Below are 56,499 nucleotides of genomic sequence, written 5' to 3'. Positions count from 1 at the left end.
GAGACCAGCGACACTGGCGCAAAGCTCTTCAGCGGATCGAAATCGATGCCCTTCTGCAGCAACGGTGCGATCGAAATCGGCCCATTGTTGGCAAACAGAAGCGTGTAACCGTCCGCATCCGATCGGGCCGCTTCGTTGGAACCGGTCGTGCCGGCCGCACCGCCGCGATTGTCGATGACAATCGGCTGGCCGAGGATTTTCGTCATCGGCTCCTGCAGCGCACGCGCCATGATGTCGGTCGAACCGCCGGCGGGATATGGCACGATGAGCCGGATCGGACGCGATGGATAATTGTCCGCTGCGGCGGGCGCGACGAGGATCGCCGCCCCGAATATGAAAGCCAGAACACGTAGCGCCTTCACGTCGATCCTCCCACGCTGTTTTTTGATTATCTTGCGGTAGAAAAATTCGCGGCTAACAGCATCAGCTCACGGGGACGTCCCACCCTTTCCAAATGCGCCGGCGGCAGCCGCCTTTCCAACGTCATCTTCGGACAGGCCGAGCACGCGCGCGAGAATCTCATCCCGATGCTCGCCGATGGCGGGGATGTCATGGCCGATTCCGGTCCGCGCGCCCGACATCCGCCACGGCGCGTTGACACCCTTGAACTCGCCTGCGAGGTCGGCGATCGGCGCGAATACGTCGCGGGCGGACAAATGTGGGTCATCCAGCGTTTCCGCGGGATCGCGAAAGCGGGCGCTCGGAATGCCAGCGCGATCGAGCGCTGCCAGGCACTCATCCACCGTGTGTTGCATCGTCCACCGCTCGACGACCTGCATCATGGCGCTCCAGTTCGCGCCACGCGCCGCCACCGAGCCGAAACGAGGGTCGGACGAAAGCTCCGATAGGCCCGTCAGGTCGCGAAGCGCCGCAAAATTGCGCGCCGACACCGGCGCGATCAAAACGTCGCCGTCCTTGGCGCGCACTGGACCGTAGGTCGGGCGTGCCGCCGGCGCCGAGAACTGCGCCTCTTGCAGCTCATACACCAGGAGATTCAGCATGCAATCCATCAGAACGACATCGACGTGCTGCCCTGCTCCCGTGCGCTCCCGTTGCACCATCGCCGTTTGAATCGCCGAGAAGCCGAAGACGCCCCCGAGAACATCGGCAACGAACACGGCTCCCGCCGCCGGCCGGTCGCGATCGCCGGCGTATCGCATCAGCGCGCGGTCGAAACCGCTCTCGGCATGGACGATCATTGCATAGGCCGGGCGTTCCGACTGCGGACCGGTCTGTCCGTAGCCGGATATCGAGCAATAGATCAAACGGGGATTGATCTTGCGAAGCGCCTCATACCCGAGACCCAGGCGCTCCATGACACCGGGCCGGAAATTCTCAACCAGAATATCCGTGCTTTCGACCATGCTATGCACGAGCTTGATCGCCTCGGACGATTTGAGGTCCAGCGTGATGCTTTTCTTGCCGGCATTGAGCTGACCGAAATAGGCGCTTTGGCCATCGCGAAGGGGCGCGCGCAGACGCATCTCCTCGCCTTCCGGCGGCTCGATCTTGATCACTTCGGCGCCGACATCCGCCAGCAGACGGGCGCAATAAGGGCCCGCCAGCATGATGGAGAAATCCAGCACACGGACGCCGTCGAGTGGTGATTTCAATGGTTGGCCCTGCATCATCGGCTCCTATCGAGGTAACCCAAGCGCACGCTGCGCAATCAGGCTGCGCTGGATTTCGTTCGTGCCGATGCTGATCACCCACATCAGGGAATGACGCAGGTTTTGCTCGAAGCGGCCATTGTCGATGGCGCCCGGCATCTGTTCGGACAGCGTGGCGCGCATGCCGAGCATGTCGAGCGCGGCTTCGCCAAAGCGTTCCATCAGCTCGCTGGAAAAGACCTTACTGATCGCGCCATATTCCGGCGGTGTGACGCCGTCGGCGGCAAGATCCGCGCAATGCATCATCAATTGGCGGCCGATCTCGATTTCGCAGGCGAACGCCGCCATGCGGTCCCGGACAATTGGATCTCCACTCAACTCCTGCCGGGCGATCACATGCTGGCGCAGTTGTTCAAAGGCATGCGCAACTTTCAGCACGATGCCGCCGCCGACCAGTCCCCGCTCGAAAGCGAGCGCTCCAGTCAGGACTTTCCAGCCCTCGTTTTCACCACCGACGAGGTTCTCCAGGGGCACGCGAACATCGTCGTAGAAGATGTTGGCGAACGTTCCATCGTACATGGTGGTGGCCGGCCGGATCGTGATCCCGGGCGTGTTCATCGGGACGATGAACATGCTGATGCCGGCATGGGGCTTGGCGCTCTTGTCGGTTCGCGCCGCCAGGAACATGTATTTCCCCCACCAGGTGGTGGTCCAGATCTTCTGGCCGTTGATGACCCAATGGTCGCCATCGCGGACCGCCCTTGTCCGCAACGCCGCGAGGTCCGATCCTGCCTGCGGCTCGCTGTAACCCATTCCATGCATGGCCTCGCCGCGCAGAATTTCCGGCAAATATTTCTTCTGCTGCTCGGGCGTTCCGAACATCATCAAGGCGTTGGCCTGGATCGACGCGCCAATGCGCGGAGCCTCGTTTTGCTCCATGGTCTCCATGAAGGCGATTTGCTCAAGTGGCGAACGCGCCTGGCCGCCGAACTCCCGCGGCCAGCCGAGGCCGATCCAGCCGGTCCTCCTCATATCGGCAGCAAATTCAGCGTCGAACTCACGCTTTGCGAACGGCTTGGCGTCAAAAGCGGCCTTTCTGCCGCCCGCCCAGTTCTGCGCAAGCCAGCGCCTGACATGTTCGCGCAGTTCGTTCCCGGCCGAGCCGAGATCATATTGCGGCATCCCTGAACCGCCATCGTCGAACAGATGCGCGGCGAGGCGTCGTCTGGCATGGGCCGCGCCACCAAGCGCTATGGTGTCCAGATGCACACGCTTGAAGTGCAGCGGCGCTTCGTGTTCTTCGGCGTAGCCGATTGCGCCGAATGTGTGCTGCGTCTCCAGCGAAACACGTCGCAAAGAAGGGCCCGCGAACGCCATGGCGCAATCGGAGAAGTACGGCCAGTCGAGATCGCCCTCGTCCCGTAGCTTTGCCGCATGGTGCAGAACGAGACGCACGCCTTCGAGGTCGATGAAGCAGTTGGCGAGCTTGTGCTGGATCGCCTGAAACCGCCCGATCGGCTGGCCGAACTGCTGCCGTTCCCTGGCATAGGCTACCGCCAGCTCGAACGCGCGGCGCGCCGCACCATGGGCGCGCGCCAGTAGCATCAGACGCGCGATCGATCGCAGGTCGCCCAGGCTGATCTCGGTGGCAGGAACAAGTCTTGCCGGCGCCGCATCGAGCGTCAGCTCCCAATTGCCCCAGGCTCCCATCGCGCGCGTCGGTACGCGACTAACGCCGGGAGCCCATAGGTCGACGAGCGCAAGCTGCGCCTCATCCGTCGGCGTGAGCAGGTGGGTAGCGCTTCCCGCGGCCTCGACGAACCGGAGGGATCCCGTTGCCTTCTCGCCATGAAGCGTGATCGAACCGATACCGGGATCGGTATCGAACGCACCGAAGGAGAAGACGATGCGCGCTGCGCCAGCGTGAAGTGCCCTTTGCAACTCACCTGCATCGGGGGATGCAACCGACAGCACGAGATTGGCCAACACGGCGGACCACATTGGGGCAAGGCACGCCGCACGGCCGAGTTCCTCCATCACCGCCAAGATCTCGCGAAGGCCGCCCTCCTCCGGATCGGCACCCAGAACCGCGACACCCTGCTTGGCCAGCTTGTCCCAGATCTCGGTGATCGCGTCCGGCAACGCACCATCCTTCGTGCAGTCGGCACCCCAATGCGCCTCGAGAAGCCCGCGCAAGGAATCGCGAAGCTTGCCTGCAACGTCGTCGCTTTCGATGCCGGAGGCTGCCATCATCACGAGAGCCTAAGCCCGACCGAACCTCGGCTTGCGCTTCTCCTTGAAGGACATGGTGGCCTCCTTGTGATCCGCTGTCTCGAACGTGACCTGCTCGAGCGCCATTGACGCCTCGAGCAGCATGTTGACGCGGTCTTTCACGATCTGGTTGATAGACAGCTTGGTCCAGCGGATCGCCCAAGTTGGGCCGTTCGCCAGTTCAAGGGCGATTTCCCGCGCCTTGCCCAGCACGTCGGCACGAGGAACCACGTGATTGACCAGGCCAATCCGTTCGGCTTCCCTGCCCTTGAGCAGCGTGCCGCGGATCAAGAACTCCTTGGCCTTGTTGATGCCGACCAGCAACGGCCAAATCACGGTGCCGCCGTCTCCGGCAACCAGCCCGACGCGGGAGACATGCGTGTCGCCGATGCGGGCGTCCTCGGACATGACCGTGATATCGCACAGCAGCGCATGGGTCGCAGCCAGCCCGATGGCATCGCCGTTGATCGCTGCGATGATGGGCTTGTCGAGCTCGAGCTGCCGGGTCACGCCGCGGCGGCTGATCATGGGATCGTGGACCTCGCCCTCTTCCAGGACGTCCCCGCCCGGTCGCTCCGACATGGCCTTGACGTCGCCGCCGACGCTGAAGAAATCGCCTGCGCCGGTGAGCACTACGACGTTGACGGCGTGATCATCTGCCAGATCGTCCCAGATCGTCCTGAGTTCGCGGATCAGCTTCTGATTGATGGCGTTACGCGCCTCCGGCCGGTTCAGCGTGACCGTCGCGACTTTGTCCGCGACCTCGACTTTCAGGCATTCGTATTTGGCGTAGATCGACACGGTTTCCTCCGTTTTGGCTCATCGCTTCTCGTTCAGGGGCGCATGCCCGGCTGCATCTCGGCCAGCGCCACCCGCAGCGACATCGCACCGGGATCCTGTTCCAGCATGCGCTGCACTGACTCGAGATGGGTACGCATCAGGCGTGACGCAGTCGCTGCATTTCGTGCCCGGAGCGCCGTCAGGAATTTTCGACGCGTCTCCACCAACCGCGCCATGGCGACACCGCTCGACACCACCTTGGCATAGACGAACCGCATGTGGATCTCGGTGACCGAATCGAGGATCATCGCGATCACCTTGTTCCCGGTCGCAACCGCAAGCAGCTTGTAAAACTCGCGCGAGCATTCCACGCGGTCGAGCAGACGCCCCTCCTGCGTCGCAAGCTCCGTACGCTCGATATTGGCCTCGAGCGCGTCGAAATCGACCGGCTTGCCATTGCTACAGGCCAGCCGAACCACGAGTTCCAGCACGTCGATACGCGCCTCGGACAGCTCGCGCACGGAGATCGTGCCCAGACTCAGCATGTCGCGCATGACGAGATTCATTCGGCCGGTGTCGCCCTCGCGCACAAAGGCGCCGCCTTTGACGCCTTTTCGCAACCGGAGCACTCCGGCCATCTCAAGGCTCCGCAGGGCCTCACGCAGGACGTTACGGCTCACGCCCAACTGCTGGGCGAGATCGCGCTCCGGCGGCAGTTTGTCGCCAGGCTTGAGGACGCCCAACGCGAGTTGCTCCCTGATTCGCTCGCAGATTTCCTCGAATGCCCGACGCGTATGGATAGGCCGGAATTTTGGCACGGCTGCCGCCCCTGCCTCGCGGCTATCCGCCGTGCGGTCCCGTCGAGCCAACATTCCCGACTTGGAAGGAGCGAACATCTGCGGTCTTGACTTCATCATCATGGCAGTGATTGTTAAATGGATCACCCATTAAATGAAAGTCCTTTTTGGGGCTTCTTACGAGGAAACGCCGTGATGAGTTTCACCGAAGAGCAAACCGCGTTTCGCGAGAGCGTCCGCCGGCTGGTGGCGAGACATGTGGCCCCGATCGCGGCAGAGATCGACGAGACTGATCGCTTCCCGACCGAACTGGTGAAACTGTTCGGCGAGATGGGATTGATGCAGCTCTGGGTGCCCGAGCAGTACGGTGGTCCCAATGGCAATCTCACCATGATGTGCATCGCGCGGGAGGAAATATCGAAGGTCTCTCCCGCCTGCGCGTCCATTGCCGGACTCAACACCATGTTCATCATGCCGCTGCTCCATTTCGGCTCGGAGGAGCAGCGCCGCAAGTTCCTGCCGATCATCGCCAAGGGCGGCGTGGTTACGGCAATCGCGATCTCCGAGCCGCAGGCCGGCTCCGACGTCACCGCCCTCAACACGCGCGCGCAAAAGGACGGCGACAGCTACATCCTGAACGGCCGGAAGCAGTGGTGCAGCTACGGCGTGGAGGCAGAGTTCATCGTGTTGATGGCCCGGACCGGCGACGGGCCGGGCGCCGACGGCATCAGCGCCTTCATCATCGAGCCAAAGAAGATGCCGGGCGTGTCGTTCGGCCGACATGAGCGCAAGATGGGCTTTCGCGGCGCGCCCAATACGCCGATCTTCCTCGACAATGTGCGGGTGCCCGCCGAGAACCTCGTGGGGGAAGAGGGCAAGGGTTTCCGTGCCTCGATGCGGGCGCTCGATCTCAACCGCCCGACGATCGGCGCTCAGTCGGTCGGCCTGGCCCAAGGTGCGCTCGACGCCTGCCTTGCCTATGCCAAAGAGCGGAAGCAGTTTAAGAGGTCGATCTCCGAATTCCAGGGCGTGCAGTTCATACTCGCGGACATGGCGATCCAGATCGAGGCCGCGCGCGCGCTCGTCTATGAATGCGCACGGGCCGGCGATGAAGGCGACTGGAAGCGCCTCAATCTACTCGCCAGCATGGCAAAATGTTTCGGCAGCGATGTAGCTATGAAGGTGACTACTGACGCCGTCCAGATATTCGGCGGCTACGGCTATACAATGGACTATCCCGTCGAGCGCATGATGCGCGATGCGAAGCTGACCCAGATCTTCGAAGGCACCAACCAGATCCAGCGCGTGGTCATCGCCCGCGAACTGTTGCGATGACTTTTGAGAAAACAAGAACTTGGAGGAAACATCGGGCGTTCATCTGTAACCTGTCTGAATCCGATCCATCAGAGTTGTCAAAAAAACGGCCGCTTGAGATGGTCCAATTCGTCCTCAACGGCAGCCAGATTTTCGCAATCGCTCGAGGGTGGCATCGCATTCAATCGTCAGACGTGACACGATATCTCGAACGGGTAGTTCCTCGTTGATGCGACCGACGATCTGACCGCACATATAGCCCATGTAATCGGCCGCATCCGCCAATTCGAAGCGCTTGAGCGCGGGTGCAACCAACAGCTTCTGAGCAGCAAGTGGGAGTGGTTGTGGTGCTTCGGGAGCGTCCCACGCATCGGTCCACTTGCTGCGCAGACCGCGGAGAGGCTTGCCGGTATCGTATTTGCGCTGGATCGCGTCCTGCGAGCGTGCAGCGATGAACCTCTTACGCATCGCAGGCGACAGCTCACTTTCGGGCGATCCGAGCCAGATACTTCCGCACCAAACGCCCTCAGCGCCCAGCGCGAAAGCGGCAGCTAAATGGCGACCTGTCCCCACACCCCCAGCGGCCAGCACTGGCACAGGCGAAACGGCGTCCACGACCTCGGGCCATAGCACCATAGAAGAAATGGTGCCGGTATGCCCTCCCGCCTCGCTCCCTTGGGCCACGACAATGTCCACTCCGGATTGAACTTGCTTGAGCGCATGCTCGGAGCTGCCTGCCATCGCCCCTACAATAATCCCTTTGCTATGCAGCCGATCGACGACGTAAGGCGAGGGAGCGCCCATCGCGCTCAAGACAAACTTTGCTTGCGGATGCCTCTCGACAACTTCCAGGACTTCCAGAACGCCCTCTTCGGTATGGCCGTGGCCGGGCGGCTTGTCACGCAGCATTCCGGCCTCCACTTCGGGGGGCAACGGAGGGATACCTGCTTCATCGAGGATCTTTTCGACGAAATCGAGGTGCTCCTTCGGCAGAGCCGAGAGACGCTGCGACATGGGAACGACCTGGCCGACCTTGTTGGCGAACAAGACGTCGATGCAGTACGGACGCCCGCCAGTGTAGCGCCGAAGCATGCGCCAATCCTTGACTCCCACGATTCGGAGGAGCAGCTTATGCAGTCAATTCTGACGATTGGTCTTGATATTGCGAAGTCGGTCTTCCAAGTGCACGGCGTTGACGCAGCCGGCCAGGTGGTCGTACGCCGTCAATTGAGGCGCCGTCCGCTTGCGTCCGGTCGGATCCAGTACCGCATCACGGTGGCGTCGATCCTGGAGGCCCTAGGCGCGCACATCTTCTTTGACGAGCAGGGACAGTACGTGCTTGGCGCATCTCAGGTCGTGCCCTCCGGCCGCGTTCTCGGCCCGCATGATCCAGACGAGCAGATAATCCCCGTGGGCCATCAGTGGCTCGATTGTCACTCCGATGTACGGAGGCCTACTGGCAACTACCTCGCCGGTGCGGACTGGAGCGCGGCCCTCGTCTACGAAGTTAGATTCAACGCGCGATGCGCATCGATGACGACCGCCGTCTCCAGCGCCAGGCCAGCTCTTTTGCAAGACGCTAGAAGAAGAGGTGCGGCGCGGCGCTGCAGCAGTGGAGGCGGTTCTTCCTAAATATCTCCCCACGACTAGCTTGCAATCGCGACATTTTTGTCAGGCTTTGGCCGCTCAGGTGAGCGCAAGAATGGTTCCAACAAATCCAACGCGCCTGCGCCCTCACTTCCGATACCGATGCGCCATCTCGACGATGCGTCGCCCTGCGGCCACCGCCGCCGTGTGATCTTGAGAGAAATTCAGCCTTATGCTGTCCGGACAAGGACCGAACTCCGTTCCAGCTGTCACGATAGCGTCGGCCTGATGGCGCAACAACCGCACGAAATCCTGGAGTCCGACCGCGAGCGGAGGCAACGTCGGAAACAGATAGCTGCCCGCCTGCGGCTCGCGGGTAGGCATGCCGCCATCGCGAAAGACACCGAGAAGATCGTCGCGGATCGCTTGATGTCGAGCTATTCGCTCCTCAAGCCAGCCTTTAGGCTCGCGAAACCAGGTTCGAAGGACCGCCTGATTGTAGCCCGCGGCGCGCAGCGAGACGATCGCCTGCAGTTTTTCCATTCGCTCGATCACCGCAGGTGCGCCGAACGCGATTCCCAGCCTGTAGCCACTCAATGACTCGGTCTTTGACGGGCCCATGATGGTGATGACACGCTCCTCCAGCGGGCCGGCGGCGCGGATATGCGCGTAGTTCTGATTCGCATAGAGAAGCCGTGAGTAGAGCTGATCGACGATAATCATCACCTCGAACGCGGCGGCAAGCCGGGCGATCTCACCGATCTCCCGCCGGGAATAGACGGCTCCGGTCGGATTGTTCGGATTGGAAAACAGGAATATCCGCGCGCCGGCCTTGAATGCGTCCTCGAGTCGCGCGAGATCAAGACCGGAATCCTGCGAGCTGCCCAGATAGTCCATCGGCACCGGCATTGGATATCCGCCGACGAATTCGACGAGCTTGCGATTGGCGAAATAGTCCGGCTGGACGATCGCGACCTTGTCGCCAGCGTTCACCAGCGAGGCGACCGCCAGGAACAGGGCGCCTTGGGTGCCGGGTGTGATGATCGTGCCGTTATCGGCCGAGACCGGTGCGCCGGTGAACGCGGCAAGCACTTCGGACAGTTCGGAGCGGATGTCCGCCGAACCGCGATACTCCGTGTAGGCCTGCCGTCCTCCCGCAACCAGCGCCTCCGAGAACCGTTCAGATGCACCTGGCGTGGGCGCAAAGGCATCGACGTCACCGTGCGAGAAATCGATCTGGTGCCCGGCGATGCTCCCGCCGCGCATGAGATTGCCGACATTGCCCGCGGCTTGGCGAACTTCCTGGCCAGGAGCGTTGGCGGTTGCGAGCGCGGCGAACTTATCGACCCTCATTGGGACAGCGATACCGGTCGGGAGGCGCCCTGCGCCGATCTGTGCAGGTCGACGAGTTCAACGAGCGAGTTGACGGTCAACGATGGGTTGGCCGTGGCGGCCAAGGTCGCGCCTGTACCCTTCTTCCCGTGACGGCGGTTCACCCAAATGGTTGTCAGACCGAGCCGATTTCCGGGAGCGATATCATGGTGCTTGCTTTGAGCCGTATGGAGGATCTCGCTCTTGTCGATCCCGCGCCTTGCAGCTTCCCCGAAAGCAGCATTGAAGTGCGGCTCGCCAGGCTTGTAGGAAGCTACGTCTTCCGCGGTGACCGTAAACAGGAACGGCACCTCCAGCGCTCTGAGCGTGCCAGAAAGCGACGCGTTATCGACATTCGAAAGGATTCCGAGCGCGAAGTATCGGCTGAGGTATCGCAGGCTCTCGACCGTGTCCGCAAAAGGACGCCAGGATGGCACCGACCGGGCGAACTCGTCCGCGCGGGCGAGGTTTTCGTCCCAACCAAACTGCTCCTCGATATCCTGCCATGAGCGTCGCAACACTTCAGGATAGAGCAATGTCGGGCGCGTCTGCTGATGCTTGGCCTGCATGAGCGCGAACGTGCTGACGACCAGGTCGGGAGGAACTTGAGACTTCATCTCGACGAGCCAGGGCTGCACGATGTTCGAGATGGACGTATCCCAGTCGATCAGCGTGCCGTAGCAATCGAATGTCAGCAGCTTGTATTTCGAGAACTCCAGCATTTACTTCTCTTCCTTGGAAAGTTCGTTCTGATGCAGATGCGCCTGCACGCGCCTCGTCGAGGCGTCAGTCTGATCGACGATCAAGCGGCATGCCTCGTCGATGTGGCCATCCCGAATCTTCGCGACGATGAGGAGATGACTATCGACCCAGCCGGGGCTGAGGCCGGAATTGGCCCACGCCGGAAGCAGGTAGCGGTTGATGCCCTGGTACAGGCCGCCGATCTGCGCGAGTAGACGCGGCCGCTCCGCTCGCTTGTACAAGCTGCGGTGAAACTCCCAGTGCAGATTGGCGCGTTCGAGCGGATCCGAAGCATGCGCAGCCTTGGACAGAACGTCTTCGGAATATTGCAGGTCGGCACTGGTGAGACGAGGAGCAGAGTGACCAAGGGCATGCGGCTCCAACAATGCACGCAACTCGGCGATCTCGAGGAAGTCCTGCTCCGAGGTCGGCGAAACGGTCACACCTCGATTCGGATGCAATATTGCGAGCCCGTCCGCGATCAGCCGCTGGAGCGCCTCGCGCACAGGAGCCACGCTGACGCCAAACCTTGCAGCGACGTCGTTCTGCTTGAGCTGGGCTCCACCGGAGATGGTCCCAAGCAGGATGGCCCGGCGCAATTGCTCGGCGATGATGTCCGAGGTTGAGAGCTTCACGGCCGAGATGCCGCTAAGGGCGTCCGAGAGCGTCATTCTGACATTCCTGTCATATCGCGTGAACTTCGATTATCGATAATCTAATATCGATAGAAAATCAAGAGGAATGTCACAGCGCGCATTGTCGCGTAAGGAGTTGAAATATGACGCAAATCTCGGACGCAACGATTGTCCAGGCCGGAAAGCCGGCCGGAACGCTCTCCCGAACGGCTTTGGCGGCGACCGTCGGCACCACGATCGAATGGTACGATTTCCAGATCTACGGCTTGGCGGCGGCTCTCGTCTTCAATTCGCAGTTCTTTCCGAACTTCGACCCGCTGGCCGGGACGCTGCTCTCCTTCGCCACTTTCGCCGTCGGCTTTCTCGCCCGTCCGATCGGAGCCATCATCTTCGGGCACATGGGCGACCGCATCGGTCGCAAGTCGACGCTCATCGCGACGTTCCTGCTGACTGGCGTGGCTACACTCCTCGTCGGGTGCCTTCCGAACTACAACGCGATCGGAATATTCGCGCCCATTCTTCTCGTGTTGCTTCGTCTCATTCAGGGTATCGGCCTTGGCGGTGAATGGGGTGGCGCCGTGCTGGTGATGACCGAAAGCGAGGCGCAGACCCGGCGCGGCCTCCTCGGCAGCCTTCCCCAATTGGGATCTCCCGCGGGACTGGTGATCGCGACGCTGATCTTTGCCGCAACAACCGCGATATTGGGTACCGAGCAGTTCGCCGCCTGGGGTTGGCGACTGCCTTTCCTGTTGAGCCTCGTTCTGGTGTTGGTCGGCGCGTTCGCCAGGTTCTCGATGCCTGAAAGCCAAGCCTTTTCGCAGGCGAAACGTACGAACGCAATTGCCGCATTTCCGCTCGCGGAAACTTTGCGCACCCAGTGGCGCGAGGTTCTGCTCGCGGGTGGGCTGTTTCTCGTGACCAGCGGCGGCTTCTACGTCTACGTGACGTTCATGGTCGCCTATGGCTCAACCAATCTCGGCCTGTCGAGGGAGCTCATGCTCAATGGCGTCCTGGTATTCGCGATCACGGAGCTATTGATCATTGTTCCGGTTTGCGCATTCTCCGATCGGATCGGGCGCCGCCCGGTCTTCATGGGGTCCGCGATCTTTACGATTCTGTTCGCCTTTCCGCTGTTCTGGCTCGTGAACACGAAAATCACGTCGCTGGTCTTCCTGGGTATGGCGATCGGAGGAATATCGAACGGCATCCTGTTCGGAATCATGGGATCGTTCGGACCCGAGCTTTTCAAGACCAGCGTTCGTTACACCGGGGCATCCCTCGGGTATCAATTGTCAGCCGCACTCGGCGGCGGATTAACTCCGCTGATCGCGACGGCGCTCGTGAAATGGGCCGACGGCAATTACTGGCCGGCTCCGGCTTGGCTCGCAGGCCTCGCATTGGTGAGCCTGATCGCGGCAATCGTTGCACCCGAGACGCGTTCCCGCTCGCTATCGGAAGAGATCGGCTGAAGAGGAGCGTCGACAGGACCGGACACCGTAAGAAAGATGCCGGGACCTTCTGGGTCCCGGCGGCAGCAAGGTGCCGATGCCGCACGCGCTGGGATCATCACCGCAGGTGTCGGCAACGCCTTTCTGCACGGCGGGCTGATCAGCGCGCCGCTCGCCAAAGGCGACATCCTGCATATGGAGCTGCTGCCCTATATCGACGGCTACAGCGTGCCCGCCTGATGCGCTCGGCCGTCACCGGCGACCTCGACCCCGCGCCGATCGCAGCTCACCCGCCGTCTGATCGAGATCCAGCACAGGCAGTTCCGGGCGCCGCCGCCGATATCGACGCGCTCGTGAGGGACGCCATGCTCGCCGACGGGCTACGGTCAGACTATCTCAACATCACCGGCTATTCACTCGGCTGCTATCCGGCCCACACGCCGCGCACCAGCGACTTCTCGCGCGTCTTCCTGCCCACGGCTGATTGGACGCTGGAGGAAGGCATGGTGTTCCACATGTATGTCTCCGCCGATGGCATCGCGATCAGCGAGACAGTGCTCGTCACTGAGGCCGGGCGGGACGTCCACCATTGCCGCGAGGTTACGATATGATCGATCTCTGGCGCAGTGGAGGCGCAGCAGAGCGAATACGCCCGGTCGGTCGGATGAGGGGGCACCACGATTGGCGTTGAGGTCAGGAATATTCGCGGCGATTGAAGTAGCTTGCTTTAGTCATGGCAAGCGCACAGGGCTCGAAGGTAGGAGTCACAGATTGCGAGCCAACTTGCTTATCCAAGTGCGCCGCCATGATCGGCCTCACCCTCTCTCTCGCTGTCGTTGGTCGCCCACATCCCCGCGCGCTAAAACGCGACGAGAGGTCGTTACAGCCGCTCGACATATTATGCTGCATCTAAGCGGCATCGAGTCGATCATCATTGAAAGCCGGTCGCAGGCCGAGATCGAGCAGACGATCCGGGCCGGCGTGCTCGAGCCGTCGACCATAGATCTGATGACCGAGATCGGTGCCGGAGGTCGCATGAGGCACGAGGGTTTCGTGCATGGCGGCTTCCCCCGACCGGCGCCAAGGGCTTGAATCTGGCGGCGGCGGACGTGCACGTCCTCGCCCGGGCTCTGTCCTCTTATTACGTCAATCGGTCGACCGACCTTTTGGATGCCTATTCTCGCGCACCGCGCGTCGAGATCCGAAAGCCTTGACCCAGATCAAGGGAGTCCGCCGCCCGCCCGCCAACATCCGCACATTACCGCCCTTCAGCCCATCGTCGGCCGACCGGGAGTTTCGATCATGAAGGCTGTTTCCGTCGAAGAAGCCGTTGCAATGATCCCGGCGGGCGCCAGCCTCATGGTCGGCGGATTCATGGGAGTTGGAACGCCGGAGCGGCTGCTCGACGAAGTCGTGCGCCAGCGGAAGACGGGTCTGACCTTGATCTCGAATGATGCGGCCACGCCCGGCAAGGGAGTCGGCAAGCTGTTCGACCAGGCCCTGGTGACGAAGCTGACGGCAACGCATATTGGCCTCAATCCCAAGGCGCAGCAGCAGATGCTGGCTAACCAGATCGCCGTCGATCTCGTGCCGCAAGGCACCTTCGTCGAGCGCATCCGCGCCGGCGGATGTGGTCTCGGCGGCGTGCTGACGCCGACCGGTGTCGGAACGCTGGTGGCCGAAGGCAAGCGTCAGGTCGAAGTCGACGGCAAGCCATTCCTGCTGGAGACGGCGCTGCGGGCGCAATTCGCATTGGTGCACGCCTTCCTCGCCGATTACCTCGGCAATCTCGCCTACGCCCTCACGTCCCGCAATTTCAACCCCGTCATGGCGATGGCCGCCGACACCGTCATCGTGACGGCGGAGCATATCGTCCCGGTCGGCGTGATTGCGCCCGATCACGTCGTCACCCCCGCGCCGCTCGTCGACTATCTCATCACCAACGGGTGACACCATGGATCCCCAGATCATCATCGCCCGGCGTGTCGCCAAGGAGCTGAAGAGCGGCAACCTCGTCAATCTCGGCATCGGCATTCCGACCCTGGTCGCCAATTATGTGCCGGCCGATCTGAAGGTCTTCTTCCAGTCCGAGAACGGACTGATCGGCACCGGGCCGATCCCCGAGCAGGGCATGGCGCATCCGACACTCACCGATGCCGGAGGACGCCCGATCAGCGCACTGCCGGGCGCCTCCACCTTCGACAGCGCGATGTCGTTCGGGCTGATCCGCGGCGGCCACGTCGATGTCACCGTGCTCGGCGGCCTTCAGGTCGATGCGCACGGCCATCTCGCGAACTGGATGATCCCGGGCAAGATGGTCCCGGGCATGGGCGGCGCGATGGACCTCGTCGCTGGTGCCAAGCGCGTGATAGTCGCCATGCAACATGCGGCCAAAGGCAAGTCGAAGATCGTGGCGAAATGCTCGCTGCCGCTGACCTCGGCGCGACGTGTCGACCTTGTCGTGACGGACATGGCCGTGATCGGCTTTCCCGATGGCAAGGCGACGCTATTGGAAACAGCGCCCGGCGTGAGCGTCGGCGAGGTCCTCGCGCTGACCGAGGCCGAGCTCGCCATTCCCGACAATGTTCCGGAGATGAGGATCTAAAACGGGTCAACCCATGCGAACATTCAGCGACTTCAACCAGATCAAATCCGCAATCGGCACCGAGATCGGTGCCAGCGACTGGATCGAGATCACGCAGGACCGCATCAACCAGTTCGCCGAGGCGACCTGCGACGAGCAGTGGATCCATGTCGATCAGGAGCGTGCGAAGCAGGAGATGCCGGGCGGCAAGACCATCGCCCATGGCCTGCTATCGCTTGCCCTTGCCCCGCTGTTCATCCGCTCGGTCATCGGCCTGAAGGGGCTGCGCAACACGCTCAATTACGGCGCGGACCGGATCAGATATCTTGCGCCGGTACCGGCGGGCTCGAAGCTGCGCGGCCGGGTCACGATTGCGGAAGCTGAGGACGTGCCGCCGGACGGGCTGCGCGTCAACTACCACCTCGTAATCGAGATCGAGGGCGGCACCAAGCCGGCCTGCGTGGCCGAATTGATCGCGCTGCACTATCGCTGAATCAAAGAGTCGAAAAACAACCCCATGCACAGTAGCCATGGTGTTGATTTGACTGATGTTTCCTGTTCGCCTGGAACCGGTTGCCCCGTCGGGCAAAACTGGCAATATGTCACCATCGATCATGGGTCGCCGGACTGCTCAGCGCGTCAATCGATGATGTGGTGGCCGCCGTCGACGTCGATGCCCCGCTGGGGATCAGCTTGGCGCCGTGGATGGTGACGCGGCACGTCCTCCGAACCAGGCGCCGAAATAGCCTGCGTAAAGTGCCGGCGATTCGAGGTTCATCGAATGCCCTACGCCTGGCACGATGACCAGCCGGCAATCCGGCATCGCTTCGGCCATGGCACGGAGATCGGCCGGCGCGATCCAACCGTCCCGCTCGCCCCACAACACGAGGTGCGGATGCCGGATCTCGGGCATGCGGCGCGCCAGCTCACGGCTCTCCTTCTCCCGCGTCAGGTTCACCGGCGTGCCGATCCAGATCCCCTCCGATACGCCGAAGGTCTGCTCGATGATCCGATCGAACAGCGTCTGGATCTCTCCCAGCCCCTCGCGAAAGCGAGGGACCATGTTCGGCCCCATGCTCTCCGGGACGAACAGCGAAGAAGCGGCTGTCGCCATCACGAACCGCGTCAGCTCCTTGCTCGACATCATGGCCCTGAATAATCCGATCTGATCGGCATCGAAGGCCATGCCGAGCGGCGTTACCGGATCGAGCGCGAACACTCGGCCGAAGCGCTGCGGCTGCTCGAGCAGCATTCTGGCGGCGATGATGCCGCCGGTGGAATGTGTCGCGAGATGGCAATAGCCGATCTCGAGCGTATCGAGCGCCGCCAGCATGTCCTCGGCGTGCTGCCGCATGGAGTAGTTGGAATAGTCGGCCGACGGCTTCGGCCGGTCGCTGTCGCCGCAGCCGCGCCAATCGATTGCAACCACACGGAGCCCGATCGGAAACAATGGCGCGGCGAGCTCGATCCAGTCCTTGCTGGCGAGGTTTCCGTGGATGAAGACGACGGTGACGTCGCCTCCTCCCCACTCCCGCCAGCCGAGTCGGAGTTCGCCCGCCTGCACCCTTGGCATCGCCGGGCCCTACTTGTTGAGGCCAGCCGTCGGCGCCGCTCCGGGCGGTGTCGGCGCCACTGGCAAGGCAGAGACGACGGCGCCCTTGATCATGCGATCGGTTCCGAGCGGCGATGATGTGTCCACCTCCCCGTTGGTCACGAAATCCACGACATCGGCAGCGTATTCCACTGGATTGTCGGTGTGGATGAAGTGTCCGGTCTCCGGATAGATCTTGAGCATCGGCCGGTTGCCGGCATTGGTCATACGCCTCATGAACGGCGTGATGACGTCGCGGCCGAGGTCCGTCAGGCCGTTGAACGCAGGCGTCGGAATGAACGGCTCCTTGTCGCCGAACGCCAGGAAGATCGGCGCTTTGATCTGGGTGACCCGCTCATAGAGGTTCTTCGGGTCATCCTGCTGGAGCTCAGCACCGATCGTGTAGATGTCGAAGATGAAGACGTTGCACCACTGATCGAGCTCCTTCGGGTTTCCCTTGGTAAGCCCGGCGCGTTGCTCGGTATGGAAGCGGGCATATTCGCTGTCGTTGAAGAAGTATCCGCTCTTCGCAGCCGATACCACGCCGGTGTCCGGATCACGTTTCTTGAAGTAGAAGAAGTCGCGGACGTTCTGCTCGCTCCGCGCCTTTTCCGCAGCGAGAATACCGGTTTGGTCCCAGACCTGCTTCCACTTGTCGAAGTCTCGGCCGAGGCCGTCGGCGAAGAGAGGCGCCTTCTTGTCCTTGGCAATGGTGATCTCGCGCGGATATTCCTCGAGGCCGGACGGCGCCTCCAAGGCGAGGCCCTGCACCGCATCAGGCCAGGTCAGGGCGTAGCCCACGACGAACTGGCCGCCGAGCGAGTGACCGAGATAGTACGCCTTCTTGACGCCGAGCTGGTTGACCACGAGGTCATAGATCACCTCGCGCATGTCCTGCATGGTGCGAGCGGGATTCTTGTCGAGATTGCCGGGCCCCGACATGCCGTAATGCGGCAGGTCGGGCACGATCACGCGCAGGCCGCTGCGCAGCGCATACTGCATGATGTTGCCGTAATGGCCGCCGAACGCGCCCTTGCCGTGGATGATGACGAGCACCTTCGGATCCTTGTCGGTGCCGGCATACTCGTCCATGTAGCCGATTTCCCAGGAGTTCCCGCTCTTGTCCTTGGCACTGCCGAATTTGACCGGATAGGGATAGGTCACATAGGCCTTCCAGAACGACTTCTTGGAATCGACGGTCTGGGCGACGTCGGGCGTCCGGTAATTCTTGTCGACGAATTTCTGGGCGCGATCGAGCGCCGCCACGTCGTCCATGAAGGCGACGAACTTCGGATCGTTCTTGCGCTGATTGATGATCGGGAACACGCCGTAATGCGCGACCGGGCTCTCCTGTGCGATGAGATCAGCGCCGGGCACGCGGTCGACAGCCTTCTGCGCCAGTTTGAAGTTCAGCCAGAGGTCGTTGGTGATGTGCATCACCAGCGTGCGGGCCTGAATGCGACCGAGATAGGGATTGACGTTATGGGTCTCGCCGACGCGGTTTCGCCAGACCAGATCAACCGCGTCGTAGAGCTTGGCGCGGTTGGTGACGTTGAGGCCGGCCTTCTCGTTCGGCGGATCCCAATAGAAGATCTCAGGCTGTACGGCCGCCCAGTTCTGGGTCGTGCGGAAGGCGAAGTCATAACCCGTCATGCCGAGGATCGACCAGCCGAAGGCCACGCCCGGCACCGGGTGCTTTTCCTTCGGCAGCTTGTAATAGTCGCCCTTGGTCGCCTGCCAGACCGGATCGCCCTGGATCGCGGCCGTCATCATCTGGAAGGTCCAGTTGCCGACGGGGTCGTCGCCATCCGACTGTGTCGTGCCGCCGATTGGCATCAGGGCGCTGACATATTCCGGATGCATCACGCCCCAGACGTAGGTCTGCGTTCCGCCCATTGAGACGCCAGTCACCAGTGCGACGCGCGCGACCTTCAGCTCGTCGCGCAGCAGGCGGTAGTTCGCCTGCACCATGTCGTAGTAACTGTATTGCGGAAACTTGATGCCGAGGCCGTCGGACGGCTTGCTCGCGCCCCAAGTGCCGAGCGGATCGACCATGATGACATAATAGCGATCCGTGTCGATCGGCCGGCCCGGACCGATGATCGGCACGCCACCCGACAACGCCGCACCCTTGACCCATTGTTCGTACATGTCGGTGGAATCGCCGGAATAGTAGGAGTTGATCACGATGGCATTGGTGATCTCGCCGGCGGCGTTGCGCCTTGCGTTGCCGACGGCGATGTAGGCCGTGCGCAGCTTGCCGGCCCCGAGCGATTCCAGCGTGACGCCGCCCTCGCCGCCGTTCTCCCACTTGGAAGGGTCTGACAGGTCGTACTTGCCGCCGAGGCGGAAGTTCGCGATCTCGTAGGTCTTCTTCAGCCCATCATGCTGCACCTGCGACGAACGGCGCGTCAAAGGCTGTGCGGTTGCGATCGCCGTTCCGAGCAGCAGCACGATCAGGCTCAACAGGCAACGTTTCAACGCATCTCGTCCGGCCATGATGCGATCCTCCCGTGAAGATTTTCCAGAAACGCTAGGCACGGCGGCCCGGGAAGGTTTGATCTAACTCAATGGAATCCGCTCGGAGGGATCGAGGATCGCGGGCATCAAAACACCGGCAGTACCCTCGCGATGCCCTTCCTCAGCCACGGCTCATATCGGATCCGCTATGAGCTCGACGGGCCGGCGCGCGCGCCGGCCTATGTCCTCGTGAACGGCCTGACGCAATATTCCGAGCTGTGGGGCGCCTATCGGGAAGCCCTGTCGGCGCGAGGCTTTCGCGTTGCGACCTTCGATCTGCTCGGCCAGGGTGCCTCCGACAAGCCGCGGCTCTTCATCAGCCAGGACGATCAGGTCGCGGCCTTGCGCCTTTTGATCGACGAGCTCGGGGACGGTCCGGTCTTTCTGAGCGGGATCAGCTTTGGCGGCCTGATCGCGCTGCGATATGCGATCGAGCATGGCAAGCGACTGGCCGGGCTCGTGCCGATGAGCTGCTTTGCGGAGCTGTCGCCGCAACTCTTGCTGCTTGGCAATGCGCTGCGGACCGGCCTGATCCTCGGTGGCACGAGTTACCTCCAGGACCTCCTGTTGCCCATGAACCTCTCGGACCAATGGCTGAAGCCGCTGCTGGGCAAGCTCGATAGCGTGAAGCGGCAAGGTTGGCTAGTCAACGACGTCTACGCGCTGCAGAACCTGATGGAATCCTTCCTCGACTTCCAGCCGCTCACGCCGCACCTGTCCGCGATCGCCGTTCCGACCATGATTCTCAACGGTGAATTCGACTTTCTCACGCCGCGGGGTCTCCACGAAACATTGCGTGTCGAGATTCAGAACAGCTCATTGGTGATCATCCCCAGGGCCTATCACGCCTTCACGCTGGAGAAAGGGACACTGACCGCCGATCTGCTGGCGCGCTTTGCCGAAGACGTGCTGGCCGGCCGCTGGCAGGGCAATCAAGCGGTCTGGGTGGCGCCGGACCAGCCCGGCGGCGAGCTCACGCCGTTTCCTGCCGGCTACGATCATCTGCGTGCCATCCCGGTCAAGCGAGCGCTGCCATGAGCGGCTTCCTCGGTCCGGTCGCGCCGGACGGTCGCATTCCACCGTACCAGCAGACGAAGGTCGCAGCATTCCTGATTTCGGCGCACGGCGCCCTGGCTCGGCAATTCGCTTTCATGCTGCCCGCGAGGCTCGACGCGGCATGGCAGACCGAATTGAATGCTCAATTTTATCGCGAGACCGAGATCGTCTCGCTGCTGCTGCGCGCCACGTCCTGGGTGTTGGATCCTTCCCTGGGTTACATGCTCGCCTCCTGGGAGTCCGCCTGGCTGCCTGCACCGGTCGAAGGGATCGCAGACCCTCGCCTTGCCCAAATGATTCACCTCGCAGCGCTTGCCCACGCCGTGCATGCCGGCATCCGACCGGCTGCGCTCCTACCGCTCGAGGCCAATGCGCAGGATCCTTTTGTTATGGCGCTGCACCGGATCGAATTCGAGAGCGGCCGGCTGTTACAGGCGCAGATTCTGTTTCTGAAGGGCACAGACCTTGCACCGCATCGCGACGCGGTCAGTGCGGCGCTCGCGCAGCGTCACGCCGGAGTCCGCAAGCTCTGGCGCGAATTACTCGAGAGCATCGGCATCGGCGCACCGCCGGCATGACCACGCGGGATCCGGTCAATCGATGATGTGATAGCCGCCGTCGATATAGAGCACGCCACCGGTGATCAGCTTGGCGCCGTCGAGCGCCAGAAACGCGGTGGCATTGCCGACGTCGTCGATGCTGACGAGGCTGCGCGAGGGCGCCTTGGATTGCGCCTTGTCCATCAGCTCGTCGAACTCCGGAATGCCCGAGGCTGCGCGGGTCGCGAGCGGTCCCGGCGAGATCGCGTGCACGCGGATGCCCTTCGGACCGAGCTCGGCAGCGGCATAGCGGACCGCGGCCTCGAGCGCCGCCTTGGCGACGCCCATGATGTTGTAGTTCTCCACCACCATCTGGCTGCCGTAATAGGTCATGGTGAACATCGTGCCGCCGTTCTTCATCAGGGGTTCGGCAAGGTGTGCCATCCGCAGGAACGACCAGCAGGAGACGTCCATGGTCTTCAGAAAGCCATCGCGGCCGACATCGACGACGCGGCCGTGCAATGCTTCCTTCGGCGAGAAGGCGATGGAATGAAGCAGAAAATCGAGCTGCCCCCACTCCGACTTGATCCGCTCGAATACCGCTTCAGTCTGGCCTTCGACCATGACGTCGAGCGGCAGGAAGATCGGCGCTTCGAGCGCCTGCGCCAGCGGCTCGACGTGCTTCTTGGCGCGATCGTTCAGATAAGTGACGGCGAGATCGGCGCCGAGTGCGCGAAACGCCCTGGCGCAGCCCCAGGCGATCGACTGGTCGTTGGCGATGCCGACGACGAGGCCCTTCTTCCCCTTCAGAGCGACCTTGCTGTCCGGAAATACTGGAATCATGACACCCTCTCATGTCTGGAATTGGGCGATTGGCCGTTCATCAACAGCGTCAGCGTGTGCTGCGCGATCATGAGCTCCTCGTCGGTCGGGACGACGTAGACCGGAATGAGACTCGTCTTTGCCGATATCAGCCGCGAATGTCGCGTGTTCTCGGCAGGGTCGAGTGCCACGCCAAGCCAGCCGAGCTGCTCCGCCACACGCGCGCGGATGCCGCTCGAGTTCTCGCCGATGCCGGCGGTGAAGACGAAGGCATCGATACCCTGCAGCGCCGCCGCCAGCATGCCGGCGTTGAGGCCGATGCGATAGACGAAATAGTCCACCGCCAGCTTCGCTTGCGGATCGAGGCTCGCCTCCAGCTCGCGCATGTCGTTGCTGACGCCGGAGAGCCCCTTCAATCCGCAATCACGATAGAGAAAATCCTGCACCTTCGATGCCGTCATCCCCTTCTCGGACAATAGATACAGCACGACCCCCGGATCGAGCTGGCCCGGACGCGTGCCCATCGGCAGCCCGTCGAGCGCGGTGAATCCCATCGTGCTCTCGACGCTCAGCCCATTCTTCATCGCGCACATCGACGCACCACTGCCGAGATGCGCGACAATCACCCGGCGCTTTGCGATGTCTGGCGCGATCTGCGGCAGGGTCCTGGAGATGTATTCATAGGACAGCCCGTGAAAGCCGTAGCGCCGTACACCTTCCGCGTGGAGCTGGTGGGGGATGGCGTAGTGATCGGCCAGCGCATCGTGGGTGCGGTGAAACGCGGTATCGAAGCAAGCGACCTGCGGGATTGTCGGGAAATTGGCCAGGATCGAGCGGATCGGCGCCAGATTGTGCGGCTGATGCAGCGGCGCCAGCGTGACGAAGCGCTCCAGCCGTGCCACCACGCCATGGTCGACGAGAATTGGCCGCACATAATCCGGCCCGCCATGGACGACACGATGCCCGACTGCCAACGGATGGATGCGCGCCTCGTTCCGCAGCCATTCCCCCGCAACTTGCATCGCCGCCGGCACGTCCGGAATGGTCTCGATCGGATAGGCCCGGTCGGCCATGGGATCGTTGCCTGCCCCGCTCGCCCGCAAGCGCGGCCGGCTGCCGATGCCGTCCACCTGCCCCTTGATCAGGCGGCGCAGAGCGCCCTCGCTCTCGACCGCAAAGACCTGGAACTTCACGCTCGATGAGCCAGCGTTGACGACGAGGATGCTGTCCATGGCGGTCACGCCGCGACTGTCGGCGCCTTCTGGCGCCGCGCGTGAGCATAAAGTGCGGCAACCGCGCAGGACGCCATCCGCGCTCGTGGGCTGTCCGCACGCGAGGTCAGCACCACAGGCACGCGCGCGCCGAGGACTATGCCGGCACCGTCCGCCTTGGCGAAATAAGCGAGGTTCTTGGCCAGCATGTTGCCCGCTTCGAGATCGGGCACGACCAGGATCTGAGCGCGGCCGGCCACCTCGGACTTGATGCCCTTGATCCGCGCCGATTCGAGGTCGATCGCGTTGTCGAAAGCCAGCGGGCCGTCGAGTATCCCGCCCGTGATCTGGCCGCGATCCGCCATCTTGCAGAGCGCCGCGGCCTCGATCGTGGACGGAATTTTCGACGTGACGGTTTCGACCGCGGAAAGGATGGCCACCCGCGGCGACTTGCCGAAGCCCGCCTGATTGTAGAGATCGATCGCGTTCTGAATGATGTCCCGCTTGGCGTCCAGATCCGGGAAGATGTTGATCGCGGCGTCAGTGACGAAGATCGTCTCGGCGTAGGCCGGCACATCCATGACGAAAACGTGGCTGATGCGCCGATCGGTGCGCAGCCCCCCGACCTTAGCCGTGACCGCCCGCATCAGTTCGTCGGTGTGCAAGCTGCCCTTCATGAGCAATTCACCGCGCGCGGCATGGATCAATTCGACACCTTTCGCCGCGGCGTCGTCGCTGTGGGCGGCATCCACGATCTCATAACCCGAGATGTCCAGGCCGAACGTGGCAGCCGTATCCCTGATCTTGCGCACCGACCCGACCAGGAGCGGCCGGATGATGCCGGCAGAGGCGCTGTCGACGGCGCCGCGCAAGGATGTCTCATCGCAGGGATGCACCACGACGGTCGGCGCCGGCGGGATTGCCTTGGCAGCGGCGATCAGACGATCATACTTGCTGGGAGACTGCGTTGCCGTCGCATCTGCTGACATGGTGTCGCTCCCGATCCTTACAACTCGCGCTACGACGCCTTCGCCTTGGGATCGAAAGGGGTAACGTTCGATGTCCTTTCGGAACCTTCCGCGGTGTCGAGGCCAAACAGGCCGGCGATCTGCCGCAGCCGGTTTGCGCGCTCGCCGGTGACATCCGCACTGGCCGACAGCACCTGCTCGATCGCTTCAAATGCTGCGCGACGAGCGTTCATGTCGTCAGGCAGCAATTTCGGGATTGCGGCGAGCGCCCATTCTCGGTCGAGCAACAGCATGAAGAACTGCTCGCGTACCAGCATCTTGAACTCGGCGAGAGACATGCGTGCGCCGCCATGATCCCGGCGGATCCGGCGCAGAGCCTCGATGCTGCGTTCGTCCACCATGCCCCGTGCCGACCCGACATAGAGCAAAGCGCGCAGCGCCGCTTCACGGAGGCCACCCTCAGCGATCCGCGACTTCAGATCGGCGATGCGCTTCTCGAGCATGGTGCGATGCTCGGCGGACATCTCACGCCGACGGGACGGCGTGGACGTCGGATCGATCCCGACCGCCGCCTGGAGCGCCGGCGACCCATAGACGCTGAGGAACATCGCCTCGCTGAGCGCCTCCTGTGAATCGCGCCAGCTGTCGAGGGCATGAACGACCTGCTTCGAGATCTGCTCCTGGAATGCCAGGAACGGATTGTCCGTGGCGACCGGCTTGCGCTCCTCGGCCGCCTTCTCGGCCAATGATTTCACCGTCGCCATGTAAGGATTTTGGCTGCTGAACAGCTCGTATTGCAGCCGCAGCGGATGCATGTTGTGAGCCCATTCCGCCATCTGCGGCGTCACCATGCGCTTGAGCCACGGCTGGACGAATTTCTGATAGGCCGCCAGGTTGATCTCCGAGATCCGCTTCGCGGTGGCAAAGCGCCGCTCGTCCTCGGGCGAATTGCCGCCCATGGCGCGGATGTCGTCGAGCGTCCGCGCCTCGCAACGCATCACCCACTGGCCGACGACCAGATCCGAGCTCGCGGTTTCCTCACCCTTCGCCTCGAATGTCGCTTCATAGAGCCCGGGCGGCAGCACGTCGATGAGGTCGATGTTGCTGGAGAATTCCGCGTGCTCCTTCTTGGCGACGCCGCCGGAGACGAAGATGCCGAGATGGCCGATGCTCTGGTGCACTGTGTAGACGATGGTCTGGCCGTAGGCCCTGATCTCGTCGACATCGGCGTAGCAATCGAGGATCCAATGCAGCGCCTGCTGCGGCGGCGTGATGTTGTCGCCCTCCGAGCAGAACACCACGATCGGGGATCTGATGTTGCGAAGGTCGACCTTCCGGCCATCGGACATTTCGATGTTGCCGGCGGCGAGATTATTGCCGACGAATAGCTCATCGACGATGAATTGAATCTCCTCGGCGTTCAGGTTGACGTGGCCGCCCCACCAACGCTCGAATTCGAGGTAACGATCCGCCTCGGTGTCGACCTTGGAATAAACGTTGTACTGTTTGCTCCAGAGCGTGTTCGACGGGTTCTGGTTCTCGAAGTTCTGCACCAGCCATGCACCATCGAACTTGCCGGCGCCGAGATCAGACGTGAGGGCCGTCAACCAGCTTCCGCCCAACAGCCCGCCCGAGTAGCGCATCGGATATTTTCCATGCACGCCGGCCCAATAGGCCAGCGGTGCGCCGGCGATGATCAGCGGGCCGAACAGCTCGGGACGCAGCGAGGCCAGGATCATAACGGCCCATCCGGCCTGGCAATTGCCGATCACGCAGGGCTTGCCGTCGGCATCCGGGTGAAGGCTCATGACCTTTTCGATGAAGATGGCTTCGGCACGCGCGATGCGCTCGATGGTCTGACCGGGCATGGGGTCCGGCAGGAAGCCGATGAAGTAACAGGGATGGCCGGCCTTCATCGCCACCCCGATCTCGCTATCCGCCTTGAAGCCGCCGATACCGGGGCCGTGGCCCGCACGCGGATCGACCACGACGAACGGCCGCCGGTCCATGTCGATCTCGACGTTGTCGGGCGGAACGATGCGAACCAGCGCGTAATTGACGGGTTCGGCGAGCTGGCGCCCGTCCAGGATCAATTCGGCCGCATATTGCAGGACGTGCGGGGCGGTTTGCGCGACATGCTCCCTGTACTGGTCCCCGCGCCGGCGCATGATATCCAGGAACAGGACACTGCGCTGTCCCGCATCGACCAGGTATTCCACTGCCGAGGCGACCAGTCCCGACATGGGACCGCCCGGAATTTGCAACTTGTCCATAGACATGTTCTCGACCTCTCCGTCGCCTTAGCCAATTGACGGCGCTGGGCCAGGACGAACGTTGATCTAGGTCAAGATGATCTGCACGCTTGGGAGGCGTTTATCCTGCATAAGAGGCCTGAGACGCGGCTGGACGATTTACGAGCATGTCACAAACCGCAACTTACAGCGTGCGAACCGTCCTGAAGGACGGCACTCCGATCCAGATCCGCGCACTTCGCGCCAGCGACGAGGCGGATATGCTCGCCGCCGTCGCTCGTACCGGACCGCAGTCGCTGCAGAACCGGTTCTTCATTCTGAAACGGCATTTTTCGGAGAAGGAGCGCGCCTTCTTCATGGAGGTGGATTTCAGCAATCACGTTGCGCTGGCCGCTCTCGCCGAAGAACAGGGTCGATACGGCATCATAGGCGGCGGCCGGTACGTCGTCGTCGAGCCCGGTCAGGCCGAGATGGCCTTCGTCGTGGTGGATGCCTGGCAAGGTCGCGGGGTGGGCTCGCTGTTGCTGAGGCACCTGACGGAGATCGCGTGCGAGCAAGGCGTACGAGAGCTCACAGCCGAGGTCCTGTCCGACAACGGGTCCATGCGAAACGTGTTCGCAAAGGCAGGTTTCAAGGTTGCGCGGAGTGACGATCCGAGAACGGTGCGCCTGTCGCTCTCGCTTGGGTCCGCGCGGCCGGACTGAGTCTCACCTCAAGACGATCGTGATCCGACTGATATTGGCCGCCAGCTCGAGGCCCGCCTTCGGGCCTTGCAGCACCATCGTGACGCCCTTGTCATTGCGGAGGTGCACGCCGTTGGCGCCGCCGACCAGCGCGAAGCCGCCGCCGACCGAACTGTAGGTGCCGGCGAAATCACTGATCTCCCGGATACCGGATGCCCAGCCGTCGAGGCGGCCGAAAGTTGCACCGACCGTGATGCCCAAGCTCACGCCGCTGACCTTGAAGGGGTAGTTCTTGCCCCGGTACGTCAACACGCCGCTGCCAGCGCCACCGCCGGCCAGGAATCCCGCTTTGACGATCTTGACCCTGACGTGACCGGCGGCCTGCGCGAAGCACGGCGTCGCCGGCAGAATCAGCCCGAGCGCGAGCAGGAGCAGCGCGATCAGGCGAAATGCGCGCAGGCGCGGCTCAGGGTTTTGCGGCATCGACCTTCTTCCAGGTCTCGTCGGGATCGAACAACGTGGTGCGCTCGGCGACGAAGGCCGTGCGCTTGCCGAGATCCTTCTGGTAGACGACGCCGTCATGATTGACGAGGAAGGTCATCACGCCCGAATTGCCGTATTCCGCGGGCCAGGCGATCAGGCCGAAGCCACCGATCATCTTGCCCTTGACGACGTAGTTGAGCGCGCCGCCGGGCGCGTCCCGCCCCTGCCCCTTCAGAATCCGAAAGTAATAGCCGTGATAAGGTGCAGGCCCGACATCGCCGCCGCGATAGCCCTCCTTCGAGGCTTCGGCCGCGAGCGCGCCGAGCGGGCTCGGATCGCTGTCGTCGCGCCAGAACAGGCCGTCCTTCTTGCCGGGCGAGGAGACGATGCGCTGCGCGTAGACGCCGACGCCCTCGCCGCGGTCCTTTTCGGCATATTCGTTTTGCGCGTCGACGAAGGCGAGCGCGGTCTGGATGGCGTCGAGCTCGTTGCGGCCGATGCGACGGCGCAGCACCTCGATGCGTCCCTCGTCGGTGTCGAACTCCCAGCCGCTCTTGGTGTTGACCAGCGGAATCGGGAACGCGAAATCGTCCGGCCCGAGCATCAGGGTCGCGGTCTTGTTGCCCTCGGCCTTGATGGCGTGCTTGGCGTCGTACATCGAGGTGAAGCGCTGGCGGATGTCGTTGTCGGCGACCTCGTCGCCGGAGGAGACGATGTCGTCGGCAGCGCGCCCAAGCACTTTCAGGATGTCATCCGGCCCGCTCTTGACCGCCGCCGCGAGCGCGGCGGCCGCGTCCTCCGGCGTCTTGAAGGACTGCTGCGCCTGTGACGCAGAGCCGAGCAACAGCAGCACCACGAGTCCCGGCAACATTGCGCGGCGGAATGATTCCAAGCCGGTCATGGCGTCACCTTCGCAGGGATCTTCGCGCCGCCGGCGAGCCAGTCGCCATACCTGCGGAATGTCAGGCCGAGCTTCTCGTAGTAGACGCGCAGATATCCATCGCTGCCGCGGGTCACCGCGGCAGGCATCACCTGCTCCACCTCCTGCGCCATGACGCCAACATAGGCCTTGTCGCTGCCGATATAGCTGAAACGATAGTAGCCGAGGCCGTTTGACAGTTGCCCGAGCAGGACGACGTCATGCTTCAACGCGATGTCGGAGCGCCGGCCACCACCGCCGCCTCCGCGGAATCCACCGCCGCCGCCACGCATCGCCATTCCGCCACCACCGCCGCGGCCGGCAAAGCTCGGTCCGCCGCCGCCACCGCGCGGCATGCTCGCCATGCTGGCGCGGCCGCGCGCGGATGCTGCGGCAGCCGAGCGGCCGGAGGAGACGTTCATGGCTCCGCCACGATTGGCCGAACCGCCGCCGGCCCGGTTCGCAGCCTTGGCGCGATCGCCGCCACCCTTGGTCGCGCCCTTGGCACGATCACCGGCACCGGCGCGATCGCCGCCGCCAGGCCGGTCGCGCGTCCCTGCGCTGGGGCGATCGCCCGCGCCCGGACGGTCGCCACGATTGCCGGCGCGATCACCTGCGCGATCCCCAGCGCGATCTCCTGGACCGCCGCGATCACCCGCACGATCTCCCGCCCGGTCCCCGGCACCCTGGTTGGGGCGCAGCACCTGGTTGCCGTCGCGGCCGCGGAAATCCATCCGGTCCGACACACCGGCCTTTAGATTGTTGTTGCCGAAGCGCTGCTGAACATTGCTGTTGTTGTAGCGCACACCGCCGCGATGCGCCGGATTGTGCTGCCAGCCATTGCCAATGTTCGTGGTGCGATGGTTGACATAGACGTTGCGGTTGCCCCAGTTGCAGCCGCCGCCCCAGTAATTGCCCCAGCGTCCGATCGCCCAGGCCGTGCCGAAGGCGATGCCGGCCGCGACCACGCCGGCTCCGATATAGGACGGGTAGCCCCAATAATACGGCGGATACTCCGCATAGGGCCAGCTGCCGTAGACCGTCGCCGGGTCGTAATACGGCACGTACATCGCCGCGGGATCGGCCTGCTGGATCACGACGACCTGCTTGCCTTCCTGAGACTGGACGCTGACCTTCTGCTGCTTGGTCGTCACCAGCTTCTTGTTGTCATAGGCCTTGTTGCGCAGACGCTGGATCGCGTCCATCACGTCGGGCTGCTGCGCGAGGAAGGCATCGCCCAGCTTCTTGGTCCAGTCGAGCTGATCGCTCATCATCGCGAGGACGTCGGCGGTGCTGGCCAGCGCCTTGACGCTGTCGTCCCAGCCCTGCTTCTCCACTTCCGTCTTCAGCGCATCGCCCTTCAGGCTCTTGCGCTCCTTCAGCCAGCGGTCGGCCTGCACCACTTCCAGCGGATAGGTCGAGGCCGCCAGTACATTGGCGAGCAGCTCGTCGGGATAGAGCGCGATCGGCGCGACGAGGGCCTCCAGCTGCTCCGGCTTCAAGAGCTCGGCCGCGGGCGCGGGCGGGCTCGCGGGCTGCGCCTGCGGCGCCGGGGCTGCAGGCGTCGTTGGGGCCTGCGCCATTGCGGCGACCGAAGTCGCCATCAACAGCGCCAGCGCCATCAGAGTCTTGCCGCAACGAAACATCACATCCTCCCTCGACTTCCAACTTGAGAAGATCGAGCCGGATCGCGGGCATTTGTTGATCGAGATCAACGAAACGAAGTCGTCGAGACTGCTGCAGCGCGAGAGCAGAGCATCATTCGATCAGTTCCGCATCCATCAGGAGCCGGCATCATGCAACTGCGAAAGAAAAACGGTCGCAGCCATCGACAGGCTTGATCAAGATCAAGGCAGTGCCCGGTCACTGGGCGATCGGAAGCCGGATCGTGAACAGGGCCCCGCCTGCGGCATGGTTTGCTGCGGCGATTTCGCCATGATGGGCCTCAACGATGGTTTTGACGATCGCAAGTCCCATTCCCATGCCTTGCGGCTTGGTCGTGAAGAACGGATCGAAGACCTTGGCGAGGTCGGTCGCGGCTATTCCAGGCCCGGTATCGGTGATCCTGATCTCGGCTTGATTGCCGGCACGAACGGTTGAGACGCTTACTTCGCGCTTATCGGCATTTGCATCGGACACCGCATCCATCGCGTTGATGATCAGGTTGAGGATGACCTGCTGGAGCTGGACCGGATCGCCCCTGACGTGGAGATCGGCGAGAACAGGCACGTAGGTCAACGCGATGTGGCGTCCGTCAGCGACGGCCTTCACCAGGCCGAGCGTTTCGCGGACAGTTTCGTTGAGCTCGATGTCCTTGACCTCAAACGGCGTCTTTCTCAAGATAGAGCGCAGTCTGCGGATCACCTCGCTCGCCCGATGATCGTCACGCCTGATATCGGCGAGAATCTGGCGAACCTCGCTGATGTCCGGCGAGCTGGTGCTCAGAATGAGCTCCGCCGTCTCCGCATTGGTCAGGATGGAGCCGAGCGGCTGGTTCAGTTCGTGGGCGACCGACGTGGTGAATTCGCTGACGGCGGAATAGCGATTGGCGTGAGCAAGTTCGGCGAGACGTTGGCGCGACTCGACCTCGGCAAACCGCCGCCGCCGCCGCTCGTGCAGCAGCCCGCTGATGAGGCCTGCCTGCACCAGAAATATGGCTACGATCATCAACATCTGCCAGCGATAACGTTGCCAGATGTTCGGCTCCCGAAACAAAATCGCGCTGCCCGGAGGCAAACGACTCTCGCTGATGCCCCAGCGCTGCAATTCCCGCGAATCATACCGGGGTGCTGCGAAGCCGATAGGCTCGTAACTGATGCTCTCCGGTTTCGCGCCACCGAGAATGCCAATCGCCGCGCTAACGGTCCTCGAACTCGTTTCCGCAATCGTATGCATCGGTCCACCGACGGTGCTGTCACCGAAGAACGGTTCGGCGTAGGAGAAGATCGGAGCATTCGCGACTGCATGGAGGCTTCGCAGGGCGATGTCGCTCTCGTGTACAACCCCGGCCGCATCAACCGACATCAGGCCCCAAAACAGCGCGGTGTGGGGCGGGAGGTTTGCTGCGCGCTTTAATATGTCATCGAACGCCAGATCCGAGTACCAAACCAACTCGATTTTCTGGTCGAGAGGTTTCAGCTCCCGCTTCACCTCCTCCAGCCAGAACTTCTCCAGCGGCGAAGCCCCTACCACAACTGCAACCGACTTGGTGTCAGGCAGAACCTGTAGGATGTTCTCGAATGCGACCAGGAAATCGTTGCGGATCGCCACGACGACGTCGTTGCTGCTCAGATTGGCTCGGTCGACCAGCCGATGTTCGACCACCGCATGAATGAGCGGCGTGTCGGGGAACAGTTTCGCCCGATATCTCTGCGCAAACCGGGCCGCAGGCGCGCCGATGCACAACACAATGTCGGGCAATGCGCCCTGGTACAACGAGTGCAGATACTCGACGAAAGGCGCATCGGGACCGGGATTGTTGAAACGGGCCGAGAGCAGCGCATGCTCCTGGATATCGAGCGGCCAGGGCGATTTGCGCTCGAGTTCGGCCTTGATGTCACGCGCATACTCGCTCCAGGGCCGAAACTCGCGGCCGAAGGAGTGCAGGATCAGCACGCGCTTGAGCTCGCCGCGCCGGCTTCGCTCGACGGCATCGGCGCGCACAGGTGGCAGGCACACGGCGACTAAGAGGCCGAGGCACAACAGTGCGGCCGCAGCTCGCCAGGGCTTGACCGAACCACTGCACATGCGCCCGCTCAGCTCCATCCCGCAGCTTCGACGGCTGCTTTCCAGGCAATCCTAGCGGGATTCCCGGCACGCTGACAGCCCGCAACCCGACACATGTTGAACATGTGTCAAAACCAGCGCATCTTCCCGCTACGAAGCCGGGCAACGGTGATAGCGGATTTCCATGTCTTCCATGCCGGGGAACTGCCGAACGAGGCTGTTTGCATCGAGCTCTTTCAGGCTGAATTGAACGCTGGAGAGCATCATGTCGGTGGCGCAAGCGGCGACCAGGTTGACGTTCGGCCCGCTGTCCTTCCTTGCCTTGATCCGGCAGCGTGCGAATTTTCCGATGATCTGATCACCATCGACAATGAAGCCGCCGCCATAAACATCCGACATATCGGTAAAGCCGAGCTGGGCTCCTTTGCGCGCGAACACCTTGGGACAATTATCGGCGCCGGTCGCCCATGCGCCGTTGAGCTCGAGCGCATCTGCGCTGACGACCGTGACGACGAGGGAAATCGACGTCGCACCAAACGTAACCAATCTCCTCGAACCCATCTGATCCGTCCTTCCCCTCGCCGTTCAATGCCCGCTGAGCACGAGCGTCTTGATCGGCAGCAGCAACGCCTGGATGCGCAGCAGCAGCGCGTGGACGAGGCCGACGCCGTCCACGACATGCAATGCGATCTTCCGGCTGGTGGGCGTGTCCTTGGCCGAGATCTCCTCGTGATTGCTGGTATAGGCATTGACGATGCAGCTGCTGCCGGGGGTCACACCGTCGAGGCCGTCCTTGTACAGCGGCTCCAGGAACACCAGGATGGTGCCCGGACGGACGATGTTCTGTGGATCAATAAGCTGTTCGCCGGAACGAAACTGTCCGGCCGCGATGTAGTCCTGCACCGTGGTGATCACCATGGGAATGATCACCCATGGCTTCGAAATGCAGGTTGCCTCCGCCACCATGCCTTCCTTCATCACCTGGGCCTCGATCTGGCCGAATCCCGCTTGCAGCGCCTTGCGGCCAGCACCTTCCGGCACGAGCACGCCAGCCGGGCGCATCAGCTGATTGACGACATCACCGGTCCGAATCAGGAACTGCTCCACCCGTCCGTCGACGCCGGCGCGTACAAAGGTTTTATCGAGGTCGACCTGGGCCTGAGCGAGCGCGGCTTCCGCGCTGGCCTTCTGCGCGGGCAGCAAAACCGACAGCTGCAAGGAAGCGGATTGCTTTGCGGCCGCCGCGGCATCAATGCCAGATTGGCGCTGGTCGACCAGGACCTGGAGCTTGTCAATGTCACGTTGCGGGACGATTCCGGGATTTCGTCGCTGGAGCTCGCTCTTGACCTCAAGCTCGTCCTTGGCCTGCTGGTAATTGGCTCTCGCCTCCCCGACCTGGGCCTCCGCTTTCACGACGTCGGCCTGCGCCGTCTGCATCGCCGCATCGACCTCTGCTATCTTCCGCCTGGCTGTTTCGACTGCGGCCTGCTGCCTCGAGCTGTCCAGCGTGAACAGGACATCGCCCTTCTGCACCGGAGCGCTGAAGCCGACCTTGACGTCCGCGACGCGGCCCGAGCCCTCGGGGAGGATGGGCACGGTGCGGAAATACAGCGCGGACGAAGACGTCGAGGGATGGAAGTAGAAGATCATGGTGATCAGCGATACCGTCAGCATCAGGCAGGCGGTGATGCCCCAACGCAGCTCGTACCAGATCGAAAAGAAGGTGATCTCCTTGCCGAGGCGCTTGCCCTGGGCGTAGCGGCGGTAGAGATAGTCCGGCAGGATCGTGACGAGGGAGCAGATCAGCAGCTCAAGCATGGCTGTGCTCCTTCTTGGCGAACTCCGGCTTTTCTGCTGCAGGCGCTGCAACCGCGACGTCACTCGCGGCCTCCTCGGCGCCGCCCGGCGTCGCGTCGGCAATCTTCTCGACCGATCCGGCAATGCTGCGCAGCGGTGTGCCGAAATCGGGCAGATCGATCATCGCAAGCAGCAGCCCGGCAATCCAGAAGATGTGCATGTGCGTGAACAGCGAGATCAGGCCGAGCACCGCGACAAGCTCGAATTGCAGCTTCTGCGACTTGTGCGCCATCCGCTCCGGCAAGCTGTGCAGCTTCCAATAGAGCGTGCCGACCCAGAGCACGACACCGATCAGGAACACGCCCATGACCACCATCAGTGTGTCGGTCCCGCTGCTCGGCGCCAGATAGAACGGAAGATGGTGCGGGGCCATCGGATGAATCTGGTCGCTCAAGCGTCTCTCCCGGTCAAACCATGCATGTCCGGCACTGTGTTCGGCCCCGTCCTGATTTGCTTGATTTGAATCAAGGGAACGCCCTCTATCCGACCTAGCGTTTTCCAGATGCTGATTGGATAATCATCAGGAGCCGCCAGCCATGCCGGGCCTCGACGATCTCATCCCTAACGCCGCCCAAATTCGACGGGAAGCCGCGCTCAAGGAGGCCGAAAAAGCCGACGAATATGTCCGCCTCGCAGCAGCGGCCGACGCGGAGAAACGCGCTCTGATCGAGCGCCTGAGCAAGCCCTCCGGCAAAAGCGAGGAGGAGAAGATCAAGCTCGCCTCGACCATCATCCAGCGTGCCGTGCGAAACGGCCTGACGGAAGTGCTGGTCTATCGCTTCCCCAACTCGCTTTGCACCGACAAGGGACGGGCCATCAATCAGATGGAAAAGGGCTGGGAGAACACTCTGACCGGAATTCCCAAGGAGATCTTCCAGCTCTGGACCGACTACCTGAAACCGCGCGGCTATCGCATTTCCTACCAGGTGATCGATTTTCCCGGCGGTGTGCCCGGCGATATCGGCGTGACCATCTCTTGGGACGAATGAAGCGCGACAGGAGCGAGCGGCATGGCCAAGGACGCGCCTGCGGGGCGGATGAAGCGGAAGGATTACGAGAAGGAGCTTGGAAAGCTTCAGGTCGAGCTCTGTCATCTCCAGGATTACGTGCGAGAGAACAAACTGCGCGTCATCGTCCTGTTCGAGGGCCGGGACGCGGCCGGCAAGGGCGGGACGATCAAAGCGATCACCGAAAAGGTGAGCCCGCGGGTCTTCCGTGTTTGCGCCCTTCCCGCGCCGTCCGACCGCGAGAAGACGCAGCTTTTCTTCCAGCGCTATATGGAGAGATTCCCGGCCGGCGGCGAGATCGTGATCTTCGACCGGAGCTGGTACAACCGTGCCGGCGTCGAATATGTCATGAACTTCTGCACTCCCGCGGAACACGAACGCTTTCTCAATCTATGTCCGCAGATGGAGAAATACGTCATCGACGGCGGCATCATCCTGATCAAGATCTGGCTCGAAGTCGGCATGGACGAGCAGGAACGCCGCTTCAAGGCCCGGATCGACGACCCTGTCCGGCAGTGGAAGCTCAGCCCGATGGACCTGGAATCATTCCGGCGTTGGTATGATTATTCACGGGCGCGCGACCTCATGCTGAAGAAGACGAGCACGAAGGATGCGCCCTGGTACATCATCCGGTCCGACGACAAGCGCAAGGCGCGGCTGAACTGCATTGCCCACATTCTCGGCGCCATCCCCTACAAGCGCATCAAGAAGGACAAGATCAAGCTGCCGAACAGATCCGACAGGGGTCGCTACGACGACCAGGCCGGCCTGAAGGGGATGAACTTCGTCGCCGAGCGATATTGAGACGCGAGCGGGCTGCGGTGACGCAGCCCGTCGCTCCTTCGGTTCACTTCAGGCGGATCGTAACGCCGCCGACCGCAGCCGACACTTCCGCGCCAACCCTGGGGCCGCTGAGCTGAAGGATCACACCATTGCCGTTCTGCAGCTGAACGGCACCGGCGCCTGCGGCGATCGCCCCACCGGCTCCGCCTACCGCATAGGAGCCTTCGATAGATGCCGGCCCCTTCAGATTGAGCGCCCGACCGACGAACTTCGTCGTTGACGCCCCGATGGTGAGACCCACGCTCATGCCGGAGACCGTGAAAGGGTATTTCTTGCCGCGGTAGAGCAAAACGCCCTCTCCGCCACCGGCCCCGACGATGAAGCCACCCTTGGTGAAGACGACCGCAACCTGGCCGGTATCGGCACGTGCCCGCGTGCTGATACCGAGAGTGGCTGTCGTCAAGGCAATCAGGACGGCACCGATGGCAACTTTCCTCATGATGTTTCTTTCCCCTCTTGTGATCATTGCGCCAGGATCATCGCGAAGTAGCCGAAGATCGTCAGGAGGATGCCCGAGACGGCATAGCCGACCGGGAATCCGATCCAGGGCACCGAGCTCTGGATCTCGACCGCAGCTTCGCGGCACGGGCCGGAATGCGACCGCGCGCCGGCGACGCCGCCCATTAGCACGGCGGGATTGATCTTGAAGACGTGGAAGCCGATCGCCCAGACGATGAACGGCGGGATCGTGCAGGCGATGAAGCCGACGATGAAGATCTTCAAGGCGATGGCTCCAGTAAGCTGCGACAGCAGTCCTGCGCCGGCATTGACGCCAACGATGGCGACGAAGACGACGAGGCCGAGATCCTCCAGCACGTTCCGCGCCGCGTTGGGCGTGTTGCCGAAGAAGCGCAGCCGCGACACGATCGAGGACACGATCACGCCCGACAGCAGGAGGCCGCCGGCATTGCCGAGACCGATCTTGGCGCCGAACGCCGGAAACTCAATCATGCCGATCAGGAAGCCGATGATCATGCCGACGGACAGGGTCAGAAGATCAGTTGACGTATTGGCGCGCGCAATCCGGCCCCACTTCTCGCCGAGCTCGTTGACCGCTGATTTCAGGCCGACCACGGAGACGATGTCCATGCGTTCCAGCTTGGTCTTGAGACCGGCTGGAATCTGCACGCCGCCCCGCTCCACCTTGGTCACCTGCAGCTGGCCGGCAATGGCCGTGTCGCGGAAGGATTCGAAGGTACGCCCGACGACGTCCTTGTTGAAGACGACGATTTCAGCCTGGTCCATGGGTATACCGAGTGTCTTGGCATCGGCGACCTCCGGACCAATCAGGCCCATCTTCTCGGTCAGATGCTCGGTCGAGCCGCCCAGCGCGACGATGTCGCCCTTCTGCAACACGAGCTCGGGATCAGCGCCCTGCGGCTCGCCATTGCGCCCGACATTGACGATCCGGTATTCCGGATTAATCGCGCGGAATTTGGCGATGCTCATCCCCACCGTCGCCGGATTCTCCAGCCGGTACGCTCGCAGGCCGAACTGACGATAGCCGGTCAGGCCGCCGCCTTCGAGATCCTTGACGCCATATTCCCGCTCATACTGCTTCGCGGCAGCCTTGGCGTCGACGCCCCACCAGCGCGGCAGGTATTTACAGATCAGGATGATGCCGACGGTGCCCCAGATGTAGGTGATGCCGTAGGAGAGCGCGATCATGCCGGAGGCTTCCTCGGGCTTCATGCCCTCTGGCAGCTTCACGACACCTGAGGTGACCGCCTGCTCTGCCGAGCCGATCGCCGCCGACATGGTCTGCGATCCCGCGAGCATGCCGCCGGCAGCACCTGGCGGCAGGGCAAAGAGCTTTGCACCGAGCACCACCAGTGTCAGGCCCAAAACGCTGGACACGACTGCGAGGAACACGAACTTGATGCCATCGCCTCGCAGGCTGTTGATGAAGGACGGACCAACGCGCAAGCCCACGCCATACATGAAGAGGTAATAGAACAAGCTTTTGGCGAAGTTGTTCAGCTCGAGCTTCACGCCATAGCTGGACGCCCAGACCGAGATGCCTGCGCCGACCACGATGGCGCCGGCAACCATGCCGAGGCCATAACCCTTGACGTTGGCCCGGCCGATATAGACGGCGAGACCGACGACGAAGAACAGCAGCAGATACGGATACTGCCGCAGAAACTCGAAAAATGCCTGCATGTTAGTCCCCTCCAAGCCTTAGGATGCGGCCTTGAGCTTCGTTTGCGCGGCGGGCTTTGGCCGGCCGAGCTTGGCCAAAGCTTCCGTGCGCACGAGCTTCAGTCCTTCCTTGGCGTCGTAGCCGTGGATTTCCTTCACATCGAGCTTGCGCATGAAGTCGATGGTTTCCTGGGTGATGACCTGGCCCGGCACCATGATCGGAAAGCCCGGCGGATACGGAATCACGAAGTTCGCCGAGACGAGCTCGGGGCCGGCCTTTAGCCGCTGATCGATCTCGGGATCGTTGAGGCGGATGTGCTCGCATCCGGCAACGTCATAGGCCGCGTAGAAGCCGCTGCGGATGTCGCCTTCATTGGTCTTGGTGCCGGCATCGCCGCGGAAGCTCGGGTGGAAATGCGAGAAGTTCGGCAGATCCGGCACATCTTTCATCAGGCTCGTCACCCGTGCCTCGAAGGTCTTCCGAGCATTGGCGCCGCCCTGGGCAAGGCCGCGATCGATCTCGCCCGCGATTTCGGCGAGCACGCGGACGAGATGCGCCACATCGCTGCGGGTGTTGTTGATGTTGGACTGGACCAGGACCGAGTTGCGGGAGGTCTTGTTGACCTGGATGTTGTACTCGTTGGCGAGAATGCCTTTGAACTGCGTCCCGTCATAGCCGGCCATGCCGCACACCAGCGTCATGCGGGTCGGATCGAGGCAGAACTCGTCGTCGTCCAGGCTCTTGAGTGTATTCGCCCAGTTGACGCCGGGAGCGAGGAAGTCGGTGAAGCCGCTCTGGCGGTATTGTGCCGGCACCATGGCGTCGGCACCGAGGATGCGGAAATATTTCGAGATCAGCGGATTGCTGTTGACTGCCTGGCGGATCGCGAACGCGATCTCGATCGCATTGGCGACGAGGCCATAGCCTTCCAGCTCCATCTGCCGCCGCGAGATGTCGAGGCTGGCGATGAGCTGCTGGTTTGGGCTGGTGGAGGCGTGGGTGAACACCGCCTCCTTGAACTGCTGTTCGACCGTGTGGAATTCCACATCCTTGACCGACAACATCGAGCCCTGACGGATCGCCGACATCGACTTGTGGGTCGAATTGGTTTGGTAGACGCGCAACCTTATCTGTCTGGGGTCCGGGATCAGCCGGGTCTTGAGCAGCACCTCGTTGGACGGGTTCTTGCCGAGCTCGGCCTGCTGCTTCTCATAGACCGCGACCGACTTCGGATCGCGCATCCAAGCCTCGATCTCGTTGGCGGCGCCCAGGCCCGTGCGGCGGCGCAGGAACGGCGAGAACCGGGCAAAGCCGAACCAGGCTTCGTCCCAGAGGAAGATGAGGTCGGGCTTGATGGCAAGGCATTCCTCCATCACCCGGCGCGTGTTGTAGATGTGACCGTCAAAAGTGCAGTTGGTGAGATCGAGCATCTTGACGCGGTCGAGCCGGCCGTCCGCCTTGGCGCCCAGCAGCGCCTGCTTGATCGTCTTCAGCGGTACCGCGCCGTACATCGAATATTCCGTCATCGGGAAGGCTTCAACATAGAGCGGCTGCGCTCCGGCCAGCACCATGCCGTAGTGATGCGACTTGTGGCAATTGCGGTCGACGATCGCGATGTCGCCGGGCGCGAGCAGCGCTTGCACCGCCATCTTGTTGGACGTCGAGGTGCCGTTGGTGACGAAGAAGACGCGGTCGGCGCCGAGCGCCCTCGCCGCCTTCTCCTGCGCCTTCTTGATGTTGCCGGTCGGCTCCAACATGCTGTCGAGGCCGCCGGTGGTGGCGCTGCTCTCGGCCAGGAACAGGTTCGGGCCGTAGAACTCGCCCATGTCGCGGATCCAGTCGGATTTGAAGATCGACTTGCCGCGGGCGATCGGCAGCGCATGGAAAGTGCCGATCGGGCGTTGGGCGTATTTCTTGAGATTGTCGAAGAACGGCGTGTCGTAGCGATCCTGGATGCCTTCGAGGATCGACAGATGCAGCTCCAGAAGCTCTTCGACGGAATAGAAGATGCGGCGAACCACGTCCGCCTCGGGATTACCGGCGAGCTCCTCCACGTCGCGGTTCGAGATCATGTAGAGATCCAGCTCGGGCCTGACCCGCTTGATGATGTGGGCGAGCCGGAGCGCTGACGCGTCGGTTTCGTCGTTGAGGCCGGCTGCACCCATAATTGAACGCAGGACCGGCGCATCGTGCCTTGAGCGCAGCCCGAAACCCTCGTTGATGATGACAGCGCCGATGTTGGGATTGAGCATCGTCGCGCAGAACGCATCCTCCAGGCTGCCGACGATGACGGGCTCATAGATGAAGGCGTCGACCGGGCGCCGCAGCTTGCGCCATTCGGCCGCAAGCGCAGGCCACTGACCGGGGGAGACGCCGGTGACGATCAGGGTCTCGAAATAGGGCCGGCGCGCCGTATGCGCGCCGAAGCTCGGCGGCACCAGCTCGGGCGCATCGCCGTTGCCGTCGTCCTTTGCGCTCCAATCGCCGGCATATTGGCGGAAGGATCGCGTCGCCAGCGCCTGAGCAATTCTCGTCGCAAGGGCGAATGCGGCCGAACCGTCGCCTGTGGCCGCTGCTTCCCGCAGCGCCGCCATCAGCGGCAGGCCCGGATAGCCGTGAAATTCCTCGGTGATCGAAAGATCGGCGAGCGCGGCGTCATAGGCCGCGCGATTGCCGACACGCGCCCAGGTCTTGGCGGCCTCCACGAGGTCTCGCCAGTCGTCCGCCCGCGCTCCTGGGCCCGAAAAGAACCGGTCGATGCGCTTCTGTGCGGGGTTCGCGTCTTTGGACATTTGTTTCTCCCGATCCTTTACCGAAGGTGATGCGGGATCGTGGGTGCGGCGACGGTCGCTCCATTGATCCAAGTCAACGGTCTCGCGCATTCCGGCAACGATGCCATGCCGTTCGCAGCGCAATACCAAGCGGCGTCAGGCGGTTCGCTGCGCGGAGCTCACCTGATCGTCTGCGAGCAGGTTGTCGAGCGACCGCAGCCAGTGGCTGCTGTCGGTCTTGTCCGCCAGTCCCTCCGCGCGTAGAAGATCGCGCAGCTGCGCATGCGCACCGACGATGCAGAAGGCCACCTTGCGTGACGCAAGTTCTTCGTAAAGATCATGCAGCATGCTTGCGCCCGCCAGGTCGATGTAGGGTGACGCCGAAAGGTCGCAGATTACCAGCCGCACGCCCGTCGACGTGCGGAGCGCCGTCAGGACGGTTTCCAGGATGGTTTCGGAATTGATATAGAGCAACGACGCTTCGGGCCGGAAGGCGATGATTCCAACCAGCGGCTCGACGCCCTCGTGCCTCGCACTGTCCGAATAGCGGCCGCTGCCGGGCAGCCGACCGAGGAACGCGACATTCGGTCGCGAGGCCCGCGCCAGTAGCAGGAAGATCGACGCGATCGACGCCAGCAGGACGCCCTGGAGGATGCCGAGCAGCAGCACGGAGATCAGTGCAATCGCCGCCGCGTAGAAATCGATTCGGCTGACCCGCCACATTCGCAGCAGGGCACGAACGTCGACCAACCTGTAAACGGCGGCGAAGACGATGGCCGCGAGCACCGCCTTCGGCAGGTTGGTCAGCAGCCCCGTGAAGAACAACAGGCACAGACCGAGCGTCACCGAGCAGATCACCAGCGCCAGCGGTGTCCGCGCCCCGGCGTTGTCGTTGACGGCCGATTGCGACAGGCCACCGGCAACGGGATAGCCATGGCCGAAAGCAGCGGCGAGGTTCGCTGCGCCCAGTCCCAGGAATTCCTGACGGACATCGAGCGAATAGCCGTGCTTGGCAGCGAAGCTGCGGGCCGCCGACACGCCTTCGATATAGGCAAGGAGCACGCAACCTGCGGCGAGAGGGAATAGATCGTCGAACTCCAGCAGGCCAAATGTCGGGACCGCCAGCACCGGCAGCCCTTCCGGTATCTTCCCGGTAACGGGCACACCAAGGGCCGGCAAGCCCAGCAGCGTCGCCAGAGCGATCGCAAGCGCAACGACGGTGATGCCGACGGGTTTTCCCGGCAACAGCCGTTCGCCGAGCAGAAGCAACAAGAGCGCGACCGCACCGATGCCCAGCACCAGCGGATCAATGCCGCCGAGCTGCCCGAACAGCTTGACAGCCCGATCGAAGAAACTGTGGCCGCCACCGGCCACCCCAAGCAGGCTCGGCAATTGACTCATGATGATGGTGAGCCCAGCTCCGGCCTTGAAGCCGACCAGAATACTGTCGCTAACGAGCCGGACGAGGACGCTGAGCTTGAACAGCCAGGCGATCAGGCACAGCACCGCCACGGCAAAGGCCGCAAGGCTCGCGATCTGCGCATAGCGTACCGCATCTCCTCCGGCCAGCGCACCGACGGTGCCTGCAATCATCAGGGAAATCGCTGACGTCGGCCCGATCGCGAGCTGCCGGGACGACCCGAGCAAGGCGTAGCCGATGCCTCCGAGCATGTAGCCATAGACGCCGATCTGCGGTGGCAGGCCGGCCAGCGCGGCATAGGCGAGCGAGACCGGAATGGCGTAAGCGGCCAGCGTGACGCCGGCGATCGCGTCGGACGGCAGCCATTCGCCGCGATAGGCCGCAAGCCAGCCTGCCGGCGGGAAGAATCGCGTCCAGGTCGGATCGGACGGTGTACTCATCGCCCTTGCTCCCGACGAGGGGCTTCGCAGCGCAGCAGCGCAATCAGCAGCGCGGCGACGGGCAGGCCGAGCGCGAGATCGGGGATGCTCTTGGTCGCAAAAGCGCCGGCGGCGGCGCCAAAGCCGAACACGGCGCACAATGCGAAGAAGATGCCCGACTTGCGCAACGTCCCGAGCGGAGCCCCGCCATACACGACCGAAAAGATGTTCTCGATGGCTTGACGCATATTGCCGGTAATCATCACCGTGCTGCAAACGGTGCCCTCGACCCTGGCGAACATGGATGATTGCATGGCTGCGACCACGGAGATGCCGAGCGTTCCCGCCAAGTCCGGCAACCGGTTGTGCAGGACACCAATCGCGATCAACAGCACGATCTCGATGACAGTGCTGATCGCCGCAGCGCGCCCGCCAGCGACACGACGCAGCCAGGCAGCGATCACGATGCCGACCGCGAAGGCGAGGATCGGTGGCACGAAGTGCGACGCCCTCGCCCAGTTACCCGCCATCCCATAGGCCCAAAGGAAGATCAAATTCGCGGTCTGAGCGTTCGCCAGCACGCCGTGAATGATCCAGGTATAGGCATCGATGAAGCCGCCCGCGAAAGCGAGCAACAATACGATCTCGACCGTCTCGTCGCGGCGGATCGCGCCGGCTGCGACGTCCAGGGTACTCATCTCGGAAATACGGGCTGCCGCAAATACTCCATTCTGTCATAGGCATCCCGCCGACCCTGCCGAGGCTTGATCTGGATCAAGCAAGATCCCTGGGGCGCCAATCAAATCCCGTCAAAGCGCCGGGGGAATGCCATGGAAACCGTCAGGTGGATCATCGCCGCCGCACCGGAAATATTCCTGCTGCTCGCCATTGCGATCGGCACCGTCCTTGGCCGCATCAGGATCCGTGGCTTCTCGATGGGAACGACTGCCTGCATCCTGATCGTAGCCGTTCTGATCGGCCAGCTCGGCAGCTTCACGTTTCCGCCGATCCTGCGCGCGATCCTGTTCAGCCTGTTCGTGTTCACGATCGGCTACCGGTCGGGACCGGAGTTCTTCGCCTCGTTGAGCGTGCGGACCCTGGCGCAGGTGGTGCTGGCGCTGGTGATCGGGACTACCGGCCTCGTGCTCGTGCTGATTTTCGCGCATGCGTTCAGGCTCGATACCGGCACCGCCGCGGGCCTCACGGCGGGCGCGCTGACGCAATCCTCGGTCATCGGCACTGCATCGGGCGCGTTGGCGCAGCTCGGCCTGCCGGCCGACGTGTTGAAGCAGCAGGAAGCCAATATCGCGGCCGGTTATGCCGTAACCTATGTGCTCGGCTACATCCTGACTCTGCTATTCGTCCCCTTCGTCGCCCCGCGATTGATGGGGATCGACCTCAAGACGGAGGCAAAAAAGCTAGAGGCGGAGCTTGCCGGCGGAGCTCCTGCAAAAACGGACAATCTTTCCTATCGCAAATTCCAGGCCCGCGCCTATCGTGTTTCGACCGCCGCTGGCCGCACGATCGAGGCCATCGAGACCGAGATCGGCAGTCGCACCATCGTGGAGCGGATCGTACGTCACGGCGCCGACGTCGCCGCGCGTCGCGACGTGGTCCTCGAGGATGGCGATGACATCGTCCTGACTGGGCCGACCGCGGCCATCGTCTCGGCGAAACCCGTCGTCGGTGCGGAAATCGATGCCGACGAACTGCTACGCAGCCTGCCTGGCAACGTGATTGACGTGCTCGTCGAGAACCGCCAGCTGCACGGCAGATCGATCCGCGAAGTGGCCGAGATCGTCGGCGACAGCGCGCGCGGTGTATTCCTGCGTATCTTGACCAGGATGGGGCGGCAGGTGCCGCTCGGGCCCGAAACGCGCGTCTATCTCGGCGACATCATGACGCTGGTCGGCAGCTCCGGCAATATCCAACGGGCTACGGCGCAGGTCGGCTACGCGCTGAACGCCGGGGACCGGACCGACATCGCATTCCTCGCCGCCGGCATCGCCGTCGGCCTTCTGGCCGGCCTTGCCAGCTTCAAGGTCGGAGCGGTCGCGCTGACCCTGGGTGGCGGTGGTGGCGCCCTGATCGCCGGCCTCGTCTGTGGCTGGCTGCGCTCGCGAAGGCCCACCATGGGCGCGATGCCGCCGGCAGCGCAGCAAACCTTGAGCGATCTCGGGCTCGGCGGTTTCATCGCGGCCATCGGACTCGGCAACGGGCTTGCCGCCTGGTCTGCGATCCAGGCGCACGGTTTGCTGCTGGTCGGCATGGGCATCGTCGTCACGCTGATTCCGATGACGGTAGGAACGCTCGTTGCCTATTACCTTCTGCGCATGAACCCGGTCGTGACCTGCGGCGCTCTCGCCGGCGCCATGACGGTCGATGCCGCGGTCACGGGGGCTTGTGACGTTGCCGAGAGCCAAACCCCGGTGCTCGGCGTCGCCGTGCCCTATGCGGTCGGCAACGTGGTGCTGACCGTTCTCGGTCCAATCGTGGTGGCAGCCACGTTTTCGGGATGAGGGATCCGCGATGCGCCCACAGTTGAGCACAACCGTCAGGCTGCTCGTGGCGCTCTTCTCGGCGATCCTTTGCGCCGCCCCGGCGCGCTCCGAGAATGCCATCCGCATCCAGGAGGAAATCTGGGCGCTGCCACTGCAACTGCCCATGTTCGCCTACCTCGTGCGCCCGGTCGGCGATGGTCCCTTCCCGCTTGTGATCATGAATCATGGCGTGTCGCTCAAGCCGACCGATCGCAGCTTCTTCCCGCTGGTGGAGTTTCGTGACGCTGCCAAATGGTTCGCCCAGCGCGGCTACCTCGTCGTGGCTCCGGTCGGCACCGGCTATGGTGCAGCAGCCATCGACATTCCCGAACGTGGCATCTACGGACCGTTCTTCTCCAAAATCGGGGACTGCTCCAATCCCAACTTTCGTGACGCAGGGCTCGCCGTTGCAAAGGTCGATCTCGAGATCATCGACTATCTCGCCGCCGAGAAACGCATCATCCCCAAGGACGTGATCGTGGTCGGCCAGTCTGCCGGCGGCTGGGCCTCGATCGCCTTGTCGAGCGTGAACCCGCCAGCAGTCAAGGCCATCATTACTTTTGCCGCAGGCCGTGGCGGGCGCGTCGGCGGCAAGCCGAACAACAATTGCGCGCCGGACAAGCTGGTTGAAGCCACCGCGGATTTCGGCCGCACCTCGCGGGTGCCGATGCTGTGGATCTACATCGAGAACGACACGTTCTTCGGGCCCGACCTGTCCAAGCGCATGCATGCCGCCTTCACCGCTGCCGGCGGCCGGGCCGAATATCATCTGATGCCGCCGTTCGGCGGCGAGGGACATTTCTTCATCGGTTCGCCAGACGCGATTCCGCTCTGGTCGCCTCTGGTGGCGAAATTCCTCGATGCGCAAAACTAGGTTGCCGATCCGGAGGCGAACATGCCCAACATTCGTGATTACCTCCGAGGCCTTCTCCTCGTCGTCGTCGGCACCGCAATGTCGCTGGGTGGCGTTGTACCGGCGGAAGCGCAAGCGGACAAGCCGGCCGAAGTCGCGCCCCGCGGTCAACGTGAAGCAACAGACATCAGTTACGGCCGTTGGCAGAAGCTATGCTTCAAGCCTGGCGGCGCGCTGAGGCTGTGCCGAACCTCGATCACCGGCCGATTCGCGACCGGCCAGATCGCCGTGCGGCTCGACGTTATCGAACGCGACGATTCCCAATCCGCGCGCCTGCAATTGTTCGTGCCCGTCGGTATGTATCTTCAACAGCAGCCCAAATTGATGATCGATCAGGGCACCCCCTTCCGCCTGCCCTATACCTGGTGTCTCACCAACCTCTGCATAGCGGCCGACGTAGCGCCGCCGAAGACCATCGAGGACATGACATCAGGCAAAGCGCTGATGCTCGAACTCGTCGATTCGAACCTCCTGGCGCTGACGACCTCGGTACCGCTGGCGCAGTTCGCGGCCGCCTACAAAGGTGCGCCGGCGAAGACGCTGGAGCAATATGTCGAGGAGTGATCGAATTCGAGCTACGCGGCAGCCGCGCGCGTCACTCGCTCGATCAAGGCTTCTGCAGAAAATGGCTTGGTCAGATAGGCGACGCAGCCCGACGCGATCGCCGCGCTGCGGTTCGCCGGACTGTCGTTGCCGGTAATGTAGATGACCGGCGCGGTGACGCCCCTCTCCGTTAGGCTCCGGCGCAGGTCGATACCGGATCTCTCATCGAGATTGATGTCGAGCACGATGCAGATCGCCCTTTCGAATCCGCCGCAATCGAGCAACGAGCCCGCCGACTCGAACAGGGTGGCGACGAAACCGTGCGCGCGCAGCAATCTGGACAAGCTCGTCCGGACGGACGGATCGTCATCCACGATAAAGACGGAGCGGCGTATCGACACGGAAAACTCGCAGGCGCCTCGAGAGTTATACGATGCGGCTGAACGCAATGATCAAGCCTCTCATCGCGCATCGCGCGATGAGCCACAGCTGGCCTGCATGGCAGCATCACGCCAACTTTTTTTCAATTGTCCCTTCGGGAAGGTACATGGAGGGAACCGTGCGATTTCAAAACAGATCCACTAGTCACATGAATCTAAAGTTCGCCACATAAAGTCTGCTGGGCTTTGTGGCAAAAGCGTTTGACGGAAGCCAAGATCTGGTCTGCGGACTTGGTCCATTTGAAGGGCTTCGGGTTGTTGTTGTGCAATTCGATGAAGGTACGGATGTCGGCTTCGAGCTGCCTGACGGAGGTGTGAACACCTCGCCGGATCTGCTTTCTGGTGAGTTCAGCGAACCAGCGCTCGATCTGATTGATCCACGACGCGGAAGTCGGCGTGAAGTGGACATGATAGTGCGGCCGGCGAGCGAGCCACGCTTTAATCTTGGGGGTCTTGTGGGTAGCGTAGTTGTCCATGACGATATGGACAGCGAGCCCCTCAGGGATTTGAGCGTCGATCTCTTTGAGAAACTTCAAGAACTCGAGCGCCCGATGGCGCTTGTAGCATTTGCCAATGACGAAGCCGGAAGCGACATCGAGCGCGGCAAACAGCGTGGTCGTACCATGCCGCACATAGCTATGCGTGCGACGTTCCGGCACCCCAGGCATCATCGGCAAGACCGGCTGCTCGCGATCGAGTGCCTGGATCTGGCTTTTCTCATCGACACTGAGGACAACGGCTCGGTTAGGCGGCGACAGATAAAGCCCGACAATATCGCGCACCTTATCGACGAATAGCGGATCGCTCGATAGTTTAAATGTCTGGCTGCGGTGCGGCTGCAAGCCGAACGCCGTCCACATTCGGCGGATCGTGGTGTGAGAAAAGCCAGTATCCGCAGCCATCGAGCGGATCGACCAGTGCGTTGCGTCGGGCGGCGTCGTACGCAATGTCCGCTCGATTACCTCGGCAACCTGATCATCGTCGATGGTTCGAGGGCGGCCCGGGCGGGCTTCGTCAAGCAGGCCATCACAACGATCCTTCAAGAATCGGCGGCGCCACTTGCCGACGGTGTGTTCATGGATGCCAAGTTCGGCAGCCACAGACTTGCTTGGCAGACCATCTGCACACCGCAGGATCGCGCGGCATCGCTCAGATAGCGATCGGGCTACACGATGACGACGAACTTGCCTCTCCAAGTACGCCCGCTCCTGCGAACTCAGCACCAACGGCGCGATCGGCCGGCCTTTCACACCTGCATTCGCCACGAGCGCTCTCCTCTCTAGAGATCCGAGCGATCAACTAATGTCACGAACTTCCGTTCCAGATGACTAGTCGCTGTTCACATCAAGCATTCCCAACCGCTCAGCGATCGAAACGAGCTCCGCAAGCGAATGACTCTGCATCTTCTCCATCACCTGGTGGCGATGCGCTTTCACGGTGCGTTCTGTGGTCCCGAGCTCATGCGCGATCTGCTTGTTGATCCGGCCGCGCACAATGAGATCGAACACCTGCCGCTCGCGGTGTGTCAGGGAAGCCAGATGACTTCGAAACGCATCGAGCCTGCTGCGCTGGGCGCGTGACACCCGCTGGCCCGCCAGCGCCCGCTCGATGGCGTCGATCAACTGCTCGGAGGATATCGGCTTGGTCAGGAAGTCTTCCGCGCCGGCCTTGATCGCTCGCACGGTGGTCGGAGTATCCGCATATCCCGTCAGGAAGATGATCGGCAAAGTCGAACCGGACGCGACCAAACGAGTCTGTAACTCAGGACCGCTCAGTCCGGGTATCCGCACATCAAGCAGAATGCATCCCGCTGCCTCATCGTTCGGCGCTGACTCCAGCAGCGCTTGTGACGACCCATAGGTGGCGACATCGTAGCCCGCGAGCTTCAGCCGGCGCTCGATCGCCGTGCGAAAGGACTCGTCGTCATCGACAATGTGAACGAGGCCCGGCACCTTCCACCTCTCGTGCAATTTCGATGGTGACCATTGAAGTCCTCCCAAGCCGCCAAATCTTCTTCAACAGTTGGGGTTCAAAATATCTATCATACAATGAGCCAAATTCCCGCAGCGCCTGCACCTTCTCATCCAGCGCATCCAAGCGGCTGCCCCTGTCCCTTGGTACAATGAACCTTGGACCAATGGATTGAACCACCAGCATAATCGTAAATCAACTTCGGCGGGAGTGGGATAGCGCGGCGCATTTCCGGCTAAGAATTTCGTCTGACGGACCAATTCGGCGGCAAGCTGAGGAGTTGGCCTATGTTTGTTCGCATCGCAACGGATTCCGCCCTGCGCCCCAATTCGCTCCGTGACCTCGGTATGAGAAGTGAGTCAAATGCGTTGGTGAGTTTAAGCGAATTTTCCTATCGAAAGGGGTCCGAGATCTACGGGGAGAAAGAGCCGGCGGAATATGTCTACCAGGTCAAGTCCGGAGCGGTACGAAGTTACAAGCTGCTAACGGACGGCCGGCGTCAGATCGGCGCATTCCACCTCGTCGGGGACATTTTCGGGCTCGAAAATGGCAACGAGCACCGGTTCACCACCGAGGCGATCGTCGACACCACCGTGCGCCTCGTGAGGCGGCATAGTCTCGAAACGGTCGCCCAGAGCGATGCAATGGTGGCCAGAAACCTCCTGAGCATGACCACCAACAATCTCCAGCATGCCGAAGACCATATGCTGCTCTTGGGCCGCAAGACCTCGCTGGAGCGGGTCGCGGCCTTCCTGCTGGAGATGGACAAGCGCCTGACGGCTGCGGGTGTCATGGCGCTGCCGATGTCGCGGCGCGATATCGCCGACTATCTTGGCCTGACGCTGGAAACCGTCTCGCGCGCTCTCTCACGCCTGCATGAGCTCGGCGTTCTCGGCTTCGTGGGCAACACTCAGCGGCAGATCGTTCTGCTTGATCGCCAGCAGCTCGCCAGTCTCGATCTGCAGTCTTGATCTGTGGTTCGATTTGCATCCGGATCGGCGTCTATTGGACGACGCGTGACGCGCCGCCCAATAGCGACCGCGCGGCCTCCGCTGATAAATATAATCTGAACGCTCAATGCAAAGCAGCAGGAATACTGACAGTTTCCTCGCCACGCCGGTGCCCTCCTCGCCGAACAGCCGCGCCAAAGGCGAGCCCCTATGGGTTGATGATCGCGAACAGCGCACTCAAGCCGAACAGGAAATCGGCGATGGGTCCCGATGCCGTGACGTCATCCACGTCGCTCCGTTGCAGTCCTCGGGATTACCTCCGAACCGATTCAGATGCCTTGAGGGCTTCGAGATGAACGAGCGTCTTGCGTAGGACCTCGAACAACACGGCCGCCGACCATCCAAACAGCAGCACGCCGTTCATGGCCGTCAGTGGGCCAATGAGCCGCCATTCGCGAACGGGCGTGACATCCCCGTAGCCGAGAGTTGTATAATTGACGAAGGCAAAATAGAGCAGGCCGTTTTCGGCAATTGCCGCGCCGACGATGCCGTAAGTGGCGGCCCACACGAGGACTTCAAGTGTGTGCGCAACCATCAACACAACGGCGGTGGTCATCATCACGCCCATCAAGTGCGGTCCCGGCCGCGTCGTGTGACGCAAACCTGCGCTGCGGGCGATGCCGACCGCGACGACGGTTACTAGTGCATGCAGCCCGATACTGATCAGGCTAACCAGCATGCCGACGAGAAACTGCATCATAGCGCCCCACCGCATTGCAACCGGCTGATCATAGTCTTCATCACCGAGTCTGAGACGACTGCGTCGCCACAGCTGCGTCAGGTCAGCTGTTCGGCTATGCGTAGCTGGGCGCCGCTGGCAAGCGTGGTGATTGATCCACGTCAATGGTGGATCGCATTGGTTTCGGGTTTGGCAGCTCAGATATCGTCAGACGACACAGGCTTGCGGGAAACCAGCGACGAGCTCCGACGGCAAGAACGGCGCATTCGAACACTGGCACCGACTGGGATCGACAGCATCATACGGGCGACCGGCTACAGACGGGGCACCACGTCAAGCAACACCACGATCTGAAATGCCGTTCGTTTTGCGAACCACCGACTTTCTTGATCTCGCGGTGCACACACCGTGCCCACGGCGCCTTCTAGCCGATTGAAAAACTTCAACTCCCGCTCCAATCCATCATTGGCGCCACGGAAAAGCGATAGTGCCGCGATTTCAATCTGTTACCACCTCATCTTCCCGGTCCACCGCAGTTATACTGTTTCCGCGAAAATAGTATAGCGGCCAGGCGCGCGTCATCGCCGAGCTGTCCGCAACCGCGGCCATGCTCCCAAAAGGAAGTCCTAGTCGCCGCTCGCCCTCGCAATAGAACTTGAAGCAACATGGGGCATCATCGTTCTTCCGATCCCTCCCCGAAAAAACCCGGTCCATCCGCAAACGATCGTTCGCTGCGCATTGACTTCATTATGAAGGAACACAATCGAAGGAGCAGTGTCGATTGGTACGACACCCATCCAGCGTTTCTCTTAACCTGACCTAATTGGACGGAAGGCGTTCGAGAAGCTCAACACGCTCCAGAGATTTGTCAGCGGCAGCAACGCGCTCGCCATCCTGTCGGACCGGTTCGGGCGCGACATGTCGGCCTGAGATCTCGACAGGCAGTCCCGGATATCCGCCATCAGACAACTATTACAGCTACGCCAGCGTCATGCTCGCCAAGGGCCGCCGCGAGAACATGACGCTACGCGACCTCTACAATCTCACTGCCGCCGCCCCGAGGCCATTGGGTGCTGTGCGGCTCGGCCGAACGCATCGCCGACACGCTTCAGCTCTGGTTCGAGGAGCATGCCGCCGACGGCTTCAACGTGATGACGCTCTACTTTCACGAGGGATTCGAGGACTTCGTTGAGTTCGTCGTGCCGATCCTGCAGGAGCGCGGGCTGTTCCGTCGGACCGTGAGGGCACGACATTGCGCGATCATCTCGGCCTCGCACGGCCGGCCAATCCGTTCTTCGCGGCTTAGAGCACTCCGGCGACGCGCAGTGCCTGCTCGATCGCCTGCAATTCGTTTGGCGTCACCGGCGGCTGCGGTGGCCGCGCGACGTCGCACGAGAGACGTCCGAGCAGCTTCAGGCAGGCCTTGAGTCGCACCGTCGCCCGCCCCCCAGGCGCATCGCGGTAGATCGCGACCGCAAGCGGATACAACTTCTCATGCGCGGCGCGCGCGCGCTCCCAATCGCCTGCCTCGGCCGCAGTCCAGAGGCCGACCACGAGCTCCGGCACAACGCAGGCGAGGCTGACCTGGCTGCCGGCTGAGCCGACCAGGTAGCTCGTCAGCAAATGCTCGTCGCCCGAACCGAGCACGACGAAGTCCGGTCGCAGCTTGCGGGTCAATCTGAGATTCTGTTCATAGGCTGCAACCTCCCAGCTACCTTCCTTCACCGCAACGAAGCGAGGATCGGCAACGAGCCGCGTAAGCAGCGGCGGGGCGTAGGCCATCGCGCCCGCGCCAACGGGCGCAGCGTAGAGCATCAGCGGAGCGGCCGTCGCGTCGCGAATGCGGCGGTGATGCTCGATGACGCAGTCATCGGCATGACCGAGCGCCCAGCTGTTGGGAGGAAACACCAGCAGCCCGTCGGCGCCAGCCTGCTCCAGCGCAGCCGCCTCTCGCGCGGCCTCCAGGCTCGATTCATGGTTGACCCCGGAGACGATCAGGCAGTTCTTTGGCGCGTGCTCGCGCGCCAATTCCACCACGCGCCGCTTCTCGGCCAGTGACAGCATGAAATTCTCGCCAGCGTGGCCGTTGACGAGGAGCCCATTGATACCGGGTGTAGACGCCACCAGGGTGAGATGGGCTGCGAGCTGCGCCTCGTCGACGTCGAAATCGGGCGCCATCGGCACGATAGTGGCGGCGTGAATGCCGCGCAGGCGGTCGCTGAATGTCCGCATCTCCGCCGACATCGCCGCCTAGTGAATGATCTGGTCGAGGAACGTTCGCGCCCGCTCGGACTTCGGATGCTTGAAGAATTCTTCCGGCGCCGCCTGCTCGACCACCCTGCCTTCGTTCATGAACACGATGCTATCGGCGACCTCGCGGGCAAAGCCCATCTCATGGGTCACGCACAGCATGGTCATGCCCTCTTCTGCAAGCTTCTTCATGGTCTCCAGCACTTCCTTGACCATCTCAGGATCGAGCGCCGAGGTCGGCTCGTCGAACAGCATGATCTTCGGCCGCATGCACAGCGCGCGTGCGATGGCGACGCGCTGCTGCTGGCCGCCGGACAACTGCCCTGGGAATTTCTCGGCTTGGTCCGGGATGCGGACCTTTGTGAGGAAGTGCATGGCGAGGTCCTTGGCCTCCGCCTCGGTCATCCCACTCACGGTCATCGGCGCCAGCACGCAGTTCTCCAGCACCGTCATGTGCGGGAACAGGTTAAAACTCTGGAATACCATGCCGGTGTCGCGCCTGACGGCATCGATGTTCTTGCGCTGATGATCAAGCTCGGTTCCGTTGACGTAGATCAGGCCCTCGTCGTGCTTCTCGATGTGGTTGATACAGCGGATCAGCGTCGACTTGCCTGAGCCGGAAGGGCCGCAGATCACGATCTTCTCGCCCTTGCCGACTTTGAGGTCGACTTGGTCCAGCGCGGTGAAGTCGCCGTAATGCTTGTAGACGGCCTCCATGCGAACCGCGGGGACCTCGCGCAATTGCGGCTGAGGCATTGCACTTTCGGCACCATCATTCGTGCTCATCGACGTCTCGCTCATGCCCTCGCCTCCACGCTCGCCTGTGCGACCGTCGCCCTCGTCGCTGCCCGCCTTGTCTTCGCGGCGTTGGATCGCCCAAAATGCTTCTCGAGCCGGCGCTGAACCGCATCCCAGACCGAGGTGAGGATCAAATAATAGGCCGTTGCGGCGGCGTAGACCTCGAGGATCTGAAAATGCTCCTGCATCAGCATGTCGCTGCGGCGCATGAGCTCCTCGACCGAGATCACGGAGGCGAGCGATGTCGCCTTCAGCAGCGAGTTGATAGAGTTGCCGAGCGGCGGGATCATCAGCCGGAACGCCTGCGGCAGCGTCACGCGCCGGAACGTGGTCCAAGGCGACAGGCTGAGCGCCCACGCAGCTTCGCGCTGCCCGGCGGAGACCGCCATGAAGCCGCTGCGTACGATCTCGGCGAGATAGGCGGCCTCGTTGAGGATCAAGCCGACGAGCGCACAGGTGATCACGCTGAACTTGATGCCCAGTTGCGGCAAGCCGCTGTAGATCACCACGAGCTGGATCAAGAGCGGCGTGCCGCGGAAGAACCAGATGTAGAACCGCGAGAAGCCCGAGAGCACCGGGTTGGACGACATGCGCATCAACGCGATGCCCATGCCGAGGATCAATCCGCCGATGACCGCCGCCACCGTCAAGCCGATGGTAACCAGCACACCCTTCATCAGGAAGTAGTTGAAGAAGTAATTGACGGCGGCCGTCGGACTGAAATGGCTCATCGGCTCGTCTCCATTGTCAGGCAGGACCGGGGCCTGCGATCGCAAGCGGCTGGTCGGCCGGCATGGCCGTCAGGCCGAACTTGTCGAACAGCGCCTGATAGAAACCGTCGGCCCGCATCGTGTTGAGCGCCTTGACGACGGTATCGGCGACCGTCTTGTTGCGGAAGCCGAGCGTGGTCCTGGCCGTGCCGAGCCCGCTCAAGACTTCCTTCACGCGGCCACGGCCGACGAGATCGCGCGCCACGCTGTCGACCAGCAGTGCATTCTCTACTTGCCCTGCAAGCAGCGCACTGACGACATTGGTCGCGGTCGGGAACGTGCGCATCTCGATGGCTGGACCACCCTTCGCCACGTTCGCATCGCTGAGCTTCTTGAGCCAATTCATCTGATAGGTAGAGACCTCGACGGCGGATGTTTTCCCGATCAGGTCATTTTCGGTAGCAATTTTTGTGCCGCTATCCGGTGCAACCACGACCGAAATGGCCTGAATGGAGTAAGGCACCATGTACATCAGCTTCGAGCGTTCCTCGGTCCAGAACATGCCGGTATTGATGCCGTCGATGCGGCCGGCCCCCATCGCCGGGATCATCGCCGGAAAGTCCATCCGGATCAGCTCGACGGGAAGACACAACCGCTTGCCGAGCTCGGCCGCCAACTCCACGTTGAGGCCCTGCAACTGACCGTCCTTGTCGACGAATTGCTGCGGCGGATTGGTCGGATTGATCGAAAGCTGCAACTTGCCCGGCGCAATCAGATTGTCGTCGGAGATCGCGGGCGTGCAGGCGGCGTGCGCAGATGCGGATGCAAGAACGAGTGCGGCAGCCGCACCCAGGCGAAGCAGTGTCGAGACCATGTAATACCTCCAGTAAGACGCCAATGACCGATGCAGCCCCTCGCCCGGGATTCCCCCCTCGTCATTTCTTGGATGCCGCCGGCCCGATCTCGCGACACGGCAGGCTGCATCGACCTTCATCATCTCAAGCCGGTCCCGACATCGGCTTGAGCTGGATACGCATGAAATTCTTCACGCGCTTTTCGAACGGACCAAAGCCCTTCACCTTCAGGAACTCCGGCGTCTCGAACGCCCATCGTCCCGCGACCTCGTACATGGCCGCGTATTTCGGCCCCTCGCCGACCGAGACGAAGCGCGTGGCCGACAGCCAGCCGGGACAGGCGAGCAGATCTGGAAAATGCGTCTGCTCGTACCAGGCGTTGAACGCAGCCTCGTGCTCGGGGTCGATGTCGACCCGCACGATATGGATGAAGGCTTCGTCCGCCATGGCTGCGCCCCTCATGCCAGCCGGATGTCGCCGGCCGCGCGCGCGACACCGACGGCGGTTGCAATGGCGTCGCACAGCGCCGGCAACACCGGCAGCAGTGGCGGCCGTGGATCGGCGCTCTCGATCAGGCCGAGCGCCTTCAGCCCGACCTTCATACGCGTATGCATGTCCATAATCGGCGCCGGGCCGTAGATCGCCCGGACGATCGGATATAGCCGGTCGTTGACGGCGCGCATGGCGTTGAGATCGTCGGCGAGCGAGGCCTGCCACAGTTCGACAAACAGGCCCGGCGCGAGGCTGACGAGGCCGGACAAAACGCCGTCGCCGCCGACGGCGAGTTGCGGCAGGAACCAATTGAAGTTCGATGGCAGGATCGCAACCGACGGATCGGCCTGCTTCACAGCACGCCGGTTCTCGTCATAGGCCAGCATCGTGTCGCTGCCCTCCTTGATGGCGATGACGCTCTCGAGCGCGGCGATCTTCGCCAGCGTCTCCGGCGAATAACCGAAGCCGGACGTCAGCGGATACTGAAAGATCGACACCGGGATTGCGACGGCGGAGCTGACCGCCTGCACGTAGGCGACCGGCGCACGCGATGTGGCTGATGCACCACCGCCGAGCGGCGTCGGCGGGAACAACACCGCGCAGTCTGCGCCAGCGGATTCTGCCAGCTGAGTCTGATGGATCGCTTCCGCAGTCGAGTGCGCGATAATACCTGAAAGCAGCGGCTTGCCGCCGATCTGCCTGCGCGTCCGCTCGATCACGGCCTGCCGTTCGTCGTCCGACAGCGAGCCGCCCTCTCCGGCATGTCCGTTGACGAACACCGCCGCAATCCCGTCTGGGCAGGCGCAATAATCGAGCACGCGAGCATAGCCGTCCCAGTCGATCGACATGTCGCTCTTGAACGGCAGCACGACTGCCACCGTGACGCCGCGCAGGTCGGGCTTCTTCATCGGCTTGCTCATGACGGTTTCCG

56 protein-coding genes and 1 pseudogene (2 of these 57 only partly in view) are annotated in these 56,499 nt (G+C 62.5%); 19 read left to right on the top strand and 38 right to left on the bottom strand.

The genetic code is table 11. The features are described 5' to 3' along the window. From LPJ38_RS20640 to LPJ38_RS20620, 5 genes are all read right to left on the bottom strand, one after another. Positions 1–362 carry the 5' portion of a Bug family tripartite tricarboxylate transporter substrate binding protein gene (locus LPJ38_RS20640; protein WP_145640870.1) on the bottom strand. 607 nt of this gene lie to the left of the window's left edge, so 362 of the gene's 969 nt are visible here — the first part of the coding sequence; its start codon is at positions 360–362; its stop codon lies beyond the left edge, outside the window. Between the two features lie 66 nt (positions 363–428). After that, the gene (locus LPJ38_RS20635) at positions 429–1,628 is read right to left on the bottom strand and encodes a CaiB/BaiF CoA transferase family protein (RefSeq protein ID WP_145640873.1); all 1,200 of its coding nucleotides are present in this window, start codon (positions 1,626–1,628) and stop codon (positions 429–431) included. 9 nt (positions 1,629–1,637) lie between these two features. Continuing rightward, positions 1,638–3,860, bottom strand: a complete 2,223-nt coding sequence (locus LPJ38_RS20630; protein ID WP_145640985.1) for an acyl-CoA dehydrogenase family protein — start codon at positions 3,858–3,860, stop codon at positions 1,638–1,640. A 12-nt stretch (positions 3,861–3,872) separates the two neighbouring features. Further along, positions 3,873–4,682, bottom strand: coding sequence for an enoyl-CoA hydratase/isomerase family protein (locus tag LPJ38_RS20625; protein ID WP_145640875.1), 810 nt, complete (start codon positions 4,680–4,682; stop codon positions 3,873–3,875). Positions 4,683–4,714: 32 nt separating this feature from the next. Then, a complete protein-coding gene (locus LPJ38_RS20620) occupies positions 4,715–5,404 on the bottom strand; it encodes a FadR/GntR family transcriptional regulator (RefSeq protein ID WP_158644797.1) in 690 nt (229 codons plus the stop codon). A 249-nt stretch (positions 5,405–5,653) separates the two neighbouring features. Here LPJ38_RS20620 and LPJ38_RS20615 point away from each other — a divergent pair, with 249 nt between their 5' ends. Then, a complete protein-coding gene (locus LPJ38_RS20615) occupies positions 5,654–6,793 on the top strand; it encodes an acyl-CoA dehydrogenase family protein (RefSeq protein WP_145640880.1) in 1,140 nt (379 codons plus the stop codon). Between the two features lie 114 nt (positions 6,794–6,907). Here LPJ38_RS20615 and LPJ38_RS20610 read toward each other — a convergent pair whose 3' ends face one another. Further along, positions 6,908–7,864, bottom strand: a complete 957-nt coding sequence (locus tag LPJ38_RS20610; RefSeq protein ID WP_145640884.1) for an NAD(P)H-dependent flavin oxidoreductase — start codon at positions 7,862–7,864, stop codon at positions 6,908–6,910. Between the two features lie 39 nt (positions 7,865–7,903). On the opposite strand from LPJ38_RS20610, the pseudogene LPJ38_RS20605 reads away from it, so the two are divergent. Beyond that, positions 7,904–8,017 (top strand): annotated as a pseudogene (locus tag LPJ38_RS20605) (IS110 family transposase); the annotation flags it as partial. Positions 8,018–8,506: 489 nt separating this feature from the next. Here the strand turns inward: LPJ38_RS20605 and LPJ38_RS20600 are convergent. From LPJ38_RS20600 to LPJ38_RS20590, 3 genes are read right to left on the bottom strand one after another with little or no spacing between them, the layout of a single operon-like run. Then, the gene (locus LPJ38_RS20600) at positions 8,507–9,712 is read right to left on the bottom strand and encodes a pyridoxal phosphate-dependent aminotransferase (protein WP_145640887.1); all 1,206 of its coding nucleotides are present in this window, start codon (positions 9,710–9,712) and stop codon (positions 8,507–8,509) included. Continuing rightward, positions 9,709–10,452 (bottom strand): HAD hydrolase-like protein, encoded by a 744-nt coding sequence (locus tag LPJ38_RS20595; protein ID WP_145640889.1) that lies wholly within the window; start codon positions 10,450–10,452, stop codon positions 9,709–9,711. Before LPJ38_RS20595 ends, LPJ38_RS20600 begins: the two co-directional genes overlap by 4 nt. Then, on the bottom strand, positions 10,453–11,142 hold the full coding sequence (locus tag LPJ38_RS20590; RefSeq protein WP_145640892.1) for a GntR family transcriptional regulator: 690 nt from the start codon (positions 11,140–11,142) through the stop codon (positions 10,453–10,455). Positions 11,143–11,249: 107 nt separating this feature from the next. Between LPJ38_RS20590 and LPJ38_RS20585 the strand changes: the two genes are divergently transcribed. The 8 genes from LPJ38_RS20585 (at position 11,250) to LPJ38_RS20550 (ending at position 15,631) form a co-directional block, all read left to right on the top strand. Then, positions 11,250–12,575, top strand: a complete 1,326-nt coding sequence (locus LPJ38_RS20585; RefSeq protein ID WP_145640895.1) for an MFS transporter — start codon at positions 11,250–11,252, stop codon at positions 12,573–12,575. Positions 12,576–12,611: 36 nt separating this feature from the next. Further along, positions 12,612–12,794 carry a hypothetical protein gene (locus LPJ38_RS20580; protein ID WP_231088363.1) on the top strand — a complete coding sequence of 61 codons (183 nt, stop codon included), beginning with the start codon at positions 12,612–12,614 and terminating at the stop codon, positions 12,792–12,794. Further along, complete coding sequence (locus LPJ38_RS20575) at positions 12,794–13,165, top strand: M24 family metallopeptidase (protein WP_231088362.1); 372 nt, start codon at positions 12,794–12,796, stop codon at positions 13,163–13,165. Before LPJ38_RS20580 ends, LPJ38_RS20575 begins: the two co-directional genes overlap by 1 nt. Then, the gene (locus LPJ38_RS38145; protein WP_347342006.1) at positions 13,074–13,646 is read left to right on the top strand and encodes an FAD-dependent monooxygenase; all 573 of its coding nucleotides are present in this window, start codon (positions 13,074–13,076) and stop codon (positions 13,644–13,646) included. The genes LPJ38_RS20575 and LPJ38_RS38145 overlap by 92 nt, the downstream gene beginning before the upstream one ends. Positions 13,647–13,663: 17 nt before the next feature. Beyond that, the gene (locus LPJ38_RS38320; protein ID WP_231088672.1) at positions 13,664–13,768 is read left to right on the top strand and encodes a hypothetical protein; all 105 of its coding nucleotides are present in this window, start codon (positions 13,664–13,666) and stop codon (positions 13,766–13,768) included. An 88-nt stretch (positions 13,769–13,856) separates the two neighbouring features. Continuing rightward, on the top strand, positions 13,857–14,504 hold the full coding sequence (locus LPJ38_RS20560; RefSeq protein ID WP_145640899.1) for a CoA transferase subunit A: 648 nt from the start codon (positions 13,857–13,859) through the stop codon (positions 14,502–14,504). A gap of 4 nt (positions 14,505–14,508) precedes the next feature. Beyond that, complete coding sequence (locus LPJ38_RS20555; protein WP_145640901.1) at positions 14,509–15,159, top strand: 3-oxoacid CoA-transferase subunit B; 651 nt, start codon at positions 14,509–14,511, stop codon at positions 15,157–15,159. Between the two features lie 13 nt (positions 15,160–15,172). Beyond that, complete coding sequence (locus LPJ38_RS20550; protein WP_145640902.1) at positions 15,173–15,631, top strand: MaoC family dehydratase; 459 nt, start codon at positions 15,173–15,175, stop codon at positions 15,629–15,631. 195 nt (positions 15,632–15,826) lie between these two features. Here LPJ38_RS20550 and LPJ38_RS20545 read toward each other — a convergent pair whose 3' ends face one another. Together LPJ38_RS20545 and LPJ38_RS20540 are read right to left on the bottom strand one after the other, a co-directional pair. Next, positions 15,827–16,711 carry an alpha/beta fold hydrolase gene (locus LPJ38_RS20545; RefSeq protein WP_145640903.1) on the bottom strand — a complete coding sequence of 295 codons (885 nt, stop codon included), beginning with the start codon at positions 16,709–16,711 and terminating at the stop codon, positions 15,827–15,829. A gap of 9 nt (positions 16,712–16,720) precedes the next feature. Beyond that, positions 16,721–19,228, bottom strand: a complete 2,508-nt coding sequence (locus tag LPJ38_RS20540; protein ID WP_145640904.1) for an alpha/beta hydrolase — start codon at positions 19,226–19,228, stop codon at positions 16,721–16,723. A 132-nt stretch (positions 19,229–19,360) separates the two neighbouring features. On the opposite strand from LPJ38_RS20540, the gene LPJ38_RS20535 reads away from it, so the two are divergent. Next, positions 19,361–20,287, top strand: coding sequence for an alpha/beta fold hydrolase (locus LPJ38_RS20535; protein WP_145640905.1), 927 nt, complete (start codon positions 19,361–19,363; stop codon positions 20,285–20,287). Beyond that, on the top strand, positions 20,284–20,883 hold the full coding sequence (locus LPJ38_RS20530; RefSeq protein WP_145640906.1) for a hypothetical protein: 600 nt from the start codon (positions 20,284–20,286) through the stop codon (positions 20,881–20,883). Before LPJ38_RS20535 ends, LPJ38_RS20530 begins: the two co-directional genes overlap by 4 nt. Before the next feature lie 15 nt (positions 20,884–20,898). On the opposite strand, the gene fabI is transcribed toward LPJ38_RS20530, so the two are convergent. From fabI to LPJ38_RS20510, 4 genes are read right to left on the bottom strand one after another with little or no spacing between them, the layout of a single operon-like run. After that, positions 20,899–21,687: an enoyl-ACP reductase FabI gene (gene fabI, locus LPJ38_RS20525; protein WP_025035483.1), complete on the bottom strand. Its 789-nt coding sequence runs from the start codon at positions 21,685–21,687 to the stop codon at positions 20,899–20,901. Further along, positions 21,684–22,898, bottom strand: coding sequence for an acetate/propionate family kinase (locus LPJ38_RS20520; RefSeq protein ID WP_145640907.1), 1,215 nt, complete (start codon positions 22,896–22,898; stop codon positions 21,684–21,686). Before LPJ38_RS20520 ends, fabI begins: the two co-directional genes overlap by 4 nt. Positions 22,899–22,903: 5 nt before the next feature. Then, positions 22,904–23,866 (bottom strand): phosphate acetyltransferase, encoded by a 963-nt coding sequence (locus tag LPJ38_RS20515; protein ID WP_145640908.1) that lies wholly within the window; start codon positions 23,864–23,866, stop codon positions 22,904–22,906. Between the two features lie 29 nt (positions 23,867–23,895). Further along, a complete protein-coding gene (locus LPJ38_RS20510; protein ID WP_145640909.1) occupies positions 23,896–26,124 on the bottom strand; it encodes a DUF3141 domain-containing protein in 2,229 nt (742 codons plus the stop codon). A 164-nt stretch (positions 26,125–26,288) separates the two neighbouring features. On the opposite strand from LPJ38_RS20510, the gene LPJ38_RS20505 reads away from it, so the two are divergent. Then, positions 26,289–26,801, top strand: a complete 513-nt coding sequence (locus LPJ38_RS20505; RefSeq protein ID WP_347339040.1) for a GNAT family N-acetyltransferase — start codon at positions 26,289–26,291, stop codon at positions 26,799–26,801. Positions 26,802–26,804: 3 nt separating this feature from the next. On the opposite strand, the gene LPJ38_RS20500 is transcribed toward LPJ38_RS20505, so the two are convergent. The 7 genes from LPJ38_RS20500 to LPJ38_RS20470 all read right to left on the bottom strand — a co-directional run bounded on the left by LPJ38_RS20500 (position 26,805) and on the right by LPJ38_RS20470 (position 34,138). Beyond that, the gene (locus LPJ38_RS20500) at positions 26,805–27,263 is read right to left on the bottom strand and encodes a hypothetical protein (protein ID WP_145640914.1); all 459 of its coding nucleotides are present in this window, start codon (positions 27,261–27,263) and stop codon (positions 26,805–26,807) included. Next, on the bottom strand, positions 27,247–28,164 hold the full coding sequence (locus tag LPJ38_RS20495) for a DUF2950 domain-containing protein (protein WP_145640916.1): 918 nt from the start codon (positions 28,162–28,164) through the stop codon (positions 27,247–27,249). The genes LPJ38_RS20500 and LPJ38_RS20495 overlap by 17 nt, the downstream gene beginning before the upstream one ends. Then, positions 28,161–29,828 (bottom strand): DUF3300 domain-containing protein, encoded by a 1,668-nt coding sequence (locus LPJ38_RS20490; protein WP_145640921.1) that lies wholly within the window; start codon positions 29,826–29,828, stop codon positions 28,161–28,163. The genes LPJ38_RS20495 and LPJ38_RS20490 overlap by 4 nt, the downstream gene beginning before the upstream one ends. Before the next feature lie 217 nt (positions 29,829–30,045). Then, positions 30,046–31,947 (bottom strand): sensor histidine kinase, encoded by a 1,902-nt coding sequence (locus tag LPJ38_RS20485; protein ID WP_145640924.1) that lies wholly within the window; start codon positions 31,945–31,947, stop codon positions 30,046–30,048. Positions 31,948–32,058: 111 nt separating this feature from the next. After that, positions 32,059–32,346, bottom strand: a complete 288-nt coding sequence (locus LPJ38_RS20480; protein ID WP_231088361.1) for a hypothetical protein — start codon at positions 32,344–32,346, stop codon at positions 32,059–32,061. A 147-nt stretch (positions 32,347–32,493) separates the two neighbouring features. After that, entirely contained in the window at positions 32,494–33,726 is a 1,233-nt protein-coding gene (locus tag LPJ38_RS20475) for an HlyD family secretion protein (RefSeq protein ID WP_145640929.1), read from the bottom strand. Next, positions 33,719–34,138, bottom strand: coding sequence for a hypothetical protein (locus tag LPJ38_RS20470; RefSeq protein WP_145640987.1), 420 nt, complete (start codon positions 34,136–34,138; stop codon positions 33,719–33,721). Before LPJ38_RS20470 ends, LPJ38_RS20475 begins: the two co-directional genes overlap by 8 nt. A 163-nt stretch (positions 34,139–34,301) precedes the next feature. Between LPJ38_RS20470 and LPJ38_RS20465 the strand changes: the two genes are divergently transcribed. Continuing rightward, on the top strand, positions 34,302–34,754 hold the full coding sequence (locus LPJ38_RS20465; RefSeq protein WP_145640931.1) for a hypothetical protein: 453 nt from the start codon (positions 34,302–34,304) through the stop codon (positions 34,752–34,754). 21 nt (positions 34,755–34,775) lie between these two features. Continuing rightward, the gene (gene ppk2 / locus LPJ38_RS20460) at positions 34,776–35,576 is read left to right on the top strand and encodes a polyphosphate kinase 2 (protein WP_145640934.1); all 801 of its coding nucleotides are present in this window, start codon (positions 34,776–34,778) and stop codon (positions 35,574–35,576) included. Positions 35,577–35,619: 43 nt separating this feature from the next. On the opposite strand, the gene LPJ38_RS20455 is transcribed toward ppk2, so the two are convergent. The 5 genes from LPJ38_RS20455 to LPJ38_RS20435 form a co-directional block, all read right to left on the bottom strand. Further along, positions 35,620–36,054, bottom strand: a complete 435-nt coding sequence (locus LPJ38_RS20455; RefSeq protein ID WP_145640936.1) for a hypothetical protein — start codon at positions 36,052–36,054, stop codon at positions 35,620–35,622. Positions 36,055–36,077: 23 nt separating this feature from the next. Beyond that, positions 36,078–37,778 (bottom strand): aspartate:alanine exchanger family transporter, encoded by a 1,701-nt coding sequence (locus LPJ38_RS20450; protein ID WP_145640939.1) that lies wholly within the window; start codon positions 37,776–37,778, stop codon positions 36,078–36,080. Positions 37,779–37,796: 18 nt separating this feature from the next. Next, on the bottom strand, positions 37,797–40,550 hold the full coding sequence (locus LPJ38_RS20445) for a decarboxylase (RefSeq protein ID WP_145640942.1): 2,754 nt from the start codon (positions 40,548–40,550) through the stop codon (positions 37,797–37,799). A 135-nt stretch (positions 40,551–40,685) separates the two neighbouring features. Then, positions 40,686–42,389 carry a SulP family inorganic anion transporter gene (locus LPJ38_RS20440; protein WP_145640945.1) on the bottom strand — a complete coding sequence of 568 codons (1,704 nt, stop codon included), beginning with the start codon at positions 42,387–42,389 and terminating at the stop codon, positions 40,686–40,688. After that, positions 42,386–43,066, bottom strand: coding sequence for a YoaK family protein (locus LPJ38_RS20435; RefSeq protein WP_145640947.1), 681 nt, complete (start codon positions 43,064–43,066; stop codon positions 42,386–42,388). The genes LPJ38_RS20440 and LPJ38_RS20435 overlap by 4 nt, the downstream gene beginning before the upstream one ends. A gap of 132 nt (positions 43,067–43,198) precedes the next feature. On the opposite strand from LPJ38_RS20435, the gene LPJ38_RS20430 reads away from it, so the two are divergent. The 3 genes from LPJ38_RS20430 to LPJ38_RS20420 are packed head-to-tail and all read left to right on the top strand — an operon-like array spanning position 43,199 to position 46,385. Then, a complete protein-coding gene (locus tag LPJ38_RS20430; RefSeq protein WP_145640950.1) occupies positions 43,199–44,887 on the top strand; it encodes an aspartate:alanine exchanger family transporter in 1,689 nt (562 codons plus the stop codon). Between the two features lie 10 nt (positions 44,888–44,897). Beyond that, positions 44,898–45,782, top strand: a complete 885-nt coding sequence (locus LPJ38_RS20425) for an alpha/beta hydrolase family protein (protein ID WP_145640951.1) — start codon at positions 44,898–44,900, stop codon at positions 45,780–45,782. 21 nt (positions 45,783–45,803) lie between these two features. Then, positions 45,804–46,385 carry an invasion associated locus B family protein gene (locus tag LPJ38_RS20420; protein ID WP_145640954.1) on the top strand — a complete coding sequence of 194 codons (582 nt, stop codon included), beginning with the start codon at positions 45,804–45,806 and terminating at the stop codon, positions 46,383–46,385. An 11-nt stretch (positions 46,386–46,396) separates the two neighbouring features. Here the strand turns inward: LPJ38_RS20420 and LPJ38_RS20415 are convergent, their stop codons facing one another. The 3 genes from LPJ38_RS20415 to LPJ38_RS20405 form a co-directional block, all read right to left on the bottom strand. Next, the gene (locus LPJ38_RS20415; protein ID WP_145640957.1) at positions 46,397–46,765 is read right to left on the bottom strand and encodes a response regulator transcription factor; all 369 of its coding nucleotides are present in this window, start codon (positions 46,763–46,765) and stop codon (positions 46,397–46,399) included. 194 nt (positions 46,766–46,959) lie between these two features. Then, the gene (locus tag LPJ38_RS20410) at positions 46,960–48,069 is read right to left on the bottom strand and encodes an IS630-like element ISBj5 family transposase (protein WP_011085265.1); all 1,110 of its coding nucleotides are present in this window, start codon (positions 48,067–48,069) and stop codon (positions 46,960–46,962) included. Between the two features lie 63 nt (positions 48,070–48,132). Then, positions 48,133–48,756, bottom strand: coding sequence for a response regulator transcription factor (locus LPJ38_RS20405; RefSeq protein WP_167520805.1), 624 nt, complete (start codon positions 48,754–48,756; stop codon positions 48,133–48,135). 306 nt (positions 48,757–49,062) lie between these two features. Here LPJ38_RS20405 and LPJ38_RS20400 point away from each other — a divergent pair, with 306 nt between their 5' ends. Next, positions 49,063–49,746: a helix-turn-helix domain-containing protein gene (locus LPJ38_RS20400; protein WP_145642830.1), complete on the top strand. Its 684-nt coding sequence runs from the start codon at positions 49,063–49,065 to the stop codon at positions 49,744–49,746. Between the two features lie 292 nt (positions 49,747–50,038). Here LPJ38_RS20400 and LPJ38_RS20395 read toward each other — a convergent pair whose 3' ends face one another. From LPJ38_RS20395 to LPJ38_RS20360, 8 genes are all read right to left on the bottom strand, one after another. Further along, positions 50,039–50,485 (bottom strand): potassium channel family protein, encoded by a 447-nt coding sequence (locus tag LPJ38_RS20395; protein WP_145642828.1) that lies wholly within the window; start codon positions 50,483–50,485, stop codon positions 50,039–50,041. A gap of 1,281 nt (positions 50,486–51,766) precedes the next feature. Beyond that, the gene (locus LPJ38_RS20390; RefSeq protein ID WP_231088360.1) at positions 51,767–52,696 is read right to left on the bottom strand and encodes a dihydrodipicolinate synthase family protein; all 930 of its coding nucleotides are present in this window, start codon (positions 52,694–52,696) and stop codon (positions 51,767–51,769) included. 18 nt (positions 52,697–52,714) lie between these two features. After that, complete coding sequence (locus LPJ38_RS20385; protein WP_167520806.1) at positions 52,715–53,470, bottom strand: amino acid ABC transporter ATP-binding protein; 756 nt, start codon at positions 53,468–53,470, stop codon at positions 52,715–52,717. 41 nt (positions 53,471–53,511) lie between these two features. Then, complete coding sequence (locus tag LPJ38_RS20380) at positions 53,512–54,243, bottom strand: amino acid ABC transporter permease (protein WP_145642822.1); 732 nt, start codon at positions 54,241–54,243, stop codon at positions 53,512–53,514. Between the two features lie 16 nt (positions 54,244–54,259). Further along, a complete protein-coding gene (locus tag LPJ38_RS20375) occupies positions 54,260–55,096 on the bottom strand; it encodes an ABC transporter substrate-binding protein (RefSeq protein WP_145642820.1) in 837 nt (278 codons plus the stop codon). A 124-nt stretch (positions 55,097–55,220) separates the two neighbouring features. Then, entirely contained in the window at positions 55,221–55,523 is a 303-nt protein-coding gene (locus LPJ38_RS20370; RefSeq protein WP_231088358.1) for a DUF4286 family protein, read from the bottom strand. A gap of 11 nt (positions 55,524–55,534) precedes the next feature. Continuing rightward, positions 55,535–56,488 carry a dihydrodipicolinate synthase family protein gene (locus LPJ38_RS20365; RefSeq protein ID WP_145642816.1) on the bottom strand — a complete coding sequence of 318 codons (954 nt, stop codon included), beginning with the start codon at positions 56,486–56,488 and terminating at the stop codon, positions 55,535–55,537. Beyond that, positions 56,485–56,499: the final stretch of a MaoC/PaaZ C-terminal domain-containing protein gene (locus LPJ38_RS20360; protein ID WP_145642814.1), read on the bottom strand. The gene runs 417 nt beyond the window's last position; 15 of the gene's 432 nt are visible here — the last part of the coding sequence; its start codon lies beyond the right edge, outside the window; it ends in the stop codon at positions 56,485–56,487. The genes LPJ38_RS20365 and LPJ38_RS20360 overlap by 4 nt, the downstream gene beginning before the upstream one ends.

Source organism: Bradyrhizobium daqingense (assembly GCF_021044685.1).
GTDB lineage: Bacteria > Pseudomonadota > Alphaproteobacteria > Rhizobiales > Xanthobacteraceae > Bradyrhizobium > Bradyrhizobium daqingense.
Note: the sequence above shows the minus strand (reverse complement) of the source record. Positions and strands in the feature narration are given on the sequence as shown.

Coding starts and splice junctions, on each gene's coding strand:
- LPJ38_RS20635 (WP_145640873.1), bottom strand. CDS start 1,628: ATGCAGGGCCAACCATTGAAATCACCACTCGACGGCGTCCGTGTGCTG.
- LPJ38_RS20630 (WP_145640985.1), bottom strand. CDS start 3,860: ATGGCAGCCTCCGGCATCGAAAGCGACGACGTTGCAGGCAAGCTTCGC.
- LPJ38_RS20615 (WP_145640880.1), top strand. CDS start 5,654: ATGAGTTTCACCGAAGAGCAAACCGCGTTTCGCGAGAGCGTCCGCCGG.
- LPJ38_RS20610 (WP_145640884.1), bottom strand. CDS start 7,864: ATGCTTCGGCGCTACACTGGCGGGCGTCCGTACTGCATCGACGTCTTG.
- LPJ38_RS20600 (WP_145640887.1), bottom strand. CDS start 9,712: ATGAGGGTCGATAAGTTCGCCGCGCTCGCAACCGCCAACGCTCCTGGC.
- LPJ38_RS20595 (WP_145640889.1), bottom strand. CDS start 10,452: ATGCTGGAGTTCTCGAAATACAAGCTGCTGACATTCGATTGCTACGGC.
- LPJ38_RS20590 (WP_145640892.1), bottom strand. CDS start 11,142: ATGACGCTCTCGGACGCCCTTAGCGGCATCTCGGCCGTGAAGCTCTCA.
- LPJ38_RS20585 (WP_145640895.1), top strand. CDS start 11,250: ATGACGCAAATCTCGGACGCAACGATTGTCCAGGCCGGAAAGCCGGCC.
- LPJ38_RS20580 (WP_231088363.1), top strand. CDS start 12,612: ATGCCGGGACCTTCTGGGTCCCGGCGGCAGCAAGGTGCCGATGCCGCA.
- LPJ38_RS20575 (WP_231088362.1), top strand. CDS start 12,794: ATGCGCTCGGCCGTCACCGGCGACCTCGACCCCGCGCCGATCGCAGCT.
- LPJ38_RS38145 (WP_347342006.1), top strand. CDS start 13,074: ATGTCTCCGCCGATGGCATCGCGATCAGCGAGACAGTGCTCGTCACTG.
- LPJ38_RS20560 (WP_145640899.1), top strand. CDS start 13,857: ATGAAGGCTGTTTCCGTCGAAGAAGCCGTTGCAATGATCCCGGCGGGC.
- LPJ38_RS20555 (WP_145640901.1), top strand. CDS start 14,509: ATGGATCCCCAGATCATCATCGCCCGGCGTGTCGCCAAGGAGCTGAAG.
- LPJ38_RS20550 (WP_145640902.1), top strand. CDS start 15,173: ATGCGAACATTCAGCGACTTCAACCAGATCAAATCCGCAATCGGCACC.
- LPJ38_RS20545 (WP_145640903.1), bottom strand. CDS start 16,711: ATGCCAAGGGTGCAGGCGGGCGAACTCCGACTCGGCTGGCGGGAGTGG.
- LPJ38_RS20540 (WP_145640904.1), bottom strand. CDS start 19,228: ATGGCCGGACGAGATGCGTTGAAACGTTGCCTGTTGAGCCTGATCGTG.
- LPJ38_RS20535 (WP_145640905.1), top strand. CDS start 19,361: ATGCCCTTCCTCAGCCACGGCTCATATCGGATCCGCTATGAGCTCGAC.
- LPJ38_RS20530 (WP_145640906.1), top strand. CDS start 20,284: ATGAGCGGCTTCCTCGGTCCGGTCGCGCCGGACGGTCGCATTCCACCG.
- fabI (WP_025035483.1), bottom strand. CDS start 21,687: ATGATTCCAGTATTTCCGGACAGCAAGGTCGCTCTGAAGGGGAAGAAG.
- LPJ38_RS20520 (WP_145640907.1), bottom strand. CDS start 22,898: ATGGACAGCATCCTCGTCGTCAACGCTGGCTCATCGAGCGTGAAGTTC.
- LPJ38_RS20515 (WP_145640908.1), bottom strand. CDS start 23,866: ATGTCAGCAGATGCGACGGCAACGCAGTCTCCCAGCAAGTATGATCGT.
- LPJ38_RS20510 (WP_145640909.1), bottom strand. CDS start 26,124: ATGTCTATGGACAAGTTGCAAATTCCGGGCGGTCCCATGTCGGGACTG.
- LPJ38_RS20500 (WP_145640914.1), bottom strand. CDS start 27,263: ATGCCGCAAAACCCTGAGCCGCGCCTGCGCGCATTTCGCCTGATCGCG.
- LPJ38_RS20495 (WP_145640916.1), bottom strand. CDS start 28,164: ATGACCGGCTTGGAATCATTCCGCCGCGCAATGTTGCCGGGACTCGTG.
- LPJ38_RS20490 (WP_145640921.1), bottom strand. CDS start 29,828: ATGTTTCGTTGCGGCAAGACTCTGATGGCGCTGGCGCTGTTGATGGCG.
- LPJ38_RS20485 (WP_145640924.1), bottom strand. CDS start 31,947: ATGGAGCTGAGCGGGCGCATGTGCAGTGGTTCGGTCAAGCCCTGGCGA.
- LPJ38_RS20475 (WP_145640929.1), bottom strand. CDS start 33,726: ATGCTTGAGCTGCTGATCTGCTCCCTCGTCACGATCCTGCCGGACTAT.
- LPJ38_RS20470 (WP_145640987.1), bottom strand. CDS start 34,138: ATGGCCCCGCACCATCTTCCGTTCTATCTGGCGCCGAGCAGCGGGACC.
- LPJ38_RS20465 (WP_145640931.1), top strand. CDS start 34,302: ATGCCGGGCCTCGACGATCTCATCCCTAACGCCGCCCAAATTCGACGG.
- ppk2 (WP_145640934.1), top strand. CDS start 34,776: ATGGCCAAGGACGCGCCTGCGGGGCGGATGAAGCGGAAGGATTACGAG.
- LPJ38_RS20455 (WP_145640936.1), bottom strand. CDS start 36,054: ATGAGGAAAGTTGCCATCGGTGCCGTCCTGATTGCCTTGACGACAGCC.
- LPJ38_RS20450 (WP_145640939.1), bottom strand. CDS start 37,778: ATGCAGGCATTTTTCGAGTTTCTGCGGCAGTATCCGTATCTGCTGCTG.
- LPJ38_RS20445 (WP_145640942.1), bottom strand. CDS start 40,550: ATGTCCAAAGACGCGAACCCCGCACAGAAGCGCATCGACCGGTTCTTT.
- LPJ38_RS20440 (WP_145640945.1), bottom strand. CDS start 42,389: ATGAGTACACCGTCCGATCCGACCTGGACGCGATTCTTCCCGCCGGCA.
- LPJ38_RS20435 (WP_145640947.1), bottom strand. CDS start 43,066: ATGAGTACCCTGGACGTCGCAGCCGGCGCGATCCGCCGCGACGAGACG.
- LPJ38_RS20430 (WP_145640950.1), top strand. CDS start 43,199: ATGGAAACCGTCAGGTGGATCATCGCCGCCGCACCGGAAATATTCCTG.
- LPJ38_RS20425 (WP_145640951.1), top strand. CDS start 44,898: ATGCGCCCACAGTTGAGCACAACCGTCAGGCTGCTCGTGGCGCTCTTC.
- LPJ38_RS20420 (WP_145640954.1), top strand. CDS start 45,804: ATGCCCAACATTCGTGATTACCTCCGAGGCCTTCTCCTCGTCGTCGTC.
- LPJ38_RS20400 (WP_145642830.1), top strand. CDS start 49,063: ATGTTTGTTCGCATCGCAACGGATTCCGCCCTGCGCCCCAATTCGCTC.
- LPJ38_RS20395 (WP_145642828.1), bottom strand. CDS start 50,485: ATGATGCAGTTTCTCGTCGGCATGCTGGTTAGCCTGATCAGTATCGGG.
- LPJ38_RS20390 (WP_231088360.1), bottom strand. CDS start 52,696: ATGCGGACATTCAGCGACCGCCTGCGCGGCATTCACGCCGCCACTATC.
- LPJ38_RS20385 (WP_167520806.1), bottom strand. CDS start 53,470: ATGCCTCAGCCGCAATTGCGCGAGGTCCCCGCGGTTCGCATGGAGGCC.
- LPJ38_RS20380 (WP_145642822.1), bottom strand. CDS start 54,243: ATGAGCCATTTCAGTCCGACGGCCGCCGTCAATTACTTCTTCAACTAC.
- LPJ38_RS20375 (WP_145642820.1), bottom strand. CDS start 55,096: ATGGTCTCGACACTGCTTCGCCTGGGTGCGGCTGCCGCACTCGTTCTT.
- LPJ38_RS20370 (WP_231088358.1), bottom strand. CDS start 55,523: ATGGCGGACGAAGCCTTCATCCATATCGTGCGGGTCGACATCGACCCC.
- LPJ38_RS20365 (WP_145642816.1), bottom strand. CDS start 56,488: ATGAGCAAGCCGATGAAGAAGCCCGACCTGCGCGGCGTCACGGTGGCA.